Raw genomic sequence first — 53,192 nt, forward strand, 5'->3', positions numbered from 1 at the left:
TACTTCACCGTCTCCGAGCTGCTCCAGAACGTCAGCAAGCACAGCCGGGCCCGGTCGGCGTCGGTCGACGTGTGGCGGACCGAGGACCGGCTGCTGATCCAGGTCTGGGACGACGGCCAGGGCGGCGCGCGTCTCGACGGCGGCTCCGGGATGCGGGGGCTGGCGGACCGGCTGGGCGCGGTGGACGGGCTGTTCGTCGTGGACTCGCCGGTGGGAGGTCCCACGACGGTGACGGCGGAGCTGCCCTGGCGCGAGCGCGGGTGACGGGCATCAAGGGCGCCGAGGGCACCCCGGGAAGCTCCGGAGAGGCTGCGGGGTAGGGAAAACCCCCCGTTCCAGAGGCCGACGGCCTTCATGGTGCGGGGGCGCGGGGGCGAGGAGGGTGTGAGGTACGAGCCACCAGCCGTGCGATGAGCGGATGGGACGAGCGGACGAGACGAGTAGAACGGACGACGCGGATGGCCACGCAGTACGGGAACTACGGACCGGGGTACGGGCGCCCGGGAGCGGGGGGCGTCGGGGAGCGGCCGCACCGGGTGCCGACGGCGCTGCGGGAGCCGTTCTCCGGGCGGCACTGGCGTGAGCTGCTGTATGTGCTGCTGGGGTTCCCGGTGAGTGTCGTGCTGTTCGTCCTCACGGTCACCATGCTGTCGACGGGGGTCGGTCTCACGCTGACCTTCCTCGGGATACCGGTGCTGGCGGCGGGCCTCGCGATGTGCCGGGGGTTCGGCGCGCTGGAGCGGGCGCGGGCGCGGGCCCTGCTGGGGCTGGAGATCTCCGACCCCGAGCCGCTGCGGGTGCGGGGTCGGGGGCGCGGCGGCCGGGGCGGGGCCATGGCCTGGATGGGTGCCGTGCTGCGGAGCGGGACGTCGTGGCGGCACGCGCTGTTCGCGCTGGTGCAGTTCCCGTGGGCGGTGTTCTCGTTCTCCGTCACCCTGACGGTGTGGCTGCTCGGCTGGACGATGCTGACGTATCCGCTGTGGTTCTGGGTGTTCCCGCTGTACGGCGGGCAGGGCGGGTTGCAGCTCTACGGCGACGCGCAGCACCAGGTGTATCTGGACAACCCGTTCGAGATCACGGTGACGGCGCTGGTCGGCCTGCTGGTGACGATGGCGACGCCGTGGATCGTGCGGGCGCTGACGACGGTGGACCGGCTGCTGGTGCACGGACTGCTGGGGCCGTCGCGGCTGGCGTCGAGGGTGGTGGAGCTGGAGTCCGACCGGGGGGTGGTCGTCGACACGGCCGCCGCAGATCTGCGGCGCATCGAGCGGGATCTGCACGACGGGGCGCAGGCCCGGCTGGTGGCGCTGGCGATGGATCTGGGGCTGGCGAAGGAGAAGCTGCGGGAGGATCCGCGGGCGGCGGCGGAGATGGTCGACTCGGCGCACGGCGAGGTGAAGACGGCCCTCCAGGAGCTGCGGGACCTGGCGCGCGGCATCCACCCGGCGGTGCTGACCGACCGCGGGCTCGACGCGGCGCTGTCGTCGGTGGCCTCGCGGTGCACGGTGCCGGTGCGGGTGGAGGTGGACCTGGTGGACCGTCCGACGCCGGCGATCGAGGGGATCGCGTACTTCACCGTCTCCGAGCTGCTCCAGAACGTCAGCAAGCACAGCCGGGCCCGGTCGGCGTCGGTCGACGTGTGGCGGGTGGAGGACCGGCTGATGTTGCAGGTCACGGACGACGGCGTGGGCGGCGCGGACGCCTCCGGCGGGTCGGGGCTGGCCGGGCTCGCGGGCCGGCTGGACGCGGTGGACGGGATCCTGGTGGTGGACTCACCGGCCGGAGGTCCCACGACGGTCACGGCGGAGCTGCCCTGGCGGGAGTCCCGGGGATAGCGGTCCCGCCGCGCCCCTCACCTCCCGAAGTCGCGCCCCCCACGCCCCTCTCGGGACGGACCGGCCCACACACCCGACGGCCCCTGCCGGGACCGGACCCCCGCGCCCCCACCCCTTCCCGGACCGGCCCACGCGCCCCGCATCCCTCTCCCCGAGCCCCCGGCCCCCACACCCCTCCCAGGACAGCCCCATGCCCGCACGCCCCTCCCGGTCGCGCCCCCACACGCCCCACCCGGCCTCCTCCCGGCCCGCTCCCCCAGCCCAACCCCAGCCCAACCCCAACTCAACTCCAGCTCACCTCCAGCTCATCCCCCCGTTCCCCGGTACAGACGGCCCGGATGCTGGGATGCTGGACTGGACCGTTGACGGGTGGACGGCCGGTGGACGGCTGAGGGACGGCTGGGGGGCCGAGGATCGTGGAGGACAGGGTGCGGGTGGTCATCGCCGAGGATTCGGTGCTGTTGCGGGAGGGGCTGACCCGGTTGCTGACCGACCGGGGGCACGACGTGGTCGCCGGGGTCGGGGACGCCGAGGCGTTGGTGAAGACCATCGCCGAGCTGCACGCGGAGAACGCGCTGCCGGACGTCGTCGTCGCCGATGTGCGGATGCCGCCGACGCACACGGACGAGGGCGTGCGGGCCGCCGTACAGCTTCGCAAGGCGCATCCGGGGCTCGGGGTGCTGGTGCTGTCGCAGTACGTGGAGGAAAGGTACGCCACCGAACTTCTGGCCGGTTCCAGTCGTGGGGTGGGGTATCTGCTGAAGGACCGGGTGGCCGAGGTGCGGGAGTTCGTGGACGCCGTGGTGCGGGTGGCGTCCGGGGGCACCGCGCTCGATCCGGAGGTCGTCGCGCAGTTGCTCGGGCGCAGCCGTAAGCAGGACGTGCTGGCCGGGCTCACCCCGCGGGAGCGGGAGGTGCTGGGGCTGATGGCGGAGGGGCGGACGAACTCGGCGATCGCGCGGCAGCTCGTGGTGAGCGACGGGGCGGTCGAGAAGCACGTCAGCAACATCTTCCTGAAGCTCGGTCTTTCGCCGAGCGACGGGGACCACCGCCGGGTCCTCGCGGTGCTCACCTATCTGAACTCCTGAGGGGGGCCGGCGGGAGAACCGGGGTTCCTGGCGGTGCGTCTACCAGGGCAACACCTCCAGGCGGTAAATCATGACAAGTCGGGGTGCCGGGCCGTCTCGGGGCAGTGATTTGTCATGCGGATGGCCAAGGGAAGGCGGCCCTGACAGACGTAGGGTTGATCCAGGGAGGGTCTTCGGGAAAGGCCCCTCCCAGGGACAGCCACCTTGAGGGAGGTCCAGTTCAGTGACCAGTCAGGTCAGCAGCGCAGCGGAACAGGCCGATCAGGCTGACGGGGCCGACGGGGCCGTCGTGGGAGAACAGCGCAAACCGGCCGGGACGAAGGACGTACGCCGTCTCGACCGGGTGATCATCAGGTTCGCGGGCGACTCGGGTGACGGTATGCAGCTCACCGGTGACCGCTTCACCTCGGAGACGGCGTCGTTCGGCAACGACCTGTCGACCCTGCCGAACTTCCCCGCCGAGATCCGTGCCCCCGCCGGCACCCTGCCCGGTGTCTCCTCGTTCCAGTTGCACTTCGCCGACCACGACATCCTCACTCCGGGTGATGCGCCCAATGTGCTGGTCGCGATGAACCCGGCCGCCCTGAAGGCGAACATCGGGGACGTGCCGCGCGGGGCGGAGATCATCGTCAACACGGACGAGTTCACCAAACGGGCGATGCAGAAGGTGGGGTACGCGGCCTCGCCGCTGGAGGATGGGTCCCTCGACGGTTATCAGCTCCACCCGGTCCCGTTGACCACCCTGACCGTCGAGGCTCTCAAGGAATTCGACCTCACCCGCAAGGAGGCCGAGCGCAGCAAGAACATGTTCGCGCTCGGCCTCTTGTCGTGGATGTACCACCGGCCCACCGAGGGCACGGAGAAGTTCCTGCGGTCGAAGTTCGCGAAGAAACCGGAGATCGCCGAGGCGAACCTGGCCGCGTTCCGCGCGGGCTGGAACTTCGGGGAGACCACCGAGGACTTCGCCGTCAGCTACGAGGTGGCGCCGGCCGCCACGGCGTTCCCGGTCGGCACCTACCGGAACATCTCCGGGAACCTGGCCCTCTCCTACGGCCTGGTCGCGGCGGCCCGGCAGGCCGATCTGCCGCTGTTCCTGGGCTCGTACCCGATCACCCCGGCCTCGGACATCCTGCACGAGCTGAGCCGGCACAAGAACTTCGGTGTGCGGACCTTCCAGGCGGAGGACGAGATCGCGGGCATCGGTGCCGCGCTGGGGGCCGCCTTCGGGGGGTCTCTCGCCGTCACCACGACCTCGGGGCCGGGCGTGGCGCTGAAGTCGGAGACCATCGGGCTCGCGGTGTCGCTGGAGCTGCCGCTGCTGGTGGTGGACATCCAGCGCGGCGGGCCGTCGACCGGGCTGCCGACCAAGACCGAGCAGGCGGATCTGCTCCAGGCGATGTTCGGGCGCAACGGCGAGGCGCCGGTGCCGATCGTGGCGCCCCGCACCCCGGGCGACTGCTTCGACGCGGCGCTGGAGGCGGCCCGGATCGCGCTCACCTACCGCACGCCGGTGATGCTGCTGTCCGACGGCTATCTGGCCAACGGCTCCGAGCCCTGGCGGGTTCCCGAACTGGAGGAACTGCCGGATCTGACCGTGCGGTTCACCCAGGGCCCCAACCACACGCTGGACGACGGAACCGAGGTGTTCTGGCCGTACAAGCGCGATCCGCTGACCCTGGCCCGGCCGTGGGCGGTGCCAGGGACGCCGGGGCTCGAACACCGGATCGGCGGTATCGAGAAGGAGGACGGCACCGGCAACATCTCCTACGCCCCGGCCAACCACGACTTCATGGTCCGGATCCGGCAGGCCAAGATCGACGGCATCGACGTCCCCGATCTGGAGGTGGACGACCCGGACGGGGCCAGGACCCTGGTGCTGGGCTGGGGTTCCACCTACGGGCCGATCACGGCGGCGGTACGGCGGCTGCGGGCGGCCGGGGACGCCGTCGCACAGGCCCATCTGCGGCATCTGAACCCGTTCCCCGGCAATCTGGGCGCGGTGCTGAAGGCGTACGACAAGGTCGTCGTCCCGGAGATGAACCTCGGCCAGCTCGCCACCCTCCTGCGGGCGAAGTACCTGGTCGACGCCCACTCGTACAACCAGGTCAACGGCATGCCGTTCAAGGCGGAGCAGCTCGCCGCGGCGCTGAAGGAGGCCATCGATGACTGATGCGAACACGCTGCTGAAGTTGGTTCCCAAGGCCGAGGCCAAGCAGTCGATGAAGGACTTCAAGTCCGATCAGGAGGTGCGCTGGTGCCCGGGCTGCGGTGACTACGCGATCCTCGCGGCGGTCCAGGGTTTCATGCCGGAGCTGGGGCTGGCCCGGGAGAACATCGTCTTCGTCTCGGGCATCGGCTGCTCCTCCCGGTTCCCCTACTACCTGAACACCTACGGGATGCACTCCATCCACGGGCGGGCGCCGGCGATCGCGACGGGGCTCGCGGCCTCCCGGCGGGATCTGAGCGTCTGGGTGGTGACCGGTGACGGCGACGCGCTGTCCATCGGCGGCAACCATCTGATCCATGCCCTGCGGCGCAATGTGAACCTGAAGATCCTGCTGTTCAACAACCGTATCTACGGGCTGACCAAGGGCCAGTACTCCCCCACCTCCGAGGTCGGGAAGATCACCAAATCGACGCCGATGGGGTCGCTGGACGCGCCCTTCAACCCGGTGTCGCTCGCGCTGGGCGCGGAGGCGTCGTTCGTGGCGCGGACCGTCGACTCGGACCGCAGACATCTGACGGAGGTGCTGCGGCAGGCCGCCGCCCATCCGGGCACGGCACTGGTGGAGATCTACCAGAACTGCAACATCTTCAACGACGGGGCGTTCGACGCCCTGAAGGACCGGGAGTCGGCGGAGGAGGCGGTGATCCGGCTGGAGCACGGGCAGCCGATCCGGTTCGGCGCCGAGCGGTCCAAGGGGGTGGTGCGGGACCCGGCGACCGGGGATCTGAAGGTCGTCGTGGTGACCCCGGAGAACGAGGGGGCGATCCTGGTCCACGACGCGCACGCCGCGTCCCCGACCACCGCGTTCGCGCTGTCCCGGCTGGCCGATCCGGACACCCTGCACAACACGCCGATCGGGGTGCTGCGTTCGGTGGAGCGTCCGGTCTACGACACGCAGATGGCCGAGCAGCTCGACTCGGCGATCGACCAGCACGGCAAGGGCGATCTGGCGGCGCTGCTGGCCGGCGGGGACACCTGGACGGTCGTCGGCTGAACCGTCAGGACCGTCAGGACCGCCAGAAGCCGGTCACGAGGCCCGGGAGTCCTGCTCCCGGGCCTCGTCGTACGCGGCGCGGGCCTGTTCGACCTGGTCCATGCGGGCGTGCGTCCAGCCGGCGAGGGCGCTCACCTGCTCCGCCGCCTCGCGGCCGAGGCCGGTGAGGGAGTAGTCGACGCGGGGCGGGATGACCGGCTTGGCGTCGCGGTGGACCAGGCCGTCGCGCTCCAGGGTCTGGAGGGTCTGGGTCAGCATCTTCTCGCTGACCCGGCCGATCGCCCGGCGCAGCTCGCTGAAGCGGTGCGGCCGGTCGAGCAGATGGATGAGGACGAGCACGCCCCAGCGGCTGGTGACGTGTTCGAGGACCAGCCGGTAGGGGCACATCTCCTCGCCGGCGGGCGCGGACGGCCTCATGTTGCTTACTGCCATGCCAGTACCTTACTTCAAAGTGGGTACTTTCGTTCAGTTAGTGCAGCTCCTAGGGTGAGTGTCAGTCCCACCCACCCCCACCTGGAGTTCTCACCCATGAGCATCGTCGTCACCGGAGCCACCGGACACCTCGGCCGCCACGTCGTGGAGCAGTTGCTGGAGAAGGTCCCGGCGCGGGAGATCACGGCCGTCGTGCGCGACGAGGCCAAGGCCACCGATCTCGCGGCCCGCGGCGTCCGGCTCGCGGTCGCCGACTACAACACCCCCGAGACCTTCGACGGCCTGTTCGCGGCCGGCGACAAGGTGCTGCTGATCTCGGGCAACGAGTTCGACAAGGGCCGCCCGGGGCAGCACCAGGTGGTCATCGACGCGGCGAAGGCCGCCGGTGCGGCGCTGCTGGCGTACACCAGCGCGCCGGGCACGCTGACCGCCGCCCTGGCCGACGACCACCGTGCCACCGAGCGGGCGCTGACCGCCTCCGGTGTCCCCTACACGCTGCTGCGCAACGGCTGGTACCACGAGAACTACACCGAGCAGCTCGCGCCGGTCCTCGCGCACGACGCGGTCGTCTCCGCCGCCGGTGAGGGCCGGATCTCCTCCGCCTCCCGCGCCGACTACGCGGCCGCCGCCGTCGCCGTCCTGACCGGCGAGGGCCATGAGAACCGGACGTACGAGCTGGGCGGCGACGAGGCGTGGAGCCTCACGGAGTACGCGGCCGAGCTGAGCCGGCAGACCGGGCGGGAGATCGTCCACACCTCCGTGTCCACCGAGGCCCTGACCGGCATCCTGACCGGTGCCGGGCTGCCCGAGCCGTTCGCCGCGATCCTCGCCGGTGTGGACGCCTCCATCGAGAAGGGCGAGCTGGTCGTCACGAGCGGGGACCTGTCCCGGCTGATCGGCCGTCCGACGACCCCGGTGACGGAGGCGATCACCGCGGCGCTCAAGGGCTGACGGCCCGCCGGAGTCCCTCGCGGACCGGCCACCCTCGCCTGTCATGACCGTATGGCGATACGGGCATGACAGGCGAGGGTTCTCGGCGTTACCTTCGCGTGGAACGCTCAGGGACGTGAGAAGAAGGAGAAGCCCGTGGCCGGGTCGTCGACGAATGAGGGCCGCATAGGTCTGCTGAACGGCTTCGCCGCCTACGGGATGTGGGGGCTCGTCCCTCTCTTCTGGCCGCTGCTCAAGCCCGCCGGATCGGTGGAGATCCTCGCCCACCGCATGGTGTGGTCCCTGGTCTTCGTCGCCGCCGCGCTGCTCTTCGTCCGGCGCTGGGCATGGGCCGGGGAGCTGCTGCGCCAGCCGCGCCGGCTCGGGCTGGTCGTGATCGCCGCGGCCGTGATCACCGTGAACTGGGGCGTCTACATCTGGGCCGTGAACAGCGGCCATGTCGTCGAGGCGTCGCTCGGCTACTTCATCAACCCGCTGGTCACCATCGCGATCGGTGTGCTGCTGCTGAAGGAGCGGCTGCGGCCGGTGCAGTGGGCGGCGGTCGGTGTCGGCGCCGCCGCGGTGCTGGTGCTGACCATCGGCTACGGGCGGCCGCCGTGGATCTCCCTCTGTCTGGCCTTCTCGTTCGCGATCTACGGGCTGGTGAAGAAGAAGGTCAACCTCGGCGGGGTCGAGTCGCTGACCGCCGAGACCGCGGTCCAGTTCCTGCCCGCCCTGGTCTATCTGCTGTGGCTGTCCGGGCGCGGCGACTCCACGTTCGCGGCCGAGGGCACCGGTCACGCGCTCCTGCTCGCCTCCACCGGTGTGGTCACCGCGCTGCCGCTGGTCTGCTTCGGCGCGGCCGCGATCCGGGTGCCGCTGTCCACGCTGGGGCTGCTCCAGTACCTCGCGCCGGTGTTCCAGTTCCTGCTGGGCGTCCTCTACTTCGGCGAGGAGATGCCGATGGAGCGGTGGGCCGGGTTCGCGCTGGTGTGGCTGGCGCTGGCGCTGCTGACGGCGGACGCGTGGCGGGCGGCGCGGCGGACGCGGCGGCCTGTCGACATGGCGGCGGCCGACCTCCCGGCCCGGGTGCGGGCCGAAGCCACTGCCACGGCCCCGACCGCGGCGGCGCCCGCGGCAACGCCCTCCGGCGCGGACCCCGTTCGGCCCTGAGAAATTCGGTCGCGAACGCCGGACGGGCTGGTTGAGTGGGCCGTATGACTCAGACACCCGCATCCGCATCCGCGCCGGCGTCCGCACCCACGCCCGTGCACTGGAAGCTCGTGATCGACTCCGCCGATCCGCACACCCAGGCCGACTTCTGGGCCGCGGCGCTGCACTACGAGGTCGAGGACAACAGCGCGCTCGTCGAGCGGCTGCTGGAGATGGGCGCGCTGCCGGGCGCGGCGACCCTGGAGTTCCACGGCCGCCCGGCCTTCCGGGACCTGATCGCCGTACGCCATCCGGACGATCCGTTCGACGCCGACAGCGGGACCGGGCTGGGGCGGCGGCTGTTGTTCCAGCGGGTGCCGGAGGCGAAGTCCGTGAAGAACCGGCTGCATCTGGATCTGCACCCGGGCGCGGGACGGCTGGCCGACGAGGTGGAGCGGCTGACGACGCTGGGGGCGAGCGTGCTGCGGGAGGTGAAGGAGCCCTCCGGACAGTGGGTGGTGATGGCGGACCCCGAGGGGAACGAGTTCTGCGTGCAGTGACCCAGGAGGCTCACAGGTGAGAGGGGTGGCTATCCGGAATGTGAACTCCCCGTCCGGATGGCGCTCTTGACGGAGTGTTGGCCACGGCTTCACCATCCAGACACCCCACTCACACTGGAATCGGAGCCCCCCACATGAAGCTCTCCGTCTCCGGGCGGGCGGCGGCGTCCGTCGCCGTCGCCACCGTCACCCTGCTGGCCACCGGATCCATAGCCGGCGCGGCGCCCGCCCCCGAACCCGCGGCGGCCGTCGCCGCGCCGGACCTGCCCGTCGCCAACGTCAAGGCGCATCTCGCACAGCTCCAGTCCATCGCCACGGCGAACGGCGGCAACAGAGCCCACGGCCGGGCCGGTTACACCGCCTCGCTGAACTATGTGAAGGGCAAGCTGGACGCCGTCGGCTTCACCACCACCGTGCAGTCCTTCACCTCGGGCGGCCGGACCGGCTACAACCTGATCGCCGACTGGCCGGGCGGCGACACCAACCAGGTGATCATGGCCGGGTCGCATCTCGACAGCGTCACCTCGGGCGCCGGCATCAACGACAACGGCTCCGGCTCGTCGGCCGTCCTGGAGGCGGCGCTGACGGTCGCGCGGACCAACTATCAGCCCACGAAGCATCTGCGGTTCGCCTGGTGGGGCGCGGAGGAGCTGGGTCTCGTCGGCTCCCGGTACTACGTCAACAGCCTGTCGTCGGCGAACCGCGCGCGGATCAGCGGCTACCTCAACTTCGACATGATCGGCTCGCCGAACCCCGGCTACTTCGTCTACGACGACAACCCGGCGATCGAGAAGACCTTCAAGGACTACTTCGCGGGCATCGGCGTCCCGACGGAGATCGAGACCGAGGGCGACGGCCGTTCCGACCACGCGCCGTTCAAGAGCGCGGGCGTTCCGGTCGGCGGTCTGTTCACCGGCGCCAGCCGGGTCAAGACCTCCGCGCAGGTCGCCAAGTGGGGCGGTACGGCCACCGCGTTCGACCGCTGCTACCACTCGTCCTGCGACACCACCGCCAACATCAACGACACGGCGCTGGACCGCAACGGGGACGCGCTGGCGTACGCGGTGTGGACGCTGTCCTCCTGACGCCGTCGCCCTGAGGGCTACGCGTCCGCCGCCCTCCGGGCCCGATCGGTCAGGCGGAGCATGCGCGCGCGGGCCGTCTCCAGTTCTTCGGCGTCGTCGGCGGCCGGTCCGCCCTCGGCGGCCAACTCGGTCCACAGGGCGATGAGTTCGCCGCCCAGGTTCAGGCCCTGGAAGGGGTCGCGTACGGCACGCCAGGCCGTCGCCGCGCTCTGGACGTTGCCGTACGCGGCCTCGGCGTCCCGGGCGCGGCGGTGGATCCTGGCCAGTTCGAGGGAGACGTGGAAGGAGCGCAGCGGGTCGCCCGCCAAGTAGGCGATGTACGCGCCGAGTTCACGGAGCCGGAGTACCTCGGGGTGCTCCGGCCCCAGCGTTCCCGACGCCTCGGTCACCGTCCGTTCCGCGAGGGCGGCCGCGGTGTCGGTACGGCCCGCCCGCACGGCCTCGTTGATCTGCGCCACCGACTCGCCCAGGAGCGCGGGCGCGCCGCTGCCCGGCAGGGTGCGGGGGTCCTCCCCGAGCACGGCCTCGGCGACGGCGTCGAAGCCGCGGGCGGGGGTGTGCCGGGGGTCGGGATCGTCACGGGGGCCGGTGCCGGCGGGGACGACGGAGACGACGGGCGCGGGCGCGGGTGCCGGTGCGGCTTCCGGGATCGGTACGGCGTCCATGACCGGCGGCGGTCCGAAGACACCGGTGGGGGCGGCGACGGTGCCGGGGGCGGGGACGGTGGCAGGGGCGACGTGGTGGGGCTGCTGCGTGGCCTGGTCCCGGCGGGGCTCGGAGGTGCCGCTGTCCTCGGGGGCCGTCGGCTGCGCCGGACGGGTGGTCGTGCGCAGGGGCTCCGCCGTGAAGTGGCTGGCGCCGTCCGGGTCGACGCGCAGGGGGACGACGTACCCGATGCGTTCGTCGTGGACGGTGACGAGGACCGGGTGCCCGGTGGCGAGGGCGACGCGGTGCAGATGGCTCAGGACGGCCCGCTGGATCTCCTCGCCGTCGGCCGCCGTGACCTGTACGCCGCCGACGGTCGCCGTGTCGTCCGAGCGGACATGGACGTCGAGGGGCGCCGCCACGGCGGGCTGCGGTTCAGGCTGGTCCAGCTTCGTCTCGTGGCTGAGTCCGTACATCGGTTCCTCACGTCGTCCAGGTGCGTGTACGCGTACACGTACTGTTGAGTTTCGCCGCTCGCCCCCGATGTGCACGTCACCACGACGTCACAGCCTCGTTCCAAGGATCCACGACCGGTGTACGGGACGGGACGGCGAGGAGGGGGCGCGCCATGGGGACGACGGCGGACGGGGGCGGTGGGGAGGAGCCCTTGTCGGCGGTCGGTGTCGCCGACGCCGTGCGGGGCGGGGAGTCGCGGGCCGTCGATGTCGTGCGGGAAGCGCTGGAGCGGATCCGGCGGGTGGACTCCGTACTGCACTCCTTTTCCGAGGTGTGGGAGGAGTCGGCCCTCGCGCAGGCCCGTGTCGTCGATGCCCGGGTTGCCGGTGGGGAGTGGCTGCCGCTGGCCGGTGTGCCGGTGGGAGTGAAGGGGCGGTACGGGGTGGAGGCCCTGGTCGCGGCGGGGTGTGTGCCCATCGGTGCGACCGCCGTGCCGGGGCCGGGGACCGCCTGGCAGACCTGGGGGCGCGGCGCTCGCGGACGTACCGTCAACCCCTGGCGCGCCGACCGGACGCCGGGCGGTTCCTCCGCGGGTGCGGCGGCGGCCGTCGCGGCCGGTCTGGTGCCGTTGGCCACCGGAAGCGACGGCGCGGGGTCGGTACGGATCCCGGCCGCCTGGTGCGGTGTCCTCGGGCTGAAGACGACGAACGGCCTGCTGCCCTCCCCTGACCGCACCGGCCTCGCGGCCCCGGGCGTCCTCGCGCGGTCGGCACGGGACCTGGCCGCCTGGCTGCGGGTGAGGGTCGGGGAGGGCGGGGAAGGCGGACGGGTCGGGGACTTCCCCGACCCGTCCGCGGGTTCGGCGCCCCTTGCCGTCTTCTCTCCCGATCTGGGGTTCGCCCGGCCCGACCCCGAGCCGCTCGCCCTGGCGCGGGCCGCCGCCGCGCGGCTCGCCGATGCCGGGGTCGTACGGGTGGCGGCGGGTGACGCGGACGTGGGGCTGATGGACCCGGGTCCGGCATGGCTGGCCCTGCGGACTCCGGGGGCCGACCTGCGGGAGGCCGGGCGGGTCCGGGAGGCCAATGATCTGCGGCTGGCGGCGCTCTTCGAGCGGGCCGATCTACTGCTCACGCCCACCACTCCGCATGCCGCCCACGGCCACGACGGGCCGGGTGACCGTTACTCGACGGCGTTGACCTGGGCGTTCAATCTGAGCGGGCATCCGGCGTTGAGCCTGCCCGCCGGGTTCGGGGCGGACGGCTGCCCCGTGGGACTCCACCTCGTCGCGGCGCACGGGCGGGAGGAACTGCTCGTGGCGGTGGCGCGGGCCGCCGAACTGGCCCTTCCGGACGTGCATCCCGGCCCTCTGCCCTTCCCCGTTTGATTGCATGCACATATAATGCAGGTGCGCATTATTGTCGTACGCCGACTTCTGTACGCCGACTTCTGTACGCCGACTTCAGGGGGCCCCATGCCGACCCGCCGTTTCCTGTTCCTGCTCGGCAGCAGCCGCGACGAGGGCCACGAGGGCAACACCGAACTGCTGGCCCGCCGGGCCGCCGAGCAGTTGCCCGAGGGGGTGGAGCAGGAGTGGATCAGCCTCACCGAGCACCCGCTGCCCGAGTTCGTGGACCGGCGGCACGACCATGACCATGTGCGGCCGACCGAAGGCGCCGCGGGGCTGCTGCTCGACGCCACGCTCGCGGCGACGGACCTGGTGATCGCCTCGCCGCTGTACTGGTACTCGGTGTCCGCGCCCACCAAGCGCTACCTCGACCACTGGTCCGGCTGGCTGCGCACGCCCGGCGTCGACTTCAAGGCCACGATGGCGGGGCGCACGCTCTGGGGCGTGACCGCGCTCGCGCACGAGGAGTTCGAGGTCGCCGACCCGCTGTACGGCACGCTGCACCACACGGCCGCGTACCTGGGGATGCGGTTCGGCGGGGTGCTGCTCGGCAACGGCAGCAAGCCGGGGGACGTCCTGAACGACACGGCCGCGCTCGCCCACGCCAAGACGTTCTTCGCGCGGGAGGCACCCAAGGCCCGGTTCCCGTACGAGACCGATACGGCCGGCTAGGAAGTGATGTCCTTGGTCGTGAACCTCGCCCACGCCGCCGAGCCGAACACCGCCGCGTAGAGCGCCTGGAGGCCGAGGTTCTTGACCAGTTCGTCCCAGTAGACGGGCTCGCGCATCAGGTCGGCGAAGGACAGCCAGTAGTGGGAGAACAGATACGGCTGGATCGTGTGGAGCTGCGGGATCTGGTCGAGGATCTGGACGGTGATCAGCAGGCCCACCGTGGTCGCCATCGCCGCGATACCGCTGCCGGTCAGCGTGGAGACGAACAGGCCGAGCGCCGCGACGCCGGTCAGGGACGCGGCCACGACGAGGGCGATCAGCAGGGCCCGCAGCAGGCCGTCGGTGAAGCTGATCGTCGTCCCGGAGATGGTGGTGAGGTCGCCGAGCGGGAAGAGCAGGGCGCCGACCGCCAGCGCCGACACCGCGACGACCAGGGTGGCCGTCAGGCAGAACGCCATGACGGTGGCGTACTTGGTGAGCAGCAGACGGCTGCGGCCCGCCGGGGCGACCAGGAGATAGCGCAGGGTGCCCGCGGCGGACTCGCCGGCGATCGCGTCGCCCGCCACCACGCCGATCGCCATGGGCAGGAAGAACGGCAGGGTCGCGGCGAGCGCGGTGAAGACCAGGAACAGACCGTTGTTGGTGATCTGCGCGATGAACGCCGGACCGCCCTCGCCCCCGCCGCCGCCCGGTCCCGCGGACGAGCCGTCGCCGGTCTCGATCTTCACGGCGATGCCGACCAGGACCGGCACGGCCGCCAGGACGGCCAGCAGGGCGAGCGTGCGCCAGCGCCGGAAGGTGGTGAGCAGCTCGTTGCGCAGCAGCCCGAAGGTCCACAGCACCGGTGCCCGAGGGGCCCTGTCCGCCGCCTCGCCCGCCGCCGTCGTCGTGTCAGCCCGCGACATCGAATCCCTCTCCGGTGAGCGCCACGAACGCGTCCTCCAGGGAGGCCCGTTCCACGGTGAGGCCGCGGACCCGGACCCCGGCCGTCACCAGCGCGGCGGTCACCTCGGCGAGGTCGCGGTCCGGCGGGTCGGCGGTGACGCGGTCCTCCTCGGCCGTGACGTCCGCCGCGCCCTGCTCCTTCAGCACCCGGGCCGCGTCGCCGGTGTCCGGTGTGGTGACGACCAGACGGCCGCGCGCGCCCGCCGCGAGGTCGGCCACCGCGCCCTGGGTGATCAGCCGGCCCCGGGCCATCACCGCGGCGTGCGTGCACACCTGCTCGATCTCGTCGAGGAGGTGGGAGGAGAGGAAGACGGTCGTGCCGTCCGAGGCCAGCTCCCTGACCAGGGCGCGGATCTCCCGCATGCCCTGCGGGTCGAGTCCGTTGGTCGGTTCGTCGAGGACGAGCAGCCGGCGGGGCCTGAGCAGGGCGGCGGCCAGGCCGAGCCGTTGTTTCATGCCGAGCGAGTACGCCTTGGCCTTCTTCCCGGCCGCCGCCGTCAGCCCGACCCGGTCCAGCGCCGCCGCGACCCGGGTCCGCCGGGTGCGCGGGTCGGCGGTCGGGTCGGCGGCGTCCAGGCGCAGGAGGTTGTCGCGGCCGGAGAGGAAGCCGTAGAGGGCCGGGCCCTCGATGAGGGCGCCGACCTGGGGCAGGACCCGGCGCGCGGCCCGGGGCATGGGCTGCCCCAGGACGCGCGCCGAGCCGGCGGTGGGCTCGATCAGCCCCATCAGCATGCGGATGGTGGTGGTCTTGCCGGAGCCGTTGGGGCCGAGGAAGCCGAAGACGCTGCCCGCCGGAATGGCGAGGTCCAGGCGGTCCACGGCGAGCTGGCCGCCGCGGTACCGCTTGGTGAGGCCACGGGTGCGAATGACGTCACCGCCGTCACCGCCGTCGCCCTCATGGGCCTCGTCGTTCGGCTCCCCCATCAGCCCCTCACTTCGCCGAGTCGGCGGCCTTGACCAGGGCGTCCTTGGTGACGGCGCCGACGTAGACCGTGCCGTCGTCCGTGACCAGGGCGTTGATCAGACGGGTGGAGAAGACGGTGCCGGAGCCGAACTTGCCGTTCACCTTGTCGCCGAAGGAGCCGAGGAAGCCGCTGAGCGCGCCGCCGGCCTCGGAGCCGAGTTCGGAGTTCAGCTCGGAGTCCGAGGGGACGCCCTCGCCGCCGGTCTCGATGACGGCCACCGAGGTCCAGCCCTCGCCGACGACCTTGTGGCCGCCCTCGGGACCGCCCGGCTCGCCGGTGAGGTCGCCGCCGCCGGGCAGCGGGGACCCGCCGAGGTCCTCCGGTGCCGCCTCGACGTCGTCCGCCTCGGTGACCTTGGCGCCCTTGGGCGGGGTGAAGTCGAAGGTGGACGCGGCCGGCTTGGCGAAGCTGACCTGGGTGAAGCCCGCGTCCACGACGGCGGAGCCGCCGCTCGCCGGGGTGAGCGTGAACTTCAGCGGCAGGCCCGTCTTCGCGTCCACCGCGATGCTGATCGCGCCGACCGTGGACCCGGACTGCCTGGGCTTGATCACCAGGCGGTAGGCGTCGCGGCCGGCCACGTGGACCGTGCCGTCGACGGTGACCGACGTGGTGTCGTCGACCGCCTTGAGCGCTTCCTCGGTGAGGCCCTCGGGCGTGGCCGGACGCTTCTCCTCCGCCTTTCCGCTCTCCTCGGTGGTGGAGTGGTAGACCTCGTTGGAGGCGCTGTCGTACCCCCACAGGTCCTTGCCGTCGTGGATGACGCTGTACTCGGACGCGTCCTCCAGGAGGGAGAGCTTCTGGCGGTCCGGGCCGTCGGTGGCGACGCGCAGGGTGTGGGTGCCCGAGGCGAGTTCGGTGAGCTTGGCGGACGGGTCGGCGGACGATCCGTCGCCGCCGCCGGTGGCACCGGAGAGCAGTCCGCTCTCCAGTCCGCCGAGGTCGGGCAGGCCCAGGTCGGTGGTGATCTTCACGGTGCCGGACAACTGCTCGACGTCCGACGCGGCGATCTTGTCGATGAGCTGCTGTGCGGTGATCTTCGGCAGGTCGGGGTCGCCGGAGTCGGCGAGCGCCGGGACCAGCCCGATCGTCGCCGCCGCCACGCCCACCACGGTGACCGGGACGACGTACCGCACGGCCTTGCGCCGCCCGACGCGCAGGTCGTCTGCCTCCCCGGCGGTCGTGTTGTCGTCGGTTGCGTTCGGTGCCATGTGTGCCTTACCTCCGTCGTCGGCGGCGGCCGGTCTCTCACGTGCGAACGTCCCCACCCCGAGCCGCCATTCTCACCCGAATCGGTGAGGAGTGGTGTTTTCCGTGATGTCCATCTGACCAAATCGGAGCCGACGAAGCGTCACCCCGAGGACTCAACTCCGTGTACGCCTCCGGTATGACACCCGGGGGCGGTGGCCCGCCCGGACCCGTAGGGGTCGCGCGACGACACGGCAGGGACGGAAGCGGAGGGGGGGCCGCGGGAGAGGGGTACGGCGGTTCAGCCCGCCCGGTGCACCACCGCGTCGCACAGCTCCGTCAGCGCGGACTTCGCGTCGCACTCGGGGAGCGGGGCCAGCGCGGCGCGCGCCTCCTTGGCGTAGCGCACGGTGTCCCGGCGGGCCTGCTCCAGCGCCGGGTGGTCGCGCAGCGCGGCGACCGCCTCGGCGAGCCGGGCGTCGTCGGTGAGGTCGGAGTCGAGCAGCTCGCACAGCGCGACGTCCTCGGGGAGCCCCTGCCGGGCGGCGCGCTCCCGCAGCCGCAGCACCGGCAGCGTGGGCACGCCCTCGCGCAGGTCGGTGCCGGGCGTCTTGCCGGACTCGTGGGAGGCGGAGGCGATGTCCAGGACGTCGTCCGCCAACTGGAAGGCGACGCCGAGCCGCTCGCCGTACTGGGTGAGCACGTCGACGACCGTGTCGTCGGCGCCGGACATCATCGCGCCGAAGCGGCAGGACACCGCGACCAGCGAGCCGGTCTTGCCGCCGAGCACGTCGAGGTAGTGCTCGACCGGGTCCCGTCCGTCGACCGGTCCCGCGGTCTCCAGGATCTGGCCCGTGACGAGCCGCTCGAACGCCTCGGCCTGGACCCGTACGGCCTCGGGGCCGAGGTCGGCCAGGATGTGCGAGGCCCGCGCGAAGAGGAAGTCGCCGGTGAGGACGGCGAGGGAGTTGCCCCAGCGGGCGTTGGCGCTGGGCACCCCGCGCCGTACGGCCGCCTCGTCCATGACGTCGTCGTGGTACAGGGTCGCCAGATGGGTCAGCTCGACCACCACGGCGGACGGCACGACCCCCGGCGCGTACGGGTCGCCGAAGCGCGCCGCGAGCATCACGAGCAGCGGACGGAACCGCTTCCCGCCGGCCCGCAGGAGGTGCTGTGCGGCCTCCGTGATGAACGGAACCTCGCTCTTGGTGGCCTCGAGCAAGCCTTCCTCGACAGCCGCCAGTCCGGCCTGGACATCGGCTTCCAGAGCCTGGTCCCGCACGCTCAGCCCGAACGGCTCGACGACGGTCACGAGGGGTCTCCTGTCTGCTGGTGTCTACGGGCGATTACGCGGTTTGTCGATAGGTCTCTGCGCTCACTCAAGTCAGCGTATCCGGTCACGTTTCGATCACCGATAGCCCCCACGTCCGCCCGGGCCCGAATGCACTCGCCCGGGAGGTGCCCTGCTCAGGGCGGGCGGTGTCGGATCACGACCGATATGTTTCTGATCAGGCGATATGAAGAGACATTCACCGCAAATCCAAGGTGGGCAATACGGGGGAATGCGGAAGCCCGGCAAGGCCGTGACCCTTTACGCAGAGCATGGGCTTATTGCCCGTTTCACCCCTCTTGTGGATGCCGGTGAGTTGGCTCACTCCCCCCGATCCGGCCCTGCGGGGCGACACCCTGCGGGTACCCCCCGACTCCTCGTGCCACTCAGGCGAGTTGAGGCTTTGCGATCACAAAGGATCAAGCACCCCATAGAGCACTGATCAAGGTCAATAGGGCCGAACTGTGAATTGGCCTCTTGTTCCGGACATGTGCTCTCGCATACGTTCCCGGCCTGTCGGGCGGAACGCCGAATCCTGCCGCCGCCCGGCACCCACCGAGAACTCATGGCAGGAGCGGGGGAACCAGGTAAGTCGCCCTACCGAAATGTCCACGAAAACGGACACAACGGTACGGCTCGGGGTGAAGTCGCGTCCGTCCGGACGCGGCCGGGCAGCTCCCGCCCGAACCCGACAGCTCACCTCGCAGGCGCCGGAGAGGAACCTCGTCATGCCCGCTGCCGCTCAGCACCGCCGTACCCGCCGCACCCGTATCGCCCGCACCCTCGCCGTGGCCGCCGCCGGCGCCGGTGTGCTCGCCCTGCCGCTGGTCGGCGCGAGCACCGCGTCCGCCGCCACCTCGGCCGGCAACACGAGCACCACCGTCGCCGGGTACCCCAACAACCTGGACGGCTGGATCCGCGAATCCCTCGCGATCATGGCCGAGAAGCGCATCCCGGGCAGCTACAACGGCATCCACCGCAACATCATCCGCGAGTCGTCGGGCAACCCGGCCGCCATCAACCTGTGGGACTCCAACGCGGCCAAGGGCACCCCGTCCAAGGGCCTGCTCCAGGTGATCGACCCGACCTTCACCGCGTACCACGTGGCCGGGACCTCGTTCGACCCGTTCGACCCGGTCGCCAACATCACCGCCGCCTGCAACTACGCGGCCGCGCGCTACGGCTCGATCGACAACGTGTTCGGCGCGTACTGAGCCGACCCCCGGATTTCGGAGGCCGGTCAGGGATAGAGACGTTCGAGGACGACGGCCACGCCGTCGTCCTCGTTCGACGTCGTCACCTCGTCGGCCAGCGCCTTCAGCTCGGGGTGCGCGTTGGCCATCGCCACGCCGTGACCGGCCCACACGAACATCGGGATGTCGTTGGGCATGTCCCCGAAGGCAACGGTCTCCTCCGGGCCCACCCCGAGGTGCTCGGCGGCCAGCGCCAGGCCCGTCGCCTTGGTGATCCCGCACGGCTGGAGCTCCACCGTGCCGGGCCCCGACATGGTGACCGTGGCGAGCGAGCCCACCACCGAGCGGGCCGTCGCCGCCAACTCGTCGTCGGACAGGGCCGGATGGCGCAGCAGCACCTTGCTGATCGGCTCGCACCACAGGTCGTCCCGGGAGGCGACCCGCAGCGCCGGCAGGGTCGGGTGCGGCATCTCGTAGCCGGGCTCGATGAGGGTGAGCCCGTCGACGCCGTCCTGGTCGACGGCCGCGTACACCTGCCCGACCTCGGCCTCGATCTTGCCGAGCGCGGTCTCGGCCAACTCCCGGTCCAGGGTGACCGACCAGAGCAGACGGTTCGCGCCGGCGTCGTACAACTGCGCGCCCTGGCCGCACACCGCGAGCCCCCTGCTGTGCAGCCGGTCGAGCAACGGCCGTACGCGGGGCGCCGGTCGGCCCGTCACGACCAGATGGCGTGCGCCGGCGGCCGCCACCCGCGCGAGCGCGTCGAGCGACCGGTCGGAGAAGGTGTCGTCGCCGCGGAGCAGCGTGCCGTCCAGGTCGGTGGCGATGAGGGAGTACGCGGTGCGCGCGGCATATGCGAGGGGTGCGGCCATGATCAGAGAATACGTATCCCGCACCCGTCGGACTCGACGCGAACCGGACGTCGGCCAAGTCCGGTCCGCTTCTGCCAACTCCCCTTCCACAGTTGACCGGAGAAGCCCACGGTGCCGGTCCAGGGCCCCGGAACCGGTTTCGGCGCATCGTCGGGTACAGACCGGTTAAAGCCTTCTGCACCGGTTGGCAACAACATGCTCCGCTACCTACCGCACGCCCGGTGTGGAGCGGTACCGTCCAGGTGTCCAGGGGGGACTTGATCGGGGGGTCAGGTTGAGCAGTGGGCGCATTCGTGTGCTGGGTCCGCGGGATCTCGGCGAGGGGGAACGGGAACGCTGGCGCGCCCTGCGGGCCGCCTCGACCGCGCCCCGCAACCCGTTCATGGAACCGGAGTTCACCGACGCCGTCGGCCTGGTGCGGCCGCGCGCTCGGGTCGCGGTGGTGTACGAGGGGCGGGAGCCGGTCGGCTTCCTGCCCCATGAGCGCGGGCGCCTCGGCCGCGGCCAGGCCCTCGCCTACGGCGTCTCCGACGCGCAGGGCGCCGTACTGGCCCCGGGCCTCGGGCTGAACGCCGACGAACTGATGCGGGCCGCCTCCCTGTCCAGCTTCGCCTTCGACAACCTGGAGGCGGAACAGGGGCTGCTGGTGCCGCACGCGGCCGCCGAGTACACCGCCTATGTCATCGACGTCGAGAAGGGCTACGAGACGTACGAGTCCGTGCTGCGGGCCCAGTCTCCGAAGTTCCTCAAGACGACCCTCGCCAAGGAGCGCAGGCTCGGCCGGCAGGTCGGGGAGCTGCGGTTCGTGTTCGACGAACGCGATCCGGCGGCGCTGCGCACGCTCATGGCGTGGAAGTCCGCCCAGTACCGCAGGACCGGGCGGCGCGACCGGTTCGCACAGCCCTGGATCACCCGGCTCGTGCACACCCTGCACGAGACGCGCGCGCCGGAGTGCTCCGGCACGCTGTCCGTCCTGTACGCCGGGGACCGGCCGATCGCCGCGCACTTCGGGCTGCGGTCGTCGACCGTGCTGGCGTGCTGGTTCCCCTCGTACGACACGGAGTTCGCGAAGTACTCGCCGGGTCTGGTGCTGCATCTGCGGATGGCGGAGGCGGCGGCCGGCGCGGGCATCGGCCTGCTCGACCTGGGGCGGGGCGCGGCCGAGTACAAGGACTCGCTGAAGACCGGGGAGATCCCCGTGTTCGAGGGGGCGTGGACGCGTCCGGGGGTGGGCGCCGCGCTCTACTGGCTCGGCCGTGAACCGTCCCGGCGGGCGCACCACTTCGTACGCAGCCGGCCGCGGCTCGCGGCGACGGCGGCCCGGGTGCTGAAGGGGGCGGGGCGGCTGCGGCGGTCGTGACGGTCGGGGCGGTGACGGTGTTCGCGAACCAGGGGGGTTCATGTTCCGTGCGAGACGTGTACATGTCCGTGTGCCCGTGAGGGTGCAGGAGGAGATCGACCGGTTCCTCGGGATCGGGGCGGTGCAGATCGCCGAACTCGAACTGGGCGGCACGGGCTCGCTGCGGCCCGGCCCCGGCAGCCCGCCCGTCACGCACGGCGAGGTGTTCGTGCTGGTCAGGCGGGGCGGTCGGCCGGTGGGCACGCTGCTCGGGCGGGTGCCCGAGGGGGCCGATCCGAAGGCGGTGCTCCTCGCCCTGGCCGCCCGCGAGCACGGCGGCGGGCCGGTCGCGAGCGTCTCCGCGCTCACGGTGCCCTCCGTCACCGTCGTCGTCGCCACCCGGGAACGGTCCGGACAGCTCGCCCACGCGCTGGACTCGCTGCTCGCCCAGGACCACCCGGACTTCGAGATCGTCGTCGTGGACAACGCGCCCGTGACGGACGCGACCCGGGACCTCGTCGCCCACAAGTACGCCGAGCGCGTGCGGTACGTGACCGAGCCCGTGCCCGGCCTCGCCGTCGCGCACAACCGGGGCGTCGCGGCGGCCCGGGGCGAGGTGATCGCCTTCACCGACGACGACGTGGTCGCCGACCCGCGCTGGCTCACCGAACTCACCGCGCCCTTCGCCGCCGACCCCGGCCTCGGCTGTGCCACCGGGCTGATCCTGCCGGCCCGGCTGCGCACCCCGGCCCAGGTGCTCCTGGAGAGCCACGGCGGTTTCGCGAAGGGCTTCACCGCCCGCACCTACGACCCGTACGACCCGCCCGCCGGGGAACCCCTCTTCCCGTTCACCGCGGGCCGCTTCGGCTCCGGCGCCAACATGGCCTTCCGTACGGCGGTGCTGCGCGAGGTGGGCGGTTTCGACCCGGCGACGGGCGCGGGCACGCTCGCGCGGGGCGGCGACGACCTGTACGGGTTCGTCCGCGTCCTCGCGCAGGGCCACCGGCTGCACTACACCCCGCGGGCCCTGGTCTGGCACCACCACCGGGAGACCTGGCGCGATCTGGAGACCCAGGCGTTCGGCTACGGCGCCGGCCTCACCGCCTATCTCACGGCGGTCCTGGTCAACCGGCCCACACTGCTGCCGGCGTTCCTGGCGCGGCTGCCGCGGGGGGCGGCGTACGCGCGGACGCTCACGGCGAGCCGGAAGGCGGAGGGCGGTTCGGCGCAGGCGGACGGCGGTTCGGCGGGGGCGGGTGTGCCCGGTGGGCACGACTCGCGCACGCATGCCTGGCCGCGGCGGCTGTCGCGGTTGCAGCGGCGGGGGATGCTGTACGGGCCGGTGGGGTATCTGCGGGCGCGGCGGGCGTTGCGGGGTGTGCCGCTGGGGAGAAGCGCCTCCGCCGCCACGGCGGTCTCCTTCGCGGGTGTCTCCGTCGACGACCCGGGTGACGGATCCGTCGGCCCCCGCGAGGAGTCCCGATGAGCGCGCATCCGGCCGCGGGCGGCTCCCGTGCCATCCCGGTGTTCCTCTATCACGCCGTGATGGAGGACCCTCCGGACTGGATCGCCGAATTCACCGTCACACCCAAGCAGTTCGGCGCGCATCTGGACGCCGTCGTCGACAGCGGCCGGACGCCCGTCACCATCAGCGCGCTCGCCGACCACCTCGCGGGGCGGGCACCGCTGCCGGCGCGGCCGGTGCTGCTCACCTTCGACGACGGCTTCGCCGACCTGCCCGGGCCGACCGCCGAGGCGCTGGCCGCGCGGGACCTGTCCGCCACCGCCTACCTCACCACCGGCGCGATCACGCCGGGCGGGCGCAGTCTGCTGCCGCCCGCGCCGATGATGACGCTCACGGAGGCGGCCCGGCTGGAGCAGTCCGGCATGGAGATCGGCAGCCACACGGTCACGCACGCCCAGCTCGACACCCTCGCGCCCCGGGAGCTGACGCACGAACTGCGCAGCTCCCGCGCGGTACTTGAGGACGCCCTGGGTCACGAGGTGCGCCATCTCGCCTACCCGCACGGCTACAACAGCGGCCGGGTGCGCCGTACGGCGGCCGCCGCCGGGTACGAGACCGCCACCGCCGTACGCCACGCGCTGAGTTCGGACCACGACGAGCACCACCGCATCGCGCGGCTGATCGTGCGGCGCGGCCATACGCTCACCGAGGTCGAGGACTGGCTCGACGGCCGGGGCGCGCGGATCGCGCCGTACCGCGACAGCGCGAAGACGGTGGCGTGGCGCTGGTACCGCAGGTCCCGCGCGGTGGTGCGCGGCCCGGTCTTCGCCGGCTGAACCACCGGACTGCGTCACCCCAGAGGCTGGTTGAGGTAGGGGTCGGAGACCGCCTCGCGCAGGCCGGCCCAGGCCCGGTCTCCGGCCACCGACAGATCGCAGTGCGGGCCGGGGTCGCGGGAGTTCCACTGGAGGGCCGCCTTGACGCCCGTCAGGCCCTTGAGGACCTCCGGCACCTCGGCGTACCACTGCGCCTGCCGTTCCGGGCGGGTGGTGTCGTTCGCGGTGCCGAACTCGGAGAGCATCAGCGGTTTGCCGTCGGAGATGTTCGCGCGTATCCAGTCGTGGGTGGCCCGTTGGGTCTGCGCGAAGGAGAGCCACCCGGTGTTGTGGCAGAGGTAGTAGTTGTACTGGTTGTAGGCGACCCAGTCGACGTAGTCGTCACCGGGGTACATGCGCTTGATCAGGTCGGCGTGACCGAGATAGCCGGTGGTGATCCATGTCCACACCACGTTGGTCACGCCCAGTTCCCGGAACCGGTCGTGGAGGTGGCGGTACGCCCTGACGTAGTCCTCGGGGGTGCCGTTGTCCGGGGTGCGGGTGTCCATCTCCAGGTCGAAGGAGAGGAAGACCTTCTCGCCGTACTCCTTGACGCGCCGGGCCTGGACGTCGATGACGGACTCGTCGAGTTCGCCGTCCGCGATCTGCTTCCAGGTGGGCTGCTGTGCCGCGGTGCCGCCCCACCACTTGCTCTCCCAGGAGAGGAGCAGCAGATGGCCGTCGGCCGCGACGCGCCGCTCCTCCTCGGTCAGCAACTGCCCTTCCAGGCGCGTCCCTTGGACCAGTGACATGTCGTGGTACGTGTACACGATGTCGAGCTTGCGGCCGATCTTTCTCTCGTAGTCGCGGACCTTGCTGGACAGGTTGTCCTTGTCGTGCGGCACGAACGCCCCGAACCAGGCCCCGCAGGGCGGTTCGAGCAGTTCCGTCGGCGCGCACGGCCCGCCCGTCGCGGGGGGCCGCGACCTGATGTCCGGCCCGTCGTCCGACCCGCCCGCCACCTTGTCGTGGAAGAGGAGTGCGGCGGTGAGGACCGCGCAGAGCAGGGCGGCGAGGGCGAGTTGGAGTCGGCGGTCCGCGGGGCGGCGGGGGCCGCGGTGCGCGTGCTCGCGGGGGGCAAAAGGGTGGGGCAACCTCACAGAGCAGTACCCTTCGCAGTCCTCGTCGGGGAGGCGCGCAGCCGCGGGCAGAACGCGGCGACGGTGGTGAGCAGCGTCAGGGTCAGCAGGACCCGCTGCGCGCTGAAGGCGTGCGTGGCGATGAACACGGTGGCGACGACCAGGACGACGGCCACGCTCAGGAAGACGGTCAGCATCAGCCGCTCCAGCAGGTCGGAGTGGCGTTCGAAGGCCGGGTCCCGGCGCTCCACGGGCCCCTCGGCGGGGCGCGCGGCGAGCGCGGGCCCGCAGATTCTGACGACGGCGGCGCCCGGTCCCGCCGCCAGGAACACGATCATCGCCGCGCCCCGCAGCGCGGAGCCGTCGGGCAGCGCGAGCGCGGAGAGAGCGAGCCAGCCGCCGAACGGGGGCACCATCCGCACCACGAGTTCCTGGGGGGTCATCGGTCTGCCTCCTTCGGCTCCGGTGTTTCCGTGCCGCTCCTGAGCGCGTACGCCGATCCCGCGCTGTTGCCCGCCACCCGCTCGAACAGCGGGGAGGCGGCGACGGACCGCTCGATGCGGTCCAACTGGCCCTTGTCGAGCAGGCCGTTCATCTCCGAGTCGGCGAACTGGCCCCGGGTGAAGAGGACATAGGCGCGGCCCGGCGCCTCCACCGACGCCATGTCGCGGGCGAGGGTGGCGGCCGGTTCGCGGACGATCCGGTCGACGTGCTCACGGGCGTCGTCGAGGAACCAGTAGTGGTCCACCCGCCAGTAATCGGCGAAGGCGAGCGGGTAGTTGCGGTCGGCGGCGACGACCAGGGAGCCGTCCGGCGCCTTGTCGATCACCTGTCGTACGAGGTCGACCTCGGCCGGCGGGAAGTAGCTGATGCGGTCCTTGCCGGAGTAGCTCGGCACGAACGCGAGCGTGCCGGCGAGGAGCGCGAGCAGCGGCAGCCAGACGAACCGGCGGGGCTCGGGCCGGGTGCCCTGTGCCTCGACGGCGGTCAGGGTGCGTGCCTGGGGCAGCAGGGCCGCCGCGGCGAAGAAGGCGGCGCCGGGCAGCATGAACATCAGCACCCGGAAGATCATCTCGCTGCCGTAGCTGCTCGCCGCGAACATCGGAAGCGGGGCCAGGGCGAGCAGCAGCAGCGGCAGGGCGCGGTGCCGCAGCACCGGCTGGCGCAGGGCGCCGACCGCGGCGAGCAGCAGCACCGAGGCCGACAGGAGCCGGGCCACCCAGGACGTCGTCACCGCTCCGGTGCCGGTGGGGGTCGCGCCGTATCCGGTCGCGACGTTGCCCCCGATGTCGCCGATGGAGCGGAGCATGTCGGGCATCGTGGCGGACAGGAAGGGCAGCGCGGCGGTGAGACACCAGGCCAGGAAGATCACGGCGGTGGTGATCAGGGGGACCTTGTCGCGGTAGTGGCGGGCGAAGAACAGGACGGCGAGCGAGACCACGAGCATGCCCGGGGTGAGCTGGTGCGAGATGACGACGGCGACGACGAGGAGGGTGAGCAGGACCGTCCAGACGGCCTGGCGAGGGCCGCCGGCCTTCCCGCTCGTACTGGTGGCGGCGCTGGTGCCGCCTGCGTATCGGCGCAGGACGATCGCGAGGATGCCGAGGTGCAGGGCGAAGGCCACGGACTGGGGCGAGAAGTAGTCCTGGCCGACCCAGTTGGCGACGGAGAAGATCCACACCGCCAGCCAGACCAGCCGCCGGTCCTCGGTGAAGGTGCGGTACATCAGCAGCAGCGGGAGCAGCAGCATCAGGCTGGAGACCAGCGGCCACCACGCCATGAACTGCGCGGCGGAGTCCACCCCGAGCAGCTTCACCAGCGCGGCCTGCGCGGCGAAGAAGCCGGGCCACTGGTCGTAGACGGCCATGTCGCCGACGACGTCCGCGCTCTGGAGCCGGCCCGCGGTCAGCAGATGGTCGATGACCGCGTCGTGCTTCCACGCCCACGCGTACAGCGGGGTCGGGTAGACCACGGCCTGGGTGGCGCGCTCCATCACCAGCAGCCCGACGACGTACGCCGGTGCCCAGGCCGGGTGGCGGTACGGTCCGCGCAGGGTGAGCCAGAAGCCGGCCGTGAGCAGCGCCAGCCCGGCCCAGAACGCCGGGTGCAGGGCGCCGACCAGGCCGAAGTCACCGAGGCCGGAGACGTCGGTGTGGGTCACCGCGTAGCCCCACAGGGCGAGCGAGGCGAGCAGTGCGGCGGCGGGCCACAGCGCGGAGGAGCGCCACGGCCGGGCGGGCGGCAGGTCGGAGAGGTCCGTCACCGGCTCACCTCCTGCCGGGCCGTGGGGCTCTTCGGTGACCGTGGTGCCGTGGCCCGGTACGGGCTCCGGTTCGGATCTCTCCGTGGGTGTGGCTGGCGGACGCACGACGGTTCCCCCCTGGCGGTTCGGCTCTGAAGCGTGATCAGTCGCGGGTGCGGGTGCGGGTGCCGGGTCTGCCGTCCACGGACGAGACGAGGGGTTCCTGCGCGGCAGGTGTCTCGGGTGGACGGTGTGGATCCCGGCCGGGCTCCGCCGACGGCTCGGCACGGTGGAGCGACAGGAGCAGGACGAGCAGGGACAGCAGAAGGAGCAGGGGCAGGGCGACGGGGGCGAGCGCCTCGCGCCCCGCCCAGCTCCCCACGGCGGCGAGGAGGACGGCCCCCCAGCGCGCCTCCCACGACAGGCGGCCGCCCATCCTCCCGGGCAACCGCTCGTCCAGCCGGGCGAGCAGCCGCCAGAACGCGACGAGCGACAGCAGCAGACAGACGGGCGGCACCCAGCGCAGCAACGGCTCGGGCCCGGGCAGGCCCAGCGTCTGCGCGAAGAAATCGGCGGTCCGGGTGGAGAACGTCCCGTGGAGGGCGGTCGGTTCCCGTCCGAACGCCACCGGTACGGCGTACAGCGCCAGGACGACGGCGGCCAGCGCGGTGCCCGGCAGCCACGGCTCCTGACGCACGGACAGGGTCACGGCGGCGACGAACAGCACGAGCAGCGCCGTACCGGCGACGAGGGCCGGAACGGGCAGCCGGGTGAGCAACTCCCGTCCCTCCAGCGGCCGGGCGAGGCTCTCCGGGACCCCGCCGAGCCACGGCAGCCCGCGCAGCGCCCAGCCGAAGGCCGCGGCGGCCGCGCCGAGCAGCACCCACAGCGCGGCGCGCAACGGCCGCTGCCACCGCTCGGACCACGGGCCGTTCCCCGCGTAGGCGGGCGCGGGTTCCCGTGATCCGGCGGCGGGCCCGCCCTGCCGCTGCGGATGCGGACTCGGCTGCGGACTCGGCCGGACGATCACCGCGAGGGTGTCCGCCTCCAGCGCCTCCCGCTCATAGCCGGGGCGCCCTATGAACAGCGCGACCGTGTCCTGATCGGCCGCCCCCCGCTCGTGCGCGGCCCGGCGGGCCCAGGTGGTGCCGTACCCGGCGGTGGCGTTGAGCCGCGCCCCGCCGGTGCCGTACGACGTCTTGGTGCCGTACGTCGTCTTGGTGTCGTACGGCGTCTCGCTGTCGTACGACGTCTCGGTGCCGGCGTCGGTCGCGGCGGGCACCCGGTCGGCCGGCACCGCCGGCACGCCGTCGCTCGCGCGCAGCGCCCTGCGCAGTCCCACCACCGACACCACGGCGATCAGCGTCATGCTCAGCAGCACCGCCCAGCCCGCGCCCGCGATCCCGGTCGAGCCGAAGAGCAGCGCCGCGCTGCCCAGCACCAGCGTGCACATGGTGCCCTGGAGCGCGGCGAGCACCCCGGTGCGGCCCTGCACCCGCAGCACCCCGATGTACAACTCGACCACGACCCGGGGCAGCGCCCCGGCGGCCAGCAGGCGCAGCACGGTGGTGCCGTGCTCGGCGTAGTCCTCGTCGAACGGGGTCAGGATCTGCGGCGCGAACAGCACCAGCACCAGCACCACCGGCACCAGCAGCAGCGTCATCCGGCGCAGCGCCCCGCGCACTCCGTCGGCGAGGTGGCGCGGGTCGTGCGAGGCGTGCGCGGTGAGCGAGGAGGCCATGTTGATGGCCATGAACTCCATGGTGCCGCCGACCGTGTAGGCCACGTAGAAGTAGCCGTTCTCGGCGGCGCTGAAGCGGACGGCGACCATCACCGGAAGCAGGTTGATCATGGCCAGGCTGAACAGGGCGCCCAGGGAGTCCCCGGCCAGGAAGCGGCCCATCTCGCGCAGCCGGGGCGGCTCCAGGTCGCGGTCGGCGGCGGCCTGGCGCGGGATCAGCCGGCGGAAGATCAGCCAGCCGAGCGGCAGGGTCGAGAACGCGATCGCGGCGGCCCAGGACACGAAGATGCCGAGCACCGGCAGCACGGTGGCGAAGACGATCAGCAGGACCAGCTTGCCGATCGAGAACACCGCGTTGCCGATCGGCACCCAGCCCGATCTGCGCAGCCCGGTCAGCACCCCGTCCTGGAGGGTGAGCAGCGCCCACGCCACACAGGCGACGACGAACGCGGCCCCCGCCAGCGGTGTGCCCAACGGTGCGTACGAGGCGCCCCACAGGTCGAGGGTGAGCAGGAAGACGACCGCGGCGACGGCCACGACCACCGAACTCGCCGCGTACGCCCGCCACACCAGCGAGCCGGTACGGCGTCCCGCGCGCGGGACGAAGCGGACGACGGCGCCGATCATCGTGGTCGCCGTGATGCTGGCGAGCAGGCGCATCGCGGCGATCGCGGCGGATCCCTGGCCGACGGCCTCCTCCGTGTAGTAGCGGGCGGCCACCAGCCAGAACCCGAGGCCCAGCACGGCGGAGACACCGGTGCTGAGCATCAGGAAGTAGGCGTTCCTGAACAGGGAGTCCGAACCGCGGCCGCCGTCGTCCGGCTCCGGGCCGGTCGTCTCCTTTCCGGCGGGCGGCGCCGGGCACCCGGGAGCCTCGATCTCGGCCTGCGTCACGGCCCGCTTCTCGGCCTGTGTCTCGGCGTGGGTCTCAGCCACGGGTCGGTCCCAGCCCTCCCGGTACCTCGGCCGGCCGTGCCTTGGACTCGTCCAGCGCCTCGACGACCTCCCGGGCCCGCAGCGGGTCCACGGGCAGGGCGTGCCGGGCGAACCAGCGGGCGCCGGCCGGATCGGGCGAGGGGTCGGTGAAACCGTCGCCCGCGTAGTCGTCCAGCGGCGGGTCGTAGAGGTACCCGACGACGATGCCCCGCCGCGCGAGCGCCGCCCGCGCCGCGTCCCGGTCCTCGACGAACAGCGGCACCCTGAACAGCGGTTGGGCGCGGACGGGACCGACCGGGCTGTGCGGTCTGGCCCAGGGCGTCGACAGCAGCCGTTCCGTGCCGGCCTGGCAGGCGGCCAGCACCGCGTCCAGCCGGTCGAGCCTGCGCCGGATGCGCCCCAGGCGCAGCGGTCCGGCGCGCAGCCGGTAGTCGTGCATGTCGACCCTGACCCAGGAGTCGTACGCGGTGAGGTCCGGGGCCGCGCCGGCGGCACGGGCCAGTTCCCCCGGGCGCAGCGGCATCCGGATCTCCTCGCGCTCCATCAGCCCGAGCAGCCGCATCGTGGCCCACGCGGCCCGCCGCAGCCGCAGCCCCCGTACGGCCGCCTCCGCGTACGGGCGGACGGTGTAGGCGAGTTCCGCGGTGAGCCGGCCGGGCAGCAGCAGGTCCTCGCAGGTCTTCTCCAGGGCGTCGCGCAGCCCCGGGTCGGCGAAGGAGAGGAAGCCCCCGGCCTTGGCGCCGACGTGCTTGGACAGGCTGAAGACGGAGGCGTCGCCCCAGGCCCCGACCGGACGGCCGCCGACCTCGCTGCCGATCGCGTGGGCGCCGTCCTCGAACAGCGGGATGCCCAGCGCGTCGCACTTGTCCCGCAGGCGCGGGGCGTCGTCCGGGTTGCCGTACAGGTTGGTGGTGAGGACCGCGGAGAGCGAGCCCCAGACCTCGTCGGGGACGGCGTCGACGTCGATCGACGCGTCCAGCGGGTTCAGCGGCGCCTGCACGGGTCTGAGGCCCGCCGCGAGCACCACGAAGAAGATCACGTCGTCGTTGACCGGCGACATCAGTACCCGTCCGCCGGGCGGGCACCAGTGGCGCAGGGCCACGAACAGCCCGAATCTGCACGACGGTACGTACACGCACTGCCGGCCGAGTCTGCCGCGCATGGTCTCTTCCAGCCGATCCGGCCGTGCACCACGACGCGCCGACCCGAGGCCGGCCTCCCCAATGGCCATCCGCCCCCCAGGTGTGCCGTGGGACAGCCCCCTCCCCGAGGCGGTCCGGCACCCGCTCAGAGTGTCCCTGTTCGCACCGCTCCGTCAAGATTGCGGGCCATTTCGAGGGCGACTTCCGGTAGGCGTACGGAAGCGGAGAGCCAGCGCCGACGGCCCCGCGGCGGGCCCGGAAACCCGCCGCTTCCGGTCCGCCCCGTGCCACTTCGCCGAGGTCGGACGTAACGTGTGCCGCGGCCCGGCGCACCGGCCCGGCCGGCGCAGCACACCCCGCACCACCCCCAGCACGACCCGCACCACCCCATGCAGTACGAAAGAACGTACGAAGCAACGTACGAGCGAGCGCGCGTACCGGCGCACGAAAGAGAGGCAGCACCCCATGCCCCCCTTCGACCTCCCCGAGGGCGACCCCTTCGGCCCGCACAACCTTCCGTACGGCGTCTTCTCCCTGCCCGGCGCCTCGGAGCGGACCGTCGGCGTCCGGCTCGGCGACCAGGTCCTCGACGCGGCCGCGGCGGCCCGCGCGCTGGGCTCGCCGCACGCCGCGCTCCTCGCGCGCCCCACGCTCAACCCCCTGCTGGCGGCGGGCCGTACGACCTGGTCGGAGGTACGGCGGTCGCTGACGGAGGCGGTGACCGACCCCGCGCACCGCGCCACCGTCGAACCCTTCTTCCACCCCCTGTCGGCCGTGACCCTGCATCTGCCCTTCGAGGTCGCCGACTACGTCGACTTCTACTCCTCCGAGCATCACGCCCGGAACGCCGGCGCGATCTTCCGCCCCGACGGCGGCGACACCCTGCTGCCCAACTGGAAGCATCTGCCGATCGGTTACCACGGCCGCGCCGGCACGGTCGTCGTCTCCGGCACGGAGATCGTGCGGCCCTCGGGGCAGCGCAAGGCGCCCACCGACGCGGCGCCCGTCTTCGGCCCGTCCGTACGGCTCGACATCGAGGCCGAGGTCGGCTTCGTCGTCGGCGTCCCCTCGGCGCACGGCACACCGGTCGCGCTGGGCGACTTCCGTGAGCACGTCTTCGGGCTCACCCTGCTCAACGACTGGTCGGCCCGCGACATCCAGGCGTGGGAGTACGTCCCGCTCGGCCCGTTCCTCGCCAAGTCCTTCGCCACCTCGGTCTCGGCGTGGATCACCCCGCTGGAGGCCCTGGAGGACGCCCGGGTGACGCCGCCCGAGCGCACCCACCCGCTGCTGCCGTACCTGGACGACGCGGCCACCGAGCCCGCCGGCTACGACCTGCGCATCTCCGTCGCCCTCAACGGTCATGTCGTCTCCGAGCCGCCCTTCTCCTCCATGTACTGGACGGCCGCCCAGCAGCTCGCCCACATGACGGTCAACGGCGCCTCCCTGCGCACCGGCGACCTGTACGGGTCGGGCACGGTCAGCGGCCCGCACGAGCACGAGCGCGGCTCCCTCCTGGAGCTGACCTGGAACGGCCGCGACCCGCTCGAACTCCCCGACGGCAAGCGCGCGTTCCTGGAGGACGGCGATGTCGTCACCCTGTCGGCCTGGGCCCCGGGACCGGGCGGGGTGCGCGTCGGCCTGGGCGAGGTGAGCGGACGGATCACGGCGGGCTGACACCGCCGACGGCACCGGCGGCTGGGCTGGTGGCGGCACCGGGCGGGGGGACGCCGCTCCCGTGCCGTCCCGCACGGCGATGCGACAGCCTGCTGTCAGCGGGCTGACTCCGGCCGGGCCCGCCGTCATACTGGCGGCGGGCCCGGTCCTCGTGCCGGTCCCGCCGCCCGCCGGCACCGGCACGCGATCCCGGCGTGCGGACCCGTAACTTCGTCCTCGCCCGCCGACCAGGATCCGGAGCCCCCGGCATGACCGTCTGCCTGCTCCTGCTGAGCGTCGTCGCCCTGACGGCCGCCGTGCCGGTCCCGCGCGCGCTGACCCGGGCCGCCTGGCCGGAACGGGAGCCGGTGGTCGGGCTGTGGGTGTGGCAGTGCCTGGTCGCCACGGTCCTGCTGTGCTGTCTGACCGCGCTGGTGCTGGGCGCCGCCGCCGTCTTCCACACCGTCCGCACGCGGGTGTTCGCCCCGGCGCCGCCCGCCGTGACGGAGGCGTACGGCCTCTCCGCGAACTCCCCCTGGGCCGTGGCCCTGACCCTGGCGCTGGCCTGCGGGGCCGCCTGGACGACGGCGATGCTGGCCCGCGAACTGGTCGAGGCCCGCCGTCGGCGCGTTCTGGCCCGTACCCACCTGCGGGAACGCGCCCCCGACCTGCCGGGCGGACTGCCGTCCGGCCGGGGCCCGCTGCTGGTGCTGGAGGACGAGTACCCCGACGCCTGGTGGATGCCCGGCCATCCGCCCCGGCTCATCGTGACCACCGGCGCCCTGCACCGCCTGACCTCCCACCAGGTGGACGCCGTCCTCACCCATGAGCGGGGCCATGCCCGCGCCCACCACGACTGGCTGCTCCACCTGTCCACCGCCCTCGCCACCGGCTTCCCCCGGGTTCCGCTCTTCGCCCACTTCTGCGAGCAGACCCACCGTCTGGTCGAACTCGCCGCGGACGACACCGCGTCGCGGCGCTGCGGTCACCTGACCACCGCGCTCGCCCTGATCGAGCTGAACCAGCACCGGGGCGTCCTGTCCTGCGCCTCCAGCCACCGGCTCCTCGGCGAACGGGTCGACCGGCTCCTCCAGCCGTCCCCGCGCCTGCCGCGCCGTCACCGCGCCCTGACGACGACGGCGGCCGCGCTGGTCCCGCTGCTGCCCCTGCTGATCACCTTCGCGCCGGGTCTGACCGCCCTCACCTGAGGCCCGCCAGAGTCGCCAGGCGGTGGCAGATGTCACCCAAGCGACCGGAAAACCCCAGGTCAACCGCCCACCTGACGCCTCAGGGACTGGCGCAACACTTCCGCAACACCACTATCCCTACCGGATAGATATGGTCCGTCCATGCCGCCCACCGACCGCATCCGCGACCACGCCGGACAAGGCGCGACCACCGTCGCCGCCCACCGCGCGCGGCGCCGGCTGCGTGCCGACGCGGCCCGTCAGCTCGCCGATCTGCTCCGCCGCCAACTGCTCACCGGCGGCTTCCCGGACGGCACGCTCCCCCATGAGTCGACCCTCGCCGCCGAGTACCGGGCCTCCCGCAACACCGTGCGCCAGGCCCTCGACCTGCTGCGTGCCGAAGGGCTGGTGGAACGGCTGCCCGGCGTCGGCACCGTGGTGGTCGCCGAGAAGTACCCGCACGGCCTGGACCGGCTGATGGGGCTCGCGGAGACCCTGCGCGAACACGGCCGTGTCACCAACGAGGTCCGCACCATGGGCCCCGTCGCCGCGCCCGCCCCGGTCGCCGACCGCCTCCGGGTGCCCGCCGGGTCCGACGTCCTCTACATCGAACGGCTGCGCCGCCTCAACGGCCTGCCCCTCTCCCTCGACCTCACCTACATCCCGCTCGACATCGGTGCCGCCCTGCTCGGCGCCGATCTGGAGAACAACGACGTCTTCCGCCTCCTGGAGGCCCTCACCGGCCAGGGCCTCGGCCACGCCGAGATCACCTTGGAGGCGGTGAACGCGGACGCCAACTCCGCCGCCGTGCTCGAAGCGCCGCGCGGCGCCGCCGTCCTCATGCTGGAACGCCTCACCCACCTCGCCGACGGCCGCCCCGTCGACCTGGAGTTCATCCGCTTCCGCGGCGACCGCATCTCGATGAGCGGCCTCCTGCACCGCTCCCTCTGATTCCACCCGCGTCGTCGGGACTTTCCTGGAGACAGCCATGGCCTTGGTGCCCCAGCGGGCCGACGTGCCCGTGACCATCGACGAGTCGAAGTGCATCGACGGCTGCACGCTCTGTGTGGACATGTGCCCGCTGGACTCCCTCGCCATCGACGAGAGCAACGGCAAGGCGTACATGCACGTCGACGAGTGCTGGTACTGCGGCCCGTGCGCGGCCCGCTGTCCCACCGGAGCCGTCACGGTCAACATGCCCTACCTGCTCCGGTGAAAGGCCCGAACCCCATGAAACTCCTCGTCGAACGCCCCGTGAAACGCCAGACGCTCACCGCCGCCGGTGCGGCCGCCCTGCTCCTCCTGCCGCTCACCGCCTGCGGCGGCAGCGCCGAGGCCGGTGACGGCTCCACGGTCACCGTGACCGTCGGCTACCAGTCCAAGACCATCAACACCGTCACGGCCGGCACCCTCCTGCGCTCCCTCGGCTACTTCGAGAAACAGCTCGGCGCCCTGGGCGACGGCGTCACGTACAAGGTGGACTGGCAGGACTACGCCACCGGCGCCCCGATCACCGCGCAGATGACCGCCGGGAAGATCGACATCGGCTCGATGGGCGACTTCCCGCTGCTCATCAACGCCGCCCGCGGCAAGCAGCTCGGCAAGCCCACCCACCTGGTCTCGGTCACCGGCTACAACCTGCGCGGCGGCCTCAACACCATCGTCACCGCGCCGGGCTCCGAGCTGACGTCCCTCAAGGACCTGAAGGGCAAGAAGGTGTCCACGAGCGTCGGTTCGGCGGCCGACGGCACCCTCGTCCGCGCCCTCCAGCGCGCCGGCATCGACCCCGTCGACGGCATCGAGAAACTCAACCAGCAGCCCGCCGTGGGTGCTTCCGCGCTGTCCGCCGGAAGCGCCGACGCGCTCTCGCAGTTCGTCGCCTGGCCCGGCCTGCTCGCCTTCCAGGGCAAGGCGAAGGCCCTGTACGACGGCGCCCAGTTGGACCTGCCGACCTTCCACGGCGTCACCGCCCGCGAGGACTTCGCGACGAAGCGCCCCGCCGTCCTGGAGGCGTTCCTCAAGGCCCAGGCGCAGGCCACCGCCTATCTCGACGAGCACCCGGTGGCCGCCGCCGAGAGCGTCGCGAAGGCGACCGGCCTGCCCGCCGAGGTCGTCTACCTCTACAACGGCGCGCACGGCATCTCCACCTTCGACCCCACCGTCAAGCCCCAACTGGTCGCCGCCCTCAAGGAGGACGTGTCCGTCCTCAAGGCGGCGAAGCTCACCGGCGACATCGACGTGGACGCGTTCGTCGACGACCGGTACGTGAAGCGGGCGCTCGGCGCGTCGTACGCCGAGCGGCTCGCCGCCACGCCCCCGCCGGCCGCGAGCGAGGTGTGGCCGAAGGGCGCCACCGAGACCCGGACCTTCACCACCCCCGCCGGTCTGCTCGCCCATGTCGCCGGACACGAGGACGGCATCCGCGCCGCGTACGTCCCCGACGCCACCACCGGCACCCTGTGGTTCGCCGACCGGGCCGTCTGGGTCGCCGACGGCGAGAACCTGCTGCCGTTCGTCGCCCCGGCCACCGCGCGGGCGTACGTCGACACCCACGGCGGCGCGCGCGTCGTCACGTACGCCGACGCGCTGGAGCTGGCGTCATGAGCCGGTACGCGCTGCGCGCCGCCTCCGTGGCCGCCGCGCTCGGCCTGTGGCAGCTCCTGACCGGTCTGGACGTCGACCTCTGGCTGCGCTTCTCGCAATTCCCCACCGTCGCCGACATCGCCCGTGCCTTCGCCGGCCGGCTGGCCGGTGACGACTACTGGACCGACCTCACCGACAGCCTGACCCGGATCCTCACCGGCTTCCTGCTCGCCGCCGTCCTCGGGGTGGCCACCGGCGTGCTGGTGGCGCGCTCGCGGCTCGCCGAGGATCTGCTCGGCACGGTCCTGGAAGTGGTCCGTCCCGTCCCCGCCATCGCGCTGGTGCCCGTCGCGATCCTCCTCTTCCCCTCCAACGAACAAGGCATCGTCTTCATCACCTTCACCGCCGCCTTCTTCCCGGTGCTGGTCTCGACCCGGCACGCGGTCCGCGCGCTGAACCCCGTCTGGGAGGAGGCCGTGAGCACGCTCGGCGGCGGCCGGTGGCGGATCCTCGGCTCGGTCGTCCTGCCGGGCGCGCTGCCCGGCATCTTCGGCGGCCTGTCCGTGGGCATCGGCGTGTCGTGGATCTGTGTGATCTCCGCCGAGATGATCTCCGGCCAGTACGGCGTCGGCTACCGCACCTGGCAGGACTACACCGTCGTCGACTACCCCGGTGTGTTCGTCGGCATGGTCACCATCGGCGTCCTCGGCTGGCTCACCTCCACGGCGGTGGAACTCCTCGGCCGCCGCCTCACCCACTGGCTGCCGCGCACCTCCTACGTCCCCGGCCCCCGCGCCCCGCGCCGGGCGCCCGGTGCCGCCGTCCCCTCCCCCGCACCGGCCGGCTCCGCGCCGGAGAAGGGCGTCCCCCATGACCAGCTCGTCTGACGTCCACCCGGCCGAGGCCCGCCCCACCGGCACCAGCACCGGCACCGGCGCGGCCGAGGCGGCCGGTGACCGCCCGCCGTCCCGGCCCGGCGCGCGTCTCACGCTGCGCGGCGCCACGCTCGGCCGCCCCGGCGCACCCGTACTGCACGACGTCGACCTCGACGTGGCCCCCGGCGAGATCCTCACCGTCGTCGGCCCGTCCGGCTGCGGCAAGTCCACCCTGCTGCGCACCCTGGCCGGACTGCTGGCGCCGCTCGCCGGGGAGGTCACCCAGGACGCGCGGGCGCTGACCGGGCCCGGCGCCGACCGTGCGCTGGTCTTCCAGGAGGACGCGCTGCTGCCCTGGCGCACCCTGCGGGCGAACGTCGAACTCCCGCTCGCCATCCGCCGGCTGCCGCGCGCCGAACGCCGCGCCCAGGCCGAGTCATGGCTGTCCCGGGTCGGACTCGCCGAGCACACGCGGAGGTTGCCGCACCGTGTCTCCGGTGGCCAGCGCCAGCGCGCCCAGCTCGCCCGCGCCCTGGCGGGAGCGCCCCGCGCCGTCCTCATGGACGAACCCTTCGGCGCCCTCGACCCACAGACCCGGGCCGGCATGCAGGACCTGCTGGTCGAGGTGTTGCGCGGGACCGGCGCGACCGTCGTGTTCGTCACCCACGACGTGGACGAGGCCCTGTTCCTCGGCGACCGCGTCGCCCTCCTCGGCGCGGGCCGACTCACCGCCGTACGGGACGTGCCGCGGCCGCGGGAGCGCGGTGCGCACGACGATCCCGCGCGGGTGGCGCTACGGCGCGACGTCCTGACCTCACCGGGCACGAGCCTTGGAGACCCGGGCACATGAAGACCGACCGTTCGCGCACCGAGCATCCGAAAGGCACCCCGGTGGACACCCCCCTCCCGATCCCCGCGCTCGGCGACGCCGAGGAGCTGACCTGCGACGTGCTCGTCATCGGCGGCGGCACCGCCGGCACGATGGCGGCCCTGACCGCCGCCGAGCACGGTGCGGACGTGCTGCTCCTGGAGAAGGCCCACGTCCGGCACTCGGGCGCGCTCGCCATGGGCATGGACGGCGTCAACAACGCGGTCGTCCCCGGCCGCGCCGAGCCCGACGACTACGTCGCCGAGATCACCCGCGCCAACGACGGCATCGTCGACCAGTCCACCGTCCGCCAGACCGCCACCCGGGGCTTCGCCATGGTGCAGCGGCTGGAGTCGTACGGCGTGAAGTTCGAGAAGGACGAGCACGGCGAGTACGCGGTCCGCCAGGTGCACCGCTCCGGCTCGTACGTGCTGCCGATGCCGGAGGGCAAGGACGTCAAGAAGGTCCTCTACCGGCAGTTGCGGCGGCGGGAGATGCGGGAGCGGATCCGCATCGAGAACCGGGTGATGCCGGTACGGGTGCTGACCGCCGGGGGGCGGGCCGTGGGCGCGGCGGGCTTCCACACGCGCACGGGCGCCTTCGTCACCGTCCGCGCGGGTGCCGTGATCCTCGCGACCGGCGCCTGCGGCCGCCTGGGGCTGCCCGCCTCCGGCTACCTGTACGGCACGTACGAGAACCCCACCAACGCCGGTGACGGCTACGCGATGGCCTACCACGCGGGCGCCGAACTGACCGGCATCGAGTGCTTCCAGATCAACCCGCTGATCAAGGACTACAACGGCCCGGCCTGCGCGTACGTCGCCAACCCGTTCGGCGGCTACCAGGTCAACCGGCACGGTGAGCGCTTCGTCGACTCCGACTACTGGTCGGGCCAGATGATGGCGGAGTTCGCCGCCGAGGTCGCCTCCGACCGGGGCCCGGTCTACCTGAAGCTGAGCCATCTCCCGGAGGAGTCGGTCTCCGCCCTGGAGTCGATCCTGCACTCCACCGAACGCCCCACGCGCGGCACCTTCCACTCCGGCCGCGGGCACGACTACCGCACCCACGACATCGAGATGCACATCTCCGAGATCGGCCTGTGCGGCGGCCACTCCGCCTCGGGCGTACGGGTCGACGACCACGCCCGGACGACCGTCCCCCGGCTGTACGCGGCCGGGGACCTGGCCTGTGTCCCGCACAACTACATGATCGGCGCGTTCGTCTTCGGCGAGCTGGCCGGCGCCGACGCGGCACGGTACGCGCCGTACGCCGGTGAGCTGCCGGCCGAGCAGCTCCGGGAGGCGCACGAGCTGATCTACCACCCGCTGCGCCATCCGCAGGGCCCGCCGCAGCCCCAGGTCGAGTACAAGCTGCGCCGCTTCGTGAACGACTACGTGGCTCCGCCGAAGTCCGGTGCGCGGCTGTCCCTCGCCCTGGAGGCGTTCGAGCGGATGCGCGACGACATCGCGGCGATGGGCGCCACCACCGCGCACGAGCTGATGCGGTGTGCGGAGGTCACTTTCATCCGCGACTGCGCGGAGATGGCCGCGCGCGCCTCCCTGGCCCGCACGGAGTCCCGCTGGGGCCTCTACCACGACCGTCTCGACCATCCGGCGCGCGACGACGCGTCCTGGTTCCACCACCTCGATCTGCACAAGTCCCCCTCCGGTGCGATGGAGTTCACGGCCCGTCCCGTGGCTCCCTATCTGGTTCCGGTGGACGAGTTCGCCCCCGTCGGCGGCCCGTCCCGGCGGCTCGGGGAGGTCCACCCCGAGGACGTGGCGACCGCCGGATCGCGGGACCTGGCCCCGGTGGCCTCGGGACCGACATCCGTGCAAGCCGCGGTTCCCGCCCGCACCGACAGCCCGCGCACGGACACCTCCCCTCGCCTCCTCGAACTGCTCACCCTCGCCGAGGAGGAACCCGAACTCGCCCTCGTCGAGCCGTACTTGACCGACCCCGACCCCGCGGTGCGGCGGACCGCGGTGGCCGTCCTCACCGAGACCCTGCCGCCCGGCACCGGGCAGGCCCTGGCCGGTGCGCTCACCGACCCCGACGGCGAGGTGCGCGCGGCGGCGGCCGCCTCGCTGCGCGAGCTGGTGGAGACCCTCCCGCCCGAGCCCGCCCTGCGGGACGCCCTGGCGGCCGCGCTCGCCGAGCCCGACCCGGTCGTGCGCGCCGCCGCCCTCGATGTGCTGCGCGCCCTGCGCCTGGGCGACGCCGTGCTGTTCGCCGGTCCGCTGGACGATCCGGACGTCACCGTCCGGATCGAGGCGGTCCGCGCGCTGGTGTCGGTCGACGCGGTCGAACCGCTGGCCGGGGCCGCGGACGACGCCTCCCGGGAAGTCCGGGTGAGCGTGGCCAAGGCCCTGGCCGCGGTCGCCTCGGCGGCGCTCGCGCCGGGCGCCCGGGAGCTGCTCTCGGGCGCCCTGGACCGGCTCGGCGAGGACCCGGACGCGCTGGTCCGCGGTGCCGCCCTCGGCGCGCTGGCCTCGGCCGGCTGCCCGGCGCCGCTCGCCCGGCGGGCCGTCGCCGCGCTCACCGACCCGGCCTGGCAGGTCCGGGTCGGCGCCGCCACCGCGCTGTCCGTCGCGGACCCCGGCACGGCCGTCCCGGTCCTCGCCAAGGCGCTGGCCGACACGAACGCCGACGTCCGCAAGGCCGCCGTCCTGGCGCTCACCCGGCATCGCGCCGCCGGCGACGCCCGCGCCGCGCTGGCCACGGCGACGACGGACTCGGACGCGGACGTCAGGGCGTACGCGAGCCGGGCGCTGTGAGACGGGCGCGGTGAGGCGCGCTCAGCGGGTCTCGCCTCATGGCCGGCCCTATATCCAGTCCTCGGGCTCCGGCTCCGCGTCCATCTCCGGCCAGTGGTCCTCGGCTCCCCCGGCGGCGCCGGTCGCCGAGGCCGCCTCAGCGGGCGCCGCCCCCGGCGCGTCCCCGAGCCCGGCCAGCACCGCCAGCACGCCCTCCCCGTAGGTCGCGAGCTTCTTCTCGCCGACCCCGCCGATCCCGCCGAGCTGGGCCACCGAGGTGGGCCAGGCCGTGGCGATCTCCCGGAGGGTGGCGTCGTGGAAGATGACGTACGCCGGGACGCCCTGCTCACGGGCCTGTTCGGCGCGCCAGGCGCGCAGGGCCTCGAACGCCGGGAGCAGTTCCGCGGGCAGCTCGGCCACCGCGGCCTTGGTCTTGCCCCGGCCGGAGGACGAGGAGCCGGACGCCTTGGACGCCGCCGGCCGCTTGGGCTCCTTGCGCAGCGGGACCTCCCGCTCGCGCCGCAGCACCTCGCCGCTGGCCTCGGTCAGCACCAGCGTGCCGTACTCGCCCTCGACCGCGAGCAGCCCCTGGGCCAGCAACTGCCGTACGACGCCGCGCCATTCGCCCTCTTCGAGGTCCTGGCCGATGCCGAACACGGAGAGCTGGTCGTGGTCGAACTGGATCACCTTGGCGGTGCGCCGCCCGAGCAGGATGTCGACGATCTGGACGGCGCCGAACTTCTGCCCGCGCTCCCGCTGGAGCCGTACGACGGTCGACAGCACCTTCTGGGCGGCGATGGTGCCGTCCCAGGTCTGCGGGGGTGTGAGGCAGGTGTCGCAGTTGCCGCAGCCGGCCGGGTCGGGTTCCTGGCCGAAGTAGGCGAGGAGCTGGCCCCGGCGGCAGCGGGCGGTCTCGCACAGCGCGAGCATCGAGTCCAGGTGCGCGGCGGACCGCCGCCGGAACGCCTCGTCGCCGTCACCGGTCTGGATCAGCTTGCGCTGCTGGATGACGTCGTTGAGGCCGTAGGCCATCCAGGCCGTGGAGGGCAGTCCGTCCCGGCCCGCGCGGCCGGTCTCCTGGTAGTAGCCCTCGATCGACTTGGGCAGGTCGAGATGGGCGACGAACCGCACGTCGGGTTTGTCGATGCCCATGCCGAAGGCGATGGTCGCGCAGACGATCAGGCCGTCCTCGCGCAGGAAGCGGGACTGGTGGGCGGCGCGGGTGCCCGCGTCGAGGCCCGCGTGGTAGGGCACGGCCTCCACGCCGTTGCGGGAGAGGAACTCGGCGGTCTTCTCCACGGAGTTGCGCGAGAGGCAGTACACGATGCCCGCGTCGCCCGCGTGCTCCTCCCGCAGGAAGCTCAGCAACTGCTTCTTGGGGTCGGCCTTGGGCACGATCCGGTACTGGATGTTGGGCCGGTCGAAGCTGGCCACGAAGTGCCGGGCGGCCGGCATGCCGAGCCGCTGGGTGATCTCCTGGTGCGTGGCGTGCGTGGCCGTGGCCGTGAGGGCGATCCTCGGGACGTCGGGCCAGCGCTCGCCGAGCACGGACAGGGTGAGGTAGTCGGGGCGGAAGTCGTGGCCCCACTGGGACACGCAGTGCGCCTCGTCGATGGCGAAGACGGAGATCTTGCCGCGGGAGAGCAGGTCCAGCGTGGAGTCCAGGCGCAGCCGCTCCGGCGCCAGGTAGAGCAGGTCCAGCTCGCCGGAGAGGAACTCGGCCTCGACCGTGCGCCGCTCGTCGAAGTCCTGGGTGGAGTTGACGAACCCGGCGCGCACGCCGAGCGCCCGCAGGGCGTCCACCTGGTCCTGCATGAGGGCGATCAGCGGCGAGACGACGATGCCCGTACCCGGTCTGACCAGGGCGGGGATCTGGTAGCAGAGCGATTTGCCGCCGCCGGTCGGCATGAGGACGACGGCGTCCCCGCCGGCCACCACGTGCTCGATGACGGCCTGCTGTTCGCCGCGGAAGGTCTCGTAGCCGAAGACCCGGTGCAGCGTGGCCAGCGCCTCGCTCTCCGTCGGCCCCGGTGTCCCGGTGGTTCCGGTGATCCCGGTGGTCCCTGTCATGTCGTCGATCCCGCCCGTCCCTCGCATCGTCCCGTCCCCCGTGCGTCGTCTCCCGACCACTGCCTCCACGATAGGGGTCCGCGCCGACAGCGCCGGAGTTATCCACAGACCCGATCCGGTCACCCTGTGCACAGATCCCGTCACCCGGACATGAGAAGGGGCCCGGCCCCCTCCCAGGGACCGGGCCCGCCTCTCGGGCTCCGCGCGGATCCGCGCACAAGCAGCCCTCAGCGCACAAGCAGCCGTCAGCGCACGAACACCCCTGCCTGGTTCGCCAGGTCCAGGAAGTACTGCGGTGCGACGCCGAGCACCAGGGTGACGGCGACGCCGACCCCGATCGCGGTCATCGTCAGCGGCGAGGGGACGGCGACGGTCGGGCCCTCGGGCCGCGGCTCGCTGAAGAACATGAGCACGATCACGCGGATGTAGAAGAACGCGGCGATCGCCGACGAGATCACACCGACCACGACCAGTGGCGCGGCGCCGCCCTCCGCGGCCGCCTTGAACACGGCGAACTTCCCGGCGAACCCGGAGGTCAGCGGGATGCCGGCGAAGGCCAGCAGGAACACCGCGAACACGGCCGCGACCAGCGGCGAGCGGCGGCCGAGCCCCGCCCACTTGGACAGGTGCGTGGCCTCGCCCCCGGCGTCGCGGACCAGGGTGACGACCGCGAAGGCGCCGATCGTCACGAAGGAGTACGCGGCCAGGTAGAACAGCACCGACGAGACGCCGTCGGGGGTGGTGGCGATGACACCCGCGAGGATGAACCCGGCGTGCGCGATGGACGAGTACGCCAGCAGGCGCTTGATGTCGGTCTGGGTGATCGCGACGATCGCGCCGCCCAGCATGGTGACGATCGCGACGCCCCACATGACCGGCCGCCAGTCCCAGCGCAGGCCCGGCAGGACGACGTACAGGACGCGCAGCAGCGCGCCGAAGGCGGCCACCTTGGTCGCGGCGGCCATGAAGCCGGTGACCGGGGTGGGGGCGCCCTGGTAGACGTCGGGCGTCCACATGTGGAAGGGCACCGCGCCGACCTTGAACAGCAGGCCCATGACGATCATCGCGGTGCCGATGAGCAGCAGCGCGTCGTTGCCCATGGTGTCGGCGAGGGCCGGGTTCACGTTCTTGACGGTGCCGTCGACGACCTGGGCGATGGTGCCGTAGGACACCGATCCGGCGTAGCCGTAGAGCAGGGCGATGCCGAACAGGGTGAACGCGGAGGCGAAGGCGCCGAGCAGGAAGTACTTGACCGCGGCCTCCTGGGACATGAGCCGCTTGCGGCGGGCCAGGGCGCACAGGAGGTAGAGCGGGAGGGAGAAGACCTCCAGGGCGATGAAGAAGGTCAGCAGGTCGTTGGCGGCCGGGAAGACCAGCATGCCCGCGACGGCGAACAGCAGCAGCGGGAAGACCTCGGTGGTGGTGAAGCCTGCCTTGACGGCGGCCTTCTCGCTGTCGCTGCCGGGCACGGAGGCCGCCTGGGCGGCGAAGGAGTCGACCCGGTTGCCGTGCGCCTCGGGGTCGAGGCGTCGTTCGGCGAAGGTGAACAGGCCGACCAGGGCGGCCAGCAGGATGGTGCCCTGGAGGAACAGGGCGGGTCCGTCGACGGCGATGGCGCCCATGGCGGCGATGCCCGCCTTGGTGGTGCCGTAGCCGTTGGCCGCCAGGGCGACCACGGCGGCGAAGCCGGCGGTCAGGGCGACGACGGACACGAAGAGCTGGGCGTGGTAGCGGTGCTTGCGCGGCACGAACGCCTCGACCAGCATCCCGACGATCGCCGCGCCCACGACGATCAGGGTGGGCGACAATTGACCGTATTCGATCTTGGGTGCGTCGATCTTGGCGATCGGGTCGACCGCCGTCGTCGCCGTTGTCCACAGGCTGTGGACGGCTGATGCGCTCACTTGGCCGCCTCCACCTCGGGCTTGGGGTCCTTCTCGTGTACGTCGGACAGGGTCTGCTTGACCGCCGGGTTGACGATGTCCGTGACCGGCTTCGGGTAGACGCCCAGGAAGATCAGCAGCACGATCAGCGGTGCGACGACCGCCAGCTCACGCACCCGCAGATCGGGCATGGCCGAGACCTCGGGTTTCACCGGTCCGGTCATCGTCCGCTGGTAGAGGACGAGCGTGTACAGGGCGGCGAGCACGATGCCGAAGGTGGCGACGATGCCGATCACCGGATAGCGGGCGAACGTGCCGACCAGGACGAGGAACTCGCTGACGAACGGGGCGAGTCCGGGCAGCGAGAGCGTCGCCAGACCGCCGATCAGGAAGGTGCCGGCGAGCACCGGGGCGACCTTCTGCACCCCGCCGTAGTCGGCGATGAGCCGCGAGCCGCGCCGGGAGATCAGGAAGCCGGCGACCAGCATCAGGGCGGCCGTCGAGATGCCGTGGTTGACCATGTACAGCGTCGCGCCGGACTGGCCCTGGCTGGTCATCGCGAAGATGCCCATGATGATGAACCCGAAGTGCGAGATCGACGCGTACGCCACCAGCCGCTTGATGTCCCGCTGGCCGACCGCGAGCAGCGCCCCGTAGATGATGCTGATCAGGGCGAGGACGAGGATGGCGGGCGTCGCCCACTTGCTGGCCTCGGGGAAGAGCTGGAGGCAGAAGCGGAGCATCGCGAAGGTGCCGACCTTGTCGACGACCGCGGTGATGAGGACGGCGACCGGGGCGGTGGCCTCGCCCATGGCGTTGGGCAGCCAGGTGTGCAGCGGCCACAGCGGCGCCTTCACCGCGAAGGCGAAGAAGAAGCCGAGGAACAGCCAGCGTTCGGTGTTCGTCGCCATCTCGAGCGAGCCGTTGGCGCGGGCCTCGGCGATCTCCGTGAGGGAGAAGTTCCCGGCGACCACGTAGAGCCCGATCACCGCGGCCAGCATGATCAGTCCGCCGACCAGGTTGTAGAGCAGGAACTTCACGGCGGCGTACGAGCGTTGGGTGGACGCCACCTTCTCGCCGTGCTCGTGGGCCCGGTCCCCGAAGCCTCCGATGAGGAAGTACATCGGGATGAGCATGGCTTCGAAGAAGATGTAGAAGAGGAAGACGTCGGTGGCCTCGAAGGAGATGATCACCATCGCCTCGACGGCCAGGATCAGCGCGAAGAAGCCCTGGGTCGGGCGCCACCGCTTGCTGCCGGTCTCCAGCGGGTCGGCGTCGTGCCAGCCCGCCAGGATGATGAACGGGATCAGCAGGGCGGTGAGCGCGATCAGCGCGACCGCGATGCCGTCCACGCCCAGTTCGTAGCGGACGCCGAAGTCGGCGATCCAGGAGTGGGACTCGGTGAGCTGGTAGCGGTCTCCGCCCGGGTCGAAGCGGACCAGGATCGTGACCGCCAGGGCGAGGGTGCCCAGGGAGACGAGCAGCGCCAGCGCCTTGGCGGCGTTGCGCCGGGCGGCCGGGACGGCGGCCGTGGCCACCGCCCCGATCGCCGGAAGCAGCGCCGTCGCTGTCAGCAGAGGAAAGGACATCGGTATCAGACCGCCCTCATCAGCAGGGTCGCGGCGATGAGGACCGCCGCACCGCCGAACATCGAGACCGCGTACGACCGCACGAAGCCGTTCTGGAGCCGGCGCAGCCGTCCCGAGAGGCCGCCGACCGAGGCCGCCGTGCCGTTGACGACGCCGTCGACCAGGGTGTGGTCGACGTACACCAGGGAGCGCGTGAGGTGTTCGCCGCCGCGCACCAGGACCACATGGTTGAAGTCGTCCTGGAGCAGGTCGCGGCGGGCGGCCCGGGTGAGCAGCGAGCCGCGCGGGGCGACGGCCGGGACCGGGCGGCGGCCGTACTGCGCCCAGGCGATGGCCACGCCGATCACCAGGACCACCATGGTGGCGAGGGTGACGGTGAGGGCGCTGACCGGCGGGTTGCCGTGCGCGTGGCCGGTGACCGGCTCCAGCCAGTGCACGAAGCGGTCGCCGATGCTGAAGAAGGCGCCCGCGAAGACCGAGCCGAAGGCCAGCACGATCATCGGGATCGTCATGGACGACGGGGACTCGTGCGGGTGCGGCTCGTGCCCGTGCTCGTCGGGCTGCCAGCGCTTCTCGCCGAAGAACGTCATCAGCATCACGCGCGTCATGTAGTACGCGGTGATGGCCGCGCCCAGCAGGGCGCAGCCGCCGAGGATCCAGCCCTCGGTGCCGCCCTTGGCGAACGCCGCCTCGATGATCTTGTCCTTGGAGAAGAAGCCGGACAGGCCCGGGAAGCCGATGATCGCGAGGTAGCCGAGGCCGAAGGTGATGAAGGTGATCGGCATGTATTTGCGGAGGCCGCCGTAGCGGCGCATGTCGACCTCGTCGTTCATGCCGTGCATGACCGAGCCGGCGCCGAGGAACAGGCCGGCCTTGAAGAAGCCGTGCGTCACCAGGTGCATGATCGCGAAGACGTAGCCGATCGGGCCGAGGCCCGCGGCCAGCACCATGTAGCCGATCTGCGACATCGTCGAGCCGGCCAGCGCCTTCTTGATGTCGTCCTTCGCGCAACCGACGATCGCACCGAACAGGAGCGTGACGGCGCCGACGATCGTGACCACGAGCTGGGCGTCCGGGGCGGCGTTGAAGACCGCGGCGGACCGGACGATCAGATAGACGCCGGCGGTCACCATGGTGGCCGCGTGGATGAGGGCCGAGACCGGGGTCGGGCCCTCCATCGCGTCCCCGAGCCAGGACTGGAGCGGCACCTGGGCCGACTTGCCGCAGGCGGCGAGCAGCAGCATCAGGGCGATCGCGGTGAGCTTGCCCTCGGTGGCGTCACCGGCGATGCCGGGCTCGCCCTCCGATCCGAGCAGCGGTCCGAACGCGAAGGTCCCGAAGGTGGTGAACATCAGCATGATGGCGATCGACAGGCCCATGTCGCCGACCCGGTTGACCAGGAACGCCTTCTTCGCGGCGGTGGCGGCGCTGGGCTTGTGCTGCCAGAAGCCGATCAGCAGGTAGGAGGCGAGACCGACGCCCTCCCAGCCGACGTACAGCAGCAGGTAGTTGTCGGCGAGGACCAGGATCAGCATCGCCGCGAGGAACAGGTTGAGGTAGCCGAAGAAGCGGCGGCGCCGCTCGTCGTGCTCCATGTACCCGATCGAGTACAGGTGGATCAGCGAGCCGACGCCCGTGATCAGCAGCACGAACGTCATCGAGAGCTGGTCCAGGCGGAAGGCGACGTCCGCCTGGAAGCCCTCGACGGGGATCCAGGTGAACAGGTGCTGGGTCAGCGTCCGGTCGTCGGCGCCGCGGCTCAGCAGGTCCCCGAAGAGGATCGCGCCGAACACGAAGGAGACGGTGGACAGCAGGGTGCCGATCCAGTGGCCGACGGCGTCGAGCCGGCGGCCGCCGACCAGAAGGACGGCCGCTCCGAGCAGGGGCGCCGCGATCAGCAGCGCAATCAGGTTCTCCACGATTCTTCCGACCCCTTACAGCTTCATCAGGCTGGCGTCGTCGACCGAGGCCGAGTGGCGGGAGCGGAACAGCGACACGATGATCGCGAGTCCCACCACGACCTCCGCTGCGGCGACGACCATCGTGAAGAAGGCGATGATCTGGCCGTCGAGGTTGCCGTGCATCCGGGAGAAGGCGACGAGCGAGAGGTTGCAGGCGTTGAGCATCAGCTCGATGCACATGAACACCACGATGGCGTTGCGCCTGATCAGCACACCGGTGGCGCCGATCGTGAACAACAGGGCGGCGAGGTAGAGGTAGTTGACCGGGTTCACTTCGACGCCTCCTTGCTCCACCGGGACTTGCGCTCCAGCCCGGGCCGCTCGCCGCCGCTCCGCTCCAGCCGCTCCTGGGAGCGCTGTTCCAGGGCCTTGAGGTCGGCCAGCGCCTCGGTGGACACGTCCCGGATCTGGCCGCGCTCACGCAGCGTGGCGCTGACCGTCAGCTCGGACGGGGTGCCGTCGGGCAGCAGGCCCGCGATGTCCACCGCGTTGTGCCGCGCGTACACGCCCGGGGCGGGCAGCGGCGGGAGGTGCTTGCCCTCGCGCACCCGCTCCTCGGCCAGCTCGCGCTGGGTCTTCGCGCGCTCGGTGCGCTCCCGGTGGGTGAGCACCATCGCGCCGACGGCGGCCGTGATCAGCAGGACGCCGGTGATCTCGAACGCGAAGACGTACTTGGTGAAGATGAGGGAGGCCAACCCCTCCACGTTCCCCGCGGCGTTGGCCTCGGCGAGACCGCTGAACTCCGTCAGGGAGGCGTTGCCGATCCCGGCGAACAGCAGGATGCCGAAGCCGAGCCCGCACAGCAGGGCCATCCAGCGCTGGCCCTGGATGGTCTCCTTCAGGGAGTCCGCCGCGGTGACACCGACGAGCATCACCACGAACAGGAACAGCATCATGATCGCGCCGGTGTAGACGACGATCTGGACGATGCCCAGGAAGTAGGCGCCGTTGGCGAGGTAGAACACCGCCAGGACGATCATGGTGCCGGCCAGGGAGAGCGCGCTGTGCACGGCCTTGCGCATCAGGACGGTGCTCAGGGCGCCGATCACCGCGACGGTGCCGAGCACCCAGAACTGGACCGCCTCGCCGGTGGAGGTGGAGTAGGCGGCGAGCTGCGCGCTCATGCCTGCACCTCCTGGTCTTCCGGCTTCTCTCCCTTGGAGACGGCGACCTGGACCTCGGTGCCGGGCGCGGCCTCGGTGATCAGCCCCCGGTAGTAGTCCTGCTCGTCCGTGCCCGGGTAGATCGCGTGCGGGCTGTCGACCATGCCCTCTTCGAGCCCGGCGAGCAGTTGTTCCTTGGTGTAGATCAGGTTCGCGCGGCTGGAGTCGGCCAGTTCGAACTCGTTGGTCATCGTCAGCGCGCGCGTGGGGCACGCCTCGATGCACAGTCCGCACAGGATGCAGCGGGCGTAGTTGATCTGGTAGACGCGGCCGTACCGCTCGCCCGGCGAGTAGCGCTCCTCGTCGGTGTTGTCCGCGCCCTCGACATAGATGGCGTCGGCGGGGCAGGCCCAGGCGCACAGTTCACAGCCGACGCACTTCTCCAGGCCGTCCGGATGGCGGTTGAGCTGGTGCCGTCCGTGGAAGCGCGGAGCCGTGGTCTTCTTCTGCTCCGGGTACTGCTCGGTCAGCCGCTTCTTGAACATGGCCTTGAAGGTCACGCCGAAGCCGGCCACGGGGTTCTGGAAACCGGGCGTCGTCTGCCCGGCCTCCTGGGGCTCCTCAGCCATCGGACGCCTCCTTTCCATCCAGAGATCCGTCACTGTGAGTATCGGTCCCGCCACTGACAATCAGCTCCCGCTCCCGGTGCGGGCGGCGCCTGGGCACCGGCGGCAACTGCTGTCCCGGCAGCGGCGGCACGGGGAAGCCGCCCGCCATCGGGTCGAACTCGACGGGCTCGGCCGCTGCCTCCCGCTTCTGCTTCTCGCCGCCGCGGAACATGTCGACGACGAAGGAGAGCAACAGCAGGACCAGCACGCCGCCGCCCACGTAGAGCGCGATGTCGGCGAAGTCGAGGTTCTCGTTGCGCAGGGTCCGTACGGTCGCGACGAGCATCAGCCAGGTCACCGAGACCGGGATGAGGACCTTCCAGCCGAGCTTCATGAGCTGGTCGTAGCGCACGCGCGGGAGCGTGCCGCGCAGCCAGATGAAGCCGAACAGCAGCAGTTGGACCTTGATGACGAACCAGAGCATCGGCCACCAGCCGTGGTTCGCGCCCTCCCAGAAGGTGCTGACCGGCCAGGGTGCCCGCCAGCCGCCGAGGAACAGCGTGGTCGCGACGGCCGAGACCGTCACCATGTTCACGTACTCGGCGAGCATGAACATCGCGAACTTGATCGAGGAGTACTCGGTGTTGAAGCCGCCGACCAGGTCGCCCTCGGACTCCGGCATGTCGAAGGGGGCGCGGTTGGTCTCGCCGACCATCGTCACGATGTAGAGCAGGAAGGAGACCGGCAGCAGGATGATGTACCAGCGGTCCTGCTGCTGTTCGACGATGGTCGACGTCGACATCGACCCGGAGTAGAGGAACACCGAGGCGAACGCGGCGCCCATGGCGATCTCGTACGAGATCATCTGCGCGCAGGAGCGCAGCCCGCCGAGGAGCGGGTAGGTCGATCCGGAGCTCCAGCCCGCGAGGACGATGCCGTAGATGCCGACGGAGGCGACCGCGAGGATGTAGAGGACCGCGATCGGCAGGTCGGTGAGCTGCATCGTGGTGCGCTGGCCGAAGATCGAGATCTCGTTGCCGGCCGGGCCGAAGGGGATCACCGCGATCGCCATGAAGGCCGGGATGGCCGCCACGATCGGCGCGAGGACGTACACCACCTTGTCGGCGCGCTTGACGATGAGGTCTTCCTTCAGCATCAGCTTCACGCCGTCGGCGAGCGACTGGAGCATGCCCCAGGGGCCGTGCCGGTTGGGGCCGACGCGCAACTGCATCCAGGCGACGACCTTGCGCTCCCAGACGATGGAGAACAGCACGGTCACCATCAGGAAGGCGAAGCAGAACACCGCCTTGACGACGACCAGCCACCAGGGGTCGGTGCCGAACATCGAGAGGTCTTCAGCGGCGAGGGACGGGCTCATGCCTCCACCTCCTCGGTGGCTTCGGCGGCGGGCGTCGCCGGGCCGATGCGGACGAGGGCGCCGGGGGTGGCGCCGGTCTCGGAGGCGACGCCCGCGCCCACCGAGTTCAGCGGGAGCCACACCACCCGGTCGGGCATCTCGGTGACTTCGAGGGGCAGTTCGACCGAGCCGGCCGGTCCGGTCACGGCGAGCACGTCGCCGTCCTTGACGCCGGCCTCGGCGGCGGTGGCGGCGGACACGCGCGCGTGGGCCGCGTGCCGGGTCCCGGCGAGCGCCGTGTCGCCCTGCTGGAGGAGACCGTGGTCGAGCAGCAGCCGGTGTCCGGCCAGGACGGCCTCTCCGGCGGCGGGCCGCGGCAGCGGTACGGCGGTCTGCGTGGACGCGCCCGCCCGCTCGCCGTCCCAGGCGCCGAGCCGGTCCAGCTCCGCGCGCGCGGTGCGCAGGTCCGGCAGGCCCAGGTGGACGTCCATGGCGTCGGCCAGCATCTGGAGCACGCGCGCGTCGGACGGTGCCAGGCGCCGCGTCATCTGGTCGGGCTTGAGCGCGGCCTCGAAGAAGCGCACCCTGCCCTCCCAGTTGAGGAAGGCGCCCGGCTTCTCGGCGACCGCCGCGACCGGCAGGACGACATCGGCGTGCCGGGTGACCTCGCCGGGCCGCAGCTCCAGCGACACCACGAACCCGGCCTCGGCCAGCGCGGCACGCGCGCGTGCCGGGTCGGGCAGGTCGGCGATCTCGACCCCGGCCACCAGCAGCGCCTGGAGTTCGCCGGTCACGGCGGCCTCGACGATCTGCCCGGTGTCACGCCCGTAGCGGTGCGGGAGTTCGGCGATCCCCCAGGCGGCGGCGACCTCCTCCCGCGCGCGCGGGTCGGTGGCCGGGCGGCCGCCCGGCAGCAGCGACGGCAGCGCGCCGGCCTCGATCGCGCCGCGCTCCCCGGCCCGGCGCGGGATCCACACCAGCCGGGCCCCGGTCGCGTCGGCGGCCCGCGCGGCGGCGGTCAGACCGCCGGCCACCGCGGCCAGCCGTTCGCCGACGACGATGACCGCGCCCTCGGCGCGCAGCGCCTCCGCGGCCCGGGTGCCGTCCGCGTCCAGACCGAACCCGCTGGTCAGCGCGTCCAGCCACTCGGTCTCGGTGCCCGGCGCGGCCGGCAGCAGGGTGCCGCCCGCCTTCTGGAGGCCCCGCGTCGCGTGCGTGGCGAGGGAGAACACCTGCTGTCCGTGCTTGCGCCATGCCTTGCGCAGCCGCAGGAAGACGCCGGGGGCCTCCTCCTCGGACTCGAACCCGATCAGCAGGACGGCGGGCGCCTTGCCGAGGGTGGTGTACGTGACGCCCGTACCGTCGAGGTCGCGGCCGACCCCGGCGACCCGGGCGGCCAGGAAGTCGGCCTCCTCGCCGCTGTGCACGCGCGCGCGGAAGTCGATGTCGTTGGTGTCGAGCGCCACGCGCGCGAACTTGCTGTACGCGTAGACGTCCTCGACGGTGAGCCGGCCGCCGGTCAGGACTCCGGTGCGGCCGCGCGAGGCGAGCAGGCCCTGCGCGGCGATCTGGAGCGCCTCCGGCCAGGAGGCCGGTTCGAGATCGCCCTCGGCGTTGCGCACCAGGGGCGTCTGGAGCCGGTCGCGCTGCTGCGCGTACCGGAACCCGAACCGCCCCTTGTCGCAGATCCACTCCTCGTTGACCTCGGGGTCCTCGGCGGCCAGGCGCCGCATGACCTTGCCGCGCCGGTGGTCGGTGCGGGTGGCGCAGCCGCCGGAGCAGTGCTCGCACACCGACGGCGAGGAGACGAGGTCGAAGGGCCGGGAGCGGAATCGGTACGCCGCCGAGGTCAGCGCGCCGACCGGGCAGATCTGGATGGTGTTGCCGGAGAAGTACGACTCGAAGG

General features: G+C 72.1%; 44 protein-coding genes and 1 riboswitch. Of the genes, 23 read left to right on the plus strand and 21 right to left on the minus strand.

What is annotated here, in order from left to right; genetic code table 11:
* From G6W55_RS27245 to G6W55_RS27265, 5 genes are all read left to right on the plus strand, one after another.
* Positions 1–264, plus strand: a 264-nt coding sequence (locus G6W55_RS27245; protein WP_375372477.1) for a sensor histidine kinase, incomplete at its 5' end; no start/stop codon positions are given.
* Between the two features lie 194 nt (positions 265–458).
* The gene (locus G6W55_RS27250; RefSeq protein WP_175523445.1) at positions 459–1,835 is read left to right on the plus strand and encodes a sensor histidine kinase; all 1,377 of its coding nucleotides are present in this window, start codon (positions 459–461) and stop codon (positions 1,833–1,835) included.
* A gap of 428 nt (positions 1,836–2,263) precedes the next feature.
* On the plus strand, positions 2,264–2,923 hold the full coding sequence (locus tag G6W55_RS27255) for a response regulator transcription factor (protein ID WP_309243824.1): 660 nt from the start codon (positions 2,264–2,266) through the stop codon (positions 2,921–2,923).
* Between the two features lie 223 nt (positions 2,924–3,146).
* Positions 3,147–5,093, plus strand: coding sequence for a 2-oxoacid:acceptor oxidoreductase subunit alpha (locus G6W55_RS27260; RefSeq protein ID WP_175523447.1), 1,947 nt, complete (start codon positions 3,147–3,149; stop codon positions 5,091–5,093).
* On the plus strand, positions 5,086–6,144 hold the full coding sequence (locus G6W55_RS27265; protein ID WP_175523448.1) for a 2-oxoacid:ferredoxin oxidoreductase subunit beta: 1,059 nt from the start codon (positions 5,086–5,088) through the stop codon (positions 6,142–6,144). The genes G6W55_RS27260 and G6W55_RS27265 overlap by 8 nt, the downstream gene beginning before the upstream one ends.
* Positions 6,145–6,177: 33 nt before the next feature.
* Here G6W55_RS27265 and G6W55_RS27270 read toward each other — a convergent pair whose 3' ends face one another.
* On the minus strand, positions 6,178–6,576 hold the full coding sequence (locus G6W55_RS27270; protein WP_175523449.1) for a helix-turn-helix domain-containing protein: 399 nt from the start codon (positions 6,574–6,576) through the stop codon (positions 6,178–6,180).
* A 96-nt stretch (positions 6,577–6,672) separates the two neighbouring features.
* Here G6W55_RS27270 and G6W55_RS27275 point away from each other — a divergent pair, with 96 nt between their 5' ends.
* The 4 genes from G6W55_RS27275 (at position 6,673) to G6W55_RS27290 (ending at position 10,303) form a co-directional block, all read left to right on the plus strand.
* The gene (locus G6W55_RS27275; protein WP_175523450.1) at positions 6,673–7,527 is read left to right on the plus strand and encodes an NAD(P)H-binding protein; all 855 of its coding nucleotides are present in this window, start codon (positions 6,673–6,675) and stop codon (positions 7,525–7,527) included.
* A 135-nt stretch (positions 7,528–7,662) separates the two neighbouring features.
* The gene (rarD, locus tag G6W55_RS27280) at positions 7,663–8,679 is read left to right on the plus strand and encodes an EamA family transporter RarD (protein WP_175523451.1); all 1,017 of its coding nucleotides are present in this window, start codon (positions 7,663–7,665) and stop codon (positions 8,677–8,679) included.
* A gap of 44 nt (positions 8,680–8,723) precedes the next feature.
* Entirely contained in the window at positions 8,724–9,218 is a 495-nt protein-coding gene (locus tag G6W55_RS27285) for a VOC family protein (RefSeq protein WP_175523452.1), read from the plus strand.
* A 134-nt stretch (positions 9,219–9,352) separates the two neighbouring features.
* On the plus strand, positions 9,353–10,303 hold the full coding sequence (locus G6W55_RS27290) for a M28 family metallopeptidase (RefSeq protein WP_175523453.1): 951 nt from the start codon (positions 9,353–9,355) through the stop codon (positions 10,301–10,303).
* A gap of 17 nt (positions 10,304–10,320) precedes the next feature.
* Here G6W55_RS27290 and G6W55_RS39010 read toward each other — a convergent pair whose 3' ends face one another.
* Positions 10,321–11,424, minus strand: a complete 1,104-nt coding sequence (locus tag G6W55_RS39010) for a tetratricopeptide repeat protein (protein WP_175523454.1) — start codon at positions 11,422–11,424, stop codon at positions 10,321–10,323.
* 152 nt (positions 11,425–11,576) lie between these two features.
* Between G6W55_RS39010 and G6W55_RS27300 the strand changes: the two genes are divergently transcribed.
* Both G6W55_RS27300 and G6W55_RS27305 read left to right on the plus strand, forming a co-directional pair.
* Complete coding sequence (locus tag G6W55_RS27300) at positions 11,577–12,788, plus strand: amidase (RefSeq protein ID WP_175523455.1); 1,212 nt, start codon at positions 11,577–11,579, stop codon at positions 12,786–12,788.
* Between the two features lie 87 nt (positions 12,789–12,875).
* Positions 12,876–13,481: a flavodoxin family protein gene (locus tag G6W55_RS27305; protein ID WP_175523456.1), complete on the plus strand. Its 606-nt coding sequence runs from the start codon at positions 12,876–12,878 to the stop codon at positions 13,479–13,481.
* Here the strand turns inward: G6W55_RS27305 and G6W55_RS27310 are convergent.
* From G6W55_RS27310 to G6W55_RS27325, 4 genes are all read right to left on the minus strand, one after another.
* Complete coding sequence (locus G6W55_RS27310; RefSeq protein ID WP_175523457.1) at positions 13,478–14,386, minus strand: ABC transporter permease; 909 nt, start codon at positions 14,384–14,386, stop codon at positions 13,478–13,480. The two genes, G6W55_RS27305 and G6W55_RS27310, sit on opposite strands and share 4 nt — an antisense overlap.
* A complete protein-coding gene (locus G6W55_RS27315) occupies positions 14,373–15,350 on the minus strand; it encodes an ABC transporter ATP-binding protein (protein ID WP_175523458.1) in 978 nt (325 codons plus the stop codon). The genes G6W55_RS27310 and G6W55_RS27315 overlap by 14 nt, the downstream gene beginning before the upstream one ends.
* A gap of 7 nt (positions 15,351–15,357) precedes the next feature.
* Positions 15,358–16,599, minus strand: coding sequence for an outer-membrane lipoprotein carrier protein LolA (locus G6W55_RS27320; RefSeq protein WP_175523459.1), 1,242 nt, complete (start codon positions 16,597–16,599; stop codon positions 15,358–15,360).
* A 278-nt stretch (positions 16,600–16,877) separates the two neighbouring features.
* A complete protein-coding gene (locus tag G6W55_RS27325; RefSeq protein WP_085208003.1) occupies positions 16,878–17,888 on the minus strand; it encodes a polyprenyl synthetase family protein in 1,011 nt (336 codons plus the stop codon).
* Positions 17,889–18,422: 534 nt separating this feature from the next.
* A riboswitch (cyclic di-AMP (ydaO/yuaA leader) is annotated at positions 18,423–18,631 on the plus strand.
* Between the two features lie 3 nt (positions 18,632–18,634).
* On the opposite strand from G6W55_RS27325, the gene G6W55_RS27330 reads away from it, so the two are divergent.
* Positions 18,635–19,120: a transglycosylase SLT domain-containing protein gene (locus G6W55_RS27330; protein WP_030790102.1), complete on the plus strand. Its 486-nt coding sequence runs from the start codon at positions 18,635–18,637 to the stop codon at positions 19,118–19,120.
* Between the two features lie 26 nt (positions 19,121–19,146).
* Here G6W55_RS27330 and G6W55_RS27335 read toward each other — a convergent pair whose 3' ends face one another.
* On the minus strand, positions 19,147–19,971 hold the full coding sequence (locus G6W55_RS27335; RefSeq protein WP_175523460.1) for an HAD family hydrolase: 825 nt from the start codon (positions 19,969–19,971) through the stop codon (positions 19,147–19,149).
* Between the two features lie 295 nt (positions 19,972–20,266).
* Here G6W55_RS27335 and G6W55_RS27340 point away from each other — a divergent pair, with 295 nt between their 5' ends.
* From G6W55_RS27340 to G6W55_RS27350, 3 genes are all read left to right on the plus strand, one after another.
* Positions 20,267–21,331, plus strand: a complete 1,065-nt coding sequence (locus G6W55_RS27340) for a GNAT family N-acetyltransferase (protein ID WP_175523461.1) — start codon at positions 20,267–20,269, stop codon at positions 21,329–21,331.
* 121 nt (positions 21,332–21,452) lie between these two features.
* The gene (locus G6W55_RS27345) at positions 21,453–22,796 is read left to right on the plus strand and encodes a glycosyltransferase (RefSeq protein ID WP_309243825.1); all 1,344 of its coding nucleotides are present in this window, start codon (positions 21,453–21,455) and stop codon (positions 22,794–22,796) included.
* On the plus strand, positions 22,793–23,611 hold the full coding sequence (locus G6W55_RS27350) for a polysaccharide deacetylase family protein (RefSeq protein ID WP_175523463.1): 819 nt from the start codon (positions 22,793–22,795) through the stop codon (positions 23,609–23,611). Before G6W55_RS27345 ends, G6W55_RS27350 begins: the two co-directional genes overlap by 4 nt.
* Before the next feature lie 14 nt (positions 23,612–23,625).
* Here the strand turns inward: G6W55_RS27350 and G6W55_RS27355 are convergent, their stop codons facing one another.
* The 5 genes from G6W55_RS27355 to G6W55_RS27375 all read right to left on the minus strand — a co-directional run bounded on the left by G6W55_RS27355 (position 23,626) and on the right by G6W55_RS27375 (position 30,879).
* Positions 23,626–24,750, minus strand: a complete 1,125-nt coding sequence (locus G6W55_RS27355; RefSeq protein ID WP_175523464.1) for a glycosyl hydrolase — start codon at positions 24,748–24,750, stop codon at positions 23,626–23,628.
* Entirely contained in the window at positions 24,747–25,172 is a 426-nt protein-coding gene (locus tag G6W55_RS27360) for a hypothetical protein (protein ID WP_175523465.1), read from the minus strand. Before G6W55_RS27360 ends, G6W55_RS27355 begins: the two co-directional genes overlap by 4 nt.
* Entirely contained in the window at positions 25,169–26,992 is a 1,824-nt protein-coding gene (locus G6W55_RS27365; RefSeq protein WP_175523466.1) for a glycosyltransferase, read from the minus strand. Before G6W55_RS27365 ends, G6W55_RS27360 begins: the two co-directional genes overlap by 4 nt.
* Before the next feature lie 142 nt (positions 26,993–27,134).
* Complete coding sequence (locus tag G6W55_RS27370; RefSeq protein ID WP_175523467.1) at positions 27,135–29,648, minus strand: lipopolysaccharide biosynthesis protein; 2,514 nt, start codon at positions 29,646–29,648, stop codon at positions 27,135–27,137.
* A complete protein-coding gene (locus G6W55_RS27375; RefSeq protein ID WP_175523468.1) occupies positions 29,641–30,879 on the minus strand; it encodes a DegT/DnrJ/EryC1/StrS family aminotransferase in 1,239 nt (412 codons plus the stop codon). Before G6W55_RS27375 ends, G6W55_RS27370 begins: the two co-directional genes overlap by 8 nt.
* Before the next feature lie 376 nt (positions 30,880–31,255).
* On the opposite strand from G6W55_RS27375, the gene fahA reads away from it, so the two are divergent.
* The 8 genes from fahA (at position 31,256) to G6W55_RS27415 (ending at position 40,736) form a co-directional block, all read left to right on the plus strand.
* Entirely contained in the window at positions 31,256–32,467 is a 1,212-nt protein-coding gene (fahA, locus tag G6W55_RS27380; protein WP_175523469.1) for a fumarylacetoacetase, read from the plus strand.
* A 248-nt stretch (positions 32,468–32,715) separates the two neighbouring features.
* On the plus strand, positions 32,716–33,654 hold the full coding sequence (locus tag G6W55_RS27385) for a M56 family metallopeptidase (protein WP_175523482.1): 939 nt from the start codon (positions 32,716–32,718) through the stop codon (positions 33,652–33,654).
* Positions 33,655–33,795: 141 nt separating this feature from the next.
* On the plus strand, positions 33,796–34,584 hold the full coding sequence (locus G6W55_RS27390) for a GntR family transcriptional regulator (RefSeq protein ID WP_175523470.1): 789 nt from the start codon (positions 33,796–33,798) through the stop codon (positions 34,582–34,584).
* 37 nt (positions 34,585–34,621) lie between these two features.
* Positions 34,622–34,849, plus strand: coding sequence for a ferredoxin family protein (locus tag G6W55_RS27395; protein WP_085208013.1), 228 nt, complete (start codon positions 34,622–34,624; stop codon positions 34,847–34,849).
* A 14-nt stretch (positions 34,850–34,863) separates the two neighbouring features.
* Complete coding sequence (locus G6W55_RS27400; RefSeq protein ID WP_175523471.1) at positions 34,864–36,237, plus strand: ABC transporter substrate-binding protein; 1,374 nt, start codon at positions 34,864–34,866, stop codon at positions 36,235–36,237.
* A complete protein-coding gene (locus G6W55_RS27405) occupies positions 36,234–37,103 on the plus strand; it encodes an ABC transporter permease (protein ID WP_175523472.1) in 870 nt (289 codons plus the stop codon). Before G6W55_RS27400 ends, G6W55_RS27405 begins: the two co-directional genes overlap by 4 nt.
* Entirely contained in the window at positions 37,087–37,941 is an 855-nt protein-coding gene (locus G6W55_RS27410) for an ABC transporter ATP-binding protein (RefSeq protein WP_175523473.1), read from the plus strand. The genes G6W55_RS27405 and G6W55_RS27410 overlap by 17 nt, the downstream gene beginning before the upstream one ends.
* Positions 37,938–40,736, plus strand: coding sequence for a fumarate reductase/succinate dehydrogenase flavoprotein subunit (locus G6W55_RS27415; RefSeq protein WP_175523474.1), 2,799 nt, complete (start codon positions 37,938–37,940; stop codon positions 40,734–40,736). The genes G6W55_RS27410 and G6W55_RS27415 overlap by 4 nt, the downstream gene beginning before the upstream one ends.
* 48 nt (positions 40,737–40,784) lie before the next feature.
* Here G6W55_RS27415 and recQ read toward each other — a convergent pair whose 3' ends face one another.
* From recQ to G6W55_RS27460, 9 genes are all read right to left on the minus strand, one after another.
* Entirely contained in the window at positions 40,785–42,812 is a 2,028-nt protein-coding gene (gene recQ / locus G6W55_RS27420; RefSeq protein WP_175523475.1) for a DNA helicase RecQ, read from the minus strand.
* A 218-nt stretch (positions 42,813–43,030) separates the two neighbouring features.
* Positions 43,031–44,689 carry an NADH-quinone oxidoreductase subunit NuoN gene (gene nuoN / locus G6W55_RS27425; protein ID WP_175523476.1) on the minus strand — a complete coding sequence of 553 codons (1,659 nt, stop codon included), beginning with the start codon at positions 44,687–44,689 and terminating at the stop codon, positions 43,031–43,033.
* Positions 44,686–46,257 carry an NADH-quinone oxidoreductase subunit M gene (locus tag G6W55_RS27430; RefSeq protein WP_175523477.1) on the minus strand — a complete coding sequence of 524 codons (1,572 nt, stop codon included), beginning with the start codon at positions 46,255–46,257 and terminating at the stop codon, positions 44,686–44,688. Before G6W55_RS27430 ends, nuoN begins: the two co-directional genes overlap by 4 nt.
* Positions 46,258–46,262: 5 nt before the next feature.
* A complete protein-coding gene (nuoL, locus tag G6W55_RS27435; RefSeq protein WP_175523478.1) occupies positions 46,263–48,176 on the minus strand; it encodes an NADH-quinone oxidoreductase subunit L in 1,914 nt (637 codons plus the stop codon).
* A 15-nt stretch (positions 48,177–48,191) separates the two neighbouring features.
* On the minus strand, positions 48,192–48,491 hold the full coding sequence (nuoK, locus tag G6W55_RS27440) for an NADH-quinone oxidoreductase subunit NuoK (protein WP_015658544.1): 300 nt from the start codon (positions 48,489–48,491) through the stop codon (positions 48,192–48,194).
* On the minus strand, positions 48,488–49,342 hold the full coding sequence (locus G6W55_RS27445) for an NADH-quinone oxidoreductase subunit J (protein WP_175523479.1): 855 nt from the start codon (positions 49,340–49,342) through the stop codon (positions 48,488–48,490). The genes nuoK and G6W55_RS27445 overlap by 4 nt, the downstream gene beginning before the upstream one ends.
* Positions 49,339–49,950, minus strand: coding sequence for an NADH-quinone oxidoreductase subunit NuoI (gene nuoI, locus G6W55_RS27450; protein ID WP_175523480.1), 612 nt, complete (start codon positions 49,948–49,950; stop codon positions 49,339–49,341). The genes G6W55_RS27445 and nuoI overlap by 4 nt, the downstream gene beginning before the upstream one ends.
* Positions 49,943–51,307, minus strand: a complete 1,365-nt coding sequence (gene nuoH, locus G6W55_RS27455) for an NADH-quinone oxidoreductase subunit NuoH (RefSeq protein ID WP_078634465.1) — start codon at positions 51,305–51,307, stop codon at positions 49,943–49,945. Before nuoH ends, nuoI begins: the two co-directional genes overlap by 8 nt.
* Positions 51,304–53,192: NADH-quinone oxidoreductase subunit G (locus tag G6W55_RS27460; RefSeq protein WP_175523481.1), on the minus strand; the 1,889-nt coding region annotated here is incomplete at its 5' end. The genes nuoH and G6W55_RS27460, both read right to left, overlap by 4 nt.

The organism is Streptomyces sp. CAI-85 (genome assembly GCF_013363615.1).
In the GTDB taxonomy this organism is placed as follows: domain Bacteria; phylum Actinomycetota; class Actinomycetes; order Streptomycetales; family Streptomycetaceae; genus Streptomyces; species Streptomyces antibioticus_B.

Coding starts and splice junctions, on each gene's coding strand:
- G6W55_RS27250 (WP_175523445.1), top strand. CDS start 459: ATGGCCACGCAGTACGGGAACTACGGACCGGGGTACGGGCGCCCGGGA.
- G6W55_RS27265 (WP_175523448.1), top strand. CDS start 5,086: ATGACTGATGCGAACACGCTGCTGAAGTTGGTTCCCAAGGCCGAGGCC.
- G6W55_RS27270 (WP_175523449.1), bottom strand. CDS start 6,576: ATGGCAGTAAGCAACATGAGGCCGTCCGCGCCCGCCGGCGAGGAGATG.
- G6W55_RS27275 (WP_175523450.1), top strand. CDS start 6,673: ATGAGCATCGTCGTCACCGGAGCCACCGGACACCTCGGCCGCCACGTC.
- G6W55_RS27285 (WP_175523452.1), top strand. CDS start 8,724: ATGACTCAGACACCCGCATCCGCATCCGCGCCGGCGTCCGCACCCACG.
- G6W55_RS27290 (WP_175523453.1), top strand. CDS start 9,353: ATGAAGCTCTCCGTCTCCGGGCGGGCGGCGGCGTCCGTCGCCGTCGCC.
- G6W55_RS39010 (WP_175523454.1), bottom strand. CDS start 11,424: ATGTACGGACTCAGCCACGAGACGAAGCTGGACCAGCCTGAACCGCAG.
- G6W55_RS27300 (WP_175523455.1), top strand. CDS start 11,577: ATGGGGACGACGGCGGACGGGGGCGGTGGGGAGGAGCCCTTGTCGGCG.
- G6W55_RS27305 (WP_175523456.1), top strand. CDS start 12,876: ATGCCGACCCGCCGTTTCCTGTTCCTGCTCGGCAGCAGCCGCGACGAG.
- G6W55_RS27310 (WP_175523457.1), bottom strand. CDS start 14,386: ATGTCGCGGGCTGACACGACGACGGCGGCGGGCGAGGCGGCGGACAGG.
- G6W55_RS27315 (WP_175523458.1), bottom strand. CDS start 15,350: ATGGGGGAGCCGAACGACGAGGCCCATGAGGGCGACGGCGGTGACGGC.
- G6W55_RS27320 (WP_175523459.1), bottom strand. CDS start 16,599: ATGGCACCGAACGCAACCGACGACAACACGACCGCCGGGGAGGCAGAC.
- G6W55_RS27330 (WP_030790102.1), top strand. CDS start 18,635: ATGCCCGCTGCCGCTCAGCACCGCCGTACCCGCCGCACCCGTATCGCC.
- G6W55_RS27335 (WP_175523460.1), bottom strand. CDS start 19,971: ATGGCCGCACCCCTCGCATATGCCGCGCGCACCGCGTACTCCCTCATC.
- G6W55_RS27350 (WP_175523463.1), top strand. CDS start 22,793: ATGAGCGCGCATCCGGCCGCGGGCGGCTCCCGTGCCATCCCGGTGTTC.
- G6W55_RS27360 (WP_175523465.1), bottom strand. CDS start 25,172: ATGACCCCCCAGGAACTCGTGGTGCGGATGGTGCCCCCGTTCGGCGGC.
- G6W55_RS27375 (WP_175523468.1), bottom strand. CDS start 30,879: ATGGCCATTGGGGAGGCCGGCCTCGGGTCGGCGCGTCGTGGTGCACGG.
- fahA (WP_175523469.1), top strand. CDS start 31,256: ATGCCCCCCTTCGACCTCCCCGAGGGCGACCCCTTCGGCCCGCACAAC.
- G6W55_RS27385 (WP_175523482.1), top strand. CDS start 32,716: ATGACCGTCTGCCTGCTCCTGCTGAGCGTCGTCGCCCTGACGGCCGCC.
- G6W55_RS27390 (WP_175523470.1), top strand. CDS start 33,796: ATGCCGCCCACCGACCGCATCCGCGACCACGCCGGACAAGGCGCGACC.
- G6W55_RS27395 (WP_085208013.1), top strand. CDS start 34,622: ATGGCCTTGGTGCCCCAGCGGGCCGACGTGCCCGTGACCATCGACGAG.
- G6W55_RS27400 (WP_175523471.1), top strand. CDS start 34,864: ATGAAACTCCTCGTCGAACGCCCCGTGAAACGCCAGACGCTCACCGCC.
- G6W55_RS27405 (WP_175523472.1), top strand. CDS start 36,234: ATGAGCCGGTACGCGCTGCGCGCCGCCTCCGTGGCCGCCGCGCTCGGC.
- G6W55_RS27410 (WP_175523473.1), top strand. CDS start 37,087: ATGACCAGCTCGTCTGACGTCCACCCGGCCGAGGCCCGCCCCACCGGC.
- G6W55_RS27415 (WP_175523474.1), top strand. CDS start 37,938: ATGAAGACCGACCGTTCGCGCACCGAGCATCCGAAAGGCACCCCGGTG.
- recQ (WP_175523475.1), bottom strand. CDS start 42,812: ATGCGAGGGACGGGCGGGATCGACGACATGACAGGGACCACCGGGATC.
- G6W55_RS27430 (WP_175523477.1), bottom strand. CDS start 46,257: ATGTCCTTTCCTCTGCTGACAGCGACGGCGCTGCTTCCGGCGATCGGG.
- G6W55_RS27445 (WP_175523479.1), bottom strand. CDS start 49,342: ATGAGCGCGCAGCTCGCCGCCTACTCCACCTCCACCGGCGAGGCGGTC.
- nuoI (WP_175523480.1), bottom strand. CDS start 49,950: ATGGCTGAGGAGCCCCAGGAGGCCGGGCAGACGACGCCCGGTTTCCAG.
- nuoH (WP_078634465.1), bottom strand. CDS start 51,307: ATGAGCCCGTCCCTCGCCGCTGAAGACCTCTCGATGTTCGGCACCGAC.